General features: G+C 33.3%; 41 protein-coding genes and 1 pseudogene (2 of these 42 running past the window's edge). 27 read left to right on the top strand and 15 right to left on the bottom strand.

Features of this window, described 5'->3' with window-relative positions; all coding sequences use genetic code 11:
• The 3 genes in view from HHX25_RS04675 to HHX25_RS04665 are tightly spaced (at most 13 nt apart) and all read right to left on the bottom strand, a layout consistent with a single transcriptional unit that may run on beyond the window.
• A protein-coding gene (locus HHX25_RS04675; protein WP_169670658.1) for a SusE domain-containing protein crosses the window boundary here: on the bottom strand, window positions 1-936 show its 5' portion. Its footprint begins 195 nt before the window's first position; 936 of the gene's 1,131 nt are visible here — the first part of the coding sequence; the start codon lies at window positions 934-936; its stop codon lies beyond the left edge, outside the window.
• Between the two features lie 13 nt (window positions 937-949).
• On the bottom strand, window positions 950-2,554 hold the full coding sequence (locus tag HHX25_RS04670; RefSeq protein WP_169670656.1) for a RagB/SusD family nutrient uptake outer membrane protein: 1,605 nt from the start codon (window positions 2,552-2,554) through the stop codon (window positions 950-952).
• A gap of 10 nt (window positions 2,555-2,564) precedes the next feature.
• A complete protein-coding gene (locus tag HHX25_RS04665) occupies window positions 2,565-5,471 on the bottom strand; it encodes a SusC/RagA family TonB-linked outer membrane protein (RefSeq protein WP_169670654.1) in 2,907 nt (968 codons plus the stop codon).
• Window positions 5,472-5,687: 216 nt separating this feature from the next.
• On the opposite strand from HHX25_RS04665, the gene HHX25_RS04660 reads away from it, so the two are divergent.
• The 8 genes from HHX25_RS04660 to HHX25_RS04625 all read left to right on the top strand — a co-directional run bounded on the left by HHX25_RS04660 (window position 5,688) and on the right by HHX25_RS04625 (window position 18,748).
• Entirely contained in the window at window positions 5,688-6,761 is a 1,074-nt protein-coding gene (locus tag HHX25_RS04660; RefSeq protein WP_169670652.1) for a LacI family DNA-binding transcriptional regulator, read from the top strand.
• A gap of 280 nt (window positions 6,762-7,041) precedes the next feature.
• Window positions 7,042-8,415 carry an MFS transporter gene (locus HHX25_RS04655; RefSeq protein ID WP_169670650.1) on the top strand — a complete coding sequence of 458 codons (1,374 nt, stop codon included), beginning with the start codon at window positions 7,042-7,044 and terminating at the stop codon, window positions 8,413-8,415.
• Window positions 8,416-8,424: 9 nt separating this feature from the next.
• Window positions 8,425-9,093: a beta-phosphoglucomutase gene (gene pgmB, locus HHX25_RS04650; protein ID WP_169670648.1), complete on the top strand. Its 669-nt coding sequence runs from the start codon at window positions 8,425-8,427 to the stop codon at window positions 9,091-9,093.
• Window positions 9,093-11,402, top strand: a complete 2,310-nt coding sequence (locus tag HHX25_RS04645) for a glycoside hydrolase family 65 protein (protein ID WP_169670646.1) — start codon at window positions 9,093-9,095, stop codon at window positions 11,400-11,402. The genes pgmB and HHX25_RS04645 overlap by 1 nt, the downstream gene beginning before the upstream one ends.
• Window positions 11,403-11,431: 29 nt before the next feature.
• The gene (locus tag HHX25_RS04640; protein ID WP_169670644.1) at window positions 11,432-13,546 is read left to right on the top strand and encodes a glycoside hydrolase family 97 protein; all 2,115 of its coding nucleotides are present in this window, start codon (window positions 11,432-11,434) and stop codon (window positions 13,544-13,546) included.
• Between the two features lie 11 nt (window positions 13,547-13,557).
• Window positions 13,558-15,534, top strand: a complete 1,977-nt coding sequence (locus tag HHX25_RS04635; protein WP_169670642.1) for a glycoside hydrolase family 13 protein — start codon at window positions 13,558-13,560, stop codon at window positions 15,532-15,534.
• 94 nt (window positions 15,535-15,628) lie between these two features.
• The gene (locus HHX25_RS04630) at window positions 15,629-17,089 is read left to right on the top strand and encodes an alpha-amylase family glycosyl hydrolase (protein WP_169670640.1); all 1,461 of its coding nucleotides are present in this window, start codon (window positions 15,629-15,631) and stop codon (window positions 17,087-17,089) included.
• Window positions 17,090-18,748 (top strand): alpha-amylase family glycosyl hydrolase, encoded by a 1,659-nt coding sequence (locus tag HHX25_RS04625; RefSeq protein WP_169670638.1) that lies wholly within the window; start codon window positions 17,090-17,092, stop codon window positions 18,746-18,748.
• Between the two features lie 31 nt (window positions 18,749-18,779).
• On the opposite strand, the gene HHX25_RS04620 is transcribed toward HHX25_RS04625, so the two are convergent.
• From HHX25_RS04620 to HHX25_RS04595, 6 genes are all read right to left on the bottom strand, one after another.
• Complete coding sequence (locus HHX25_RS04620; protein WP_169670636.1) at window positions 18,780-19,754, bottom strand: ThuA domain-containing protein; 975 nt, start codon at window positions 19,752-19,754, stop codon at window positions 18,780-18,782.
• Window positions 19,755-20,046: 292 nt separating this feature from the next.
• Window positions 20,047-21,249, bottom strand: a complete 1,203-nt coding sequence (locus tag HHX25_RS04615) for a DUF6786 family protein (protein ID WP_169670634.1) — start codon at window positions 21,247-21,249, stop codon at window positions 20,047-20,049.
• Window positions 21,250-21,372: 123 nt separating this feature from the next.
• Window positions 21,373-22,101 (bottom strand): head GIN domain-containing protein, encoded by a 729-nt coding sequence (locus HHX25_RS04610; protein ID WP_169670632.1) that lies wholly within the window; start codon window positions 22,099-22,101, stop codon window positions 21,373-21,375.
• Window positions 22,102-22,207: 106 nt separating this feature from the next.
• Window positions 22,208-24,034, bottom strand: a complete 1,827-nt coding sequence (locus tag HHX25_RS04605) for a PspC domain-containing protein (protein WP_169670630.1) — start codon at window positions 24,032-24,034, stop codon at window positions 22,208-22,210.
• On the bottom strand, window positions 24,031-24,372 hold the full coding sequence (locus HHX25_RS04600) for a PadR family transcriptional regulator (protein WP_135878774.1): 342 nt from the start codon (window positions 24,370-24,372) through the stop codon (window positions 24,031-24,033). The genes HHX25_RS04605 and HHX25_RS04600 overlap by 4 nt, the downstream gene beginning before the upstream one ends.
• Window positions 24,373-24,453: 81 nt before the next feature.
• Window positions 24,454-24,900 (bottom strand): DUF4870 domain-containing protein, encoded by a 447-nt coding sequence (locus HHX25_RS04595; RefSeq protein ID WP_169670628.1) that lies wholly within the window; start codon window positions 24,898-24,900, stop codon window positions 24,454-24,456.
• Between the two features lie 147 nt (window positions 24,901-25,047).
• On the opposite strand from HHX25_RS04595, the gene HHX25_RS04590 reads away from it, so the two are divergent.
• The 9 genes and pseudogenes from HHX25_RS04590 (at window position 25,048) to HHX25_RS04550 (ending at window position 34,186) form a co-directional block, all read left to right on the top strand.
• Window positions 25,048-25,503: a DUF4442 domain-containing protein gene (locus HHX25_RS04590; RefSeq protein ID WP_169670625.1), complete on the top strand. Its 456-nt coding sequence runs from the start codon at window positions 25,048-25,050 to the stop codon at window positions 25,501-25,503.
• A 214-nt stretch (window positions 25,504-25,717) separates the two neighbouring features.
• A pseudogene (locus HHX25_RS04585) lies at window positions 25,718-26,517 on the top strand (TIGR00266 family protein).
• 128 nt (window positions 26,518-26,645) lie between these two features.
• Complete coding sequence (locus HHX25_RS04580; protein WP_169670623.1) at window positions 26,646-26,843, top strand: hypothetical protein; 198 nt, start codon at window positions 26,646-26,648, stop codon at window positions 26,841-26,843.
• Between the two features lie 325 nt (window positions 26,844-27,168).
• Window positions 27,169-27,732, top strand: coding sequence for a hypothetical protein (locus HHX25_RS04575; RefSeq protein ID WP_169670621.1), 564 nt, complete (start codon window positions 27,169-27,171; stop codon window positions 27,730-27,732).
• Window positions 27,733-28,195: 463 nt separating this feature from the next.
• Window positions 28,196-28,543: a DUF2493 domain-containing protein gene (locus tag HHX25_RS04570; RefSeq protein ID WP_169670619.1), complete on the top strand. Its 348-nt coding sequence runs from the start codon at window positions 28,196-28,198 to the stop codon at window positions 28,541-28,543.
• Between the two features lie 141 nt (window positions 28,544-28,684).
• Entirely contained in the window at window positions 28,685-29,392 is a 708-nt protein-coding gene (locus HHX25_RS04565; RefSeq protein WP_169670617.1) for a hypothetical protein, read from the top strand.
• A 743-nt stretch (window positions 29,393-30,135) separates the two neighbouring features.
• A complete protein-coding gene (locus HHX25_RS04560) occupies window positions 30,136-30,519 on the top strand; it encodes a hypothetical protein (RefSeq protein ID WP_169670614.1) in 384 nt (127 codons plus the stop codon).
• A gap of 15 nt (window positions 30,520-30,534) precedes the next feature.
• The gene (locus tag HHX25_RS04555) at window positions 30,535-32,988 is read left to right on the top strand and encodes a DUF4132 domain-containing protein (RefSeq protein ID WP_169670612.1); all 2,454 of its coding nucleotides are present in this window, start codon (window positions 30,535-30,537) and stop codon (window positions 32,986-32,988) included.
• Window positions 32,989-33,181: 193 nt separating this feature from the next.
• On the top strand, window positions 33,182-34,186 hold the full coding sequence (locus HHX25_RS04550) for a tetratricopeptide repeat protein (protein ID WP_169670610.1): 1,005 nt from the start codon (window positions 33,182-33,184) through the stop codon (window positions 34,184-34,186).
• Between the two features lie 426 nt (window positions 34,187-34,612).
• Here the strand turns inward: HHX25_RS04550 and HHX25_RS04545 are convergent, their stop codons facing one another.
• Entirely contained in the window at window positions 34,613-35,212 is a 600-nt protein-coding gene (locus tag HHX25_RS04545) for a YdeI/OmpD-associated family protein (RefSeq protein ID WP_169670608.1), read from the bottom strand.
• Window positions 35,213-35,350: 138 nt separating this feature from the next.
• Window positions 35,351-35,974: a YceI family protein gene (locus tag HHX25_RS04540; RefSeq protein WP_169670606.1), complete on the bottom strand. Its 624-nt coding sequence runs from the start codon at window positions 35,972-35,974 to the stop codon at window positions 35,351-35,353.
• A 122-nt stretch (window positions 35,975-36,096) separates the two neighbouring features.
• On the opposite strand from HHX25_RS04540, the gene hemN reads away from it, so the two are divergent.
• Both hemN and HHX25_RS04530 read left to right on the top strand, forming a co-directional pair.
• Window positions 36,097-37,461: an oxygen-independent coproporphyrinogen III oxidase gene (gene hemN, locus HHX25_RS04535; protein ID WP_169670603.1), complete on the top strand. Its 1,365-nt coding sequence runs from the start codon at window positions 36,097-36,099 to the stop codon at window positions 37,459-37,461.
• A gap of 83 nt (window positions 37,462-37,544) precedes the next feature.
• Window positions 37,545-38,375 (top strand): universal stress protein, encoded by an 831-nt coding sequence (locus HHX25_RS04530; protein WP_169670601.1) that lies wholly within the window; start codon window positions 37,545-37,547, stop codon window positions 38,373-38,375.
• A 242-nt stretch (window positions 38,376-38,617) separates the two neighbouring features.
• Here the strand turns inward: HHX25_RS04530 and HHX25_RS04525 are convergent, their stop codons facing one another.
• Window positions 38,618-39,211: an RNA polymerase sigma factor gene (locus tag HHX25_RS04525; RefSeq protein ID WP_169670599.1), complete on the bottom strand. Its 594-nt coding sequence runs from the start codon at window positions 39,209-39,211 to the stop codon at window positions 38,618-38,620.
• 123 nt (window positions 39,212-39,334) lie between these two features.
• Here HHX25_RS04525 and HHX25_RS04520 point away from each other — a divergent pair, with 123 nt between their 5' ends.
• The 8 genes from HHX25_RS04520 (at window position 39,335) to HHX25_RS04485 (ending at window position 55,838) form a co-directional block, all read left to right on the top strand.
• Entirely contained in the window at window positions 39,335-40,501 is a 1,167-nt protein-coding gene (locus HHX25_RS04520) for a FecR family protein (protein ID WP_169670597.1), read from the top strand.
• 152 nt (window positions 40,502-40,653) lie between these two features.
• A complete protein-coding gene (locus tag HHX25_RS04515) occupies window positions 40,654-44,133 on the top strand; it encodes a TonB-dependent receptor (protein ID WP_169670595.1) in 3,480 nt (1,159 codons plus the stop codon).
• A gap of 23 nt (window positions 44,134-44,156) precedes the next feature.
• The gene (locus HHX25_RS04510) at window positions 44,157-46,010 is read left to right on the top strand and encodes a RagB/SusD family nutrient uptake outer membrane protein (protein ID WP_169670592.1); all 1,854 of its coding nucleotides are present in this window, start codon (window positions 44,157-44,159) and stop codon (window positions 46,008-46,010) included.
• A gap of 110 nt (window positions 46,011-46,120) precedes the next feature.
• Entirely contained in the window at window positions 46,121-49,498 is a 3,378-nt protein-coding gene (locus HHX25_RS04505; protein ID WP_169670590.1) for an FG-GAP-like repeat-containing protein, read from the top strand.
• A gap of 68 nt (window positions 49,499-49,566) precedes the next feature.
• Window positions 49,567-51,303, top strand: a complete 1,737-nt coding sequence (locus tag HHX25_RS04500; protein WP_169670589.1) for a GH35 family beta-galactosidase — start codon at window positions 49,567-49,569, stop codon at window positions 51,301-51,303.
• 118 nt (window positions 51,304-51,421) lie between these two features.
• On the top strand, window positions 51,422-52,063 hold the full coding sequence (locus tag HHX25_RS04495) for a DUF1349 domain-containing protein (protein ID WP_169670587.1): 642 nt from the start codon (window positions 51,422-51,424) through the stop codon (window positions 52,061-52,063).
• Window positions 52,064-52,117: 54 nt separating this feature from the next.
• The gene (locus HHX25_RS04490; protein WP_169670585.1) at window positions 52,118-52,528 is read left to right on the top strand and encodes a hypothetical protein; all 411 of its coding nucleotides are present in this window, start codon (window positions 52,118-52,120) and stop codon (window positions 52,526-52,528) included.
• Window positions 52,518-55,838, top strand: a complete 3,321-nt coding sequence (locus HHX25_RS04485; RefSeq protein WP_169670583.1) for a VCBS repeat-containing protein — start codon at window positions 52,518-52,520, stop codon at window positions 55,836-55,838. The genes HHX25_RS04490 and HHX25_RS04485 overlap by 11 nt, the downstream gene beginning before the upstream one ends.
• Before the next feature lie 52 nt (window positions 55,839-55,890).
• Here HHX25_RS04485 and HHX25_RS04480 read toward each other — a convergent pair whose 3' ends face one another.
• The 3 genes from HHX25_RS04480 to HHX25_RS04470 all read right to left on the bottom strand — a co-directional run.
• The gene (locus HHX25_RS04480; protein ID WP_317169061.1) at window positions 55,891-56,190 is read right to left on the bottom strand and encodes a DUF1905 domain-containing protein; all 300 of its coding nucleotides are present in this window, start codon (window positions 56,188-56,190) and stop codon (window positions 55,891-55,893) included.
• 92 nt (window positions 56,191-56,282) lie between these two features.
• Window positions 56,283-56,891 carry an aspartyl/asparaginyl beta-hydroxylase domain-containing protein gene (locus tag HHX25_RS04475; protein WP_169670581.1) on the bottom strand — a complete coding sequence of 203 codons (609 nt, stop codon included), beginning with the start codon at window positions 56,889-56,891 and terminating at the stop codon, window positions 56,283-56,285.
• A gap of 107 nt (window positions 56,892-56,998) precedes the next feature.
• Window positions 56,999-57,671: the 3' portion of an SAM-dependent methyltransferase gene (locus HHX25_RS04470; protein WP_169670579.1), read on the bottom strand. It continues 335 nt past the right edge of the window; 673 of the gene's 1,008 nt are visible here — the last part of the coding sequence; its start codon lies off the right edge, out of view — the gene reads right to left on this strand; the stop codon is at window positions 56,999-57,001.

Below are 57,671 nucleotides of genomic sequence, written 5' to 3'. Positions count from 1 at the left end.
ATTCCACAAATGGCTATCAAAACTAGATTGTGTCATTGCGGTCGTAGCAGTTGCAGAGCCTTGAATTTCCATACTTGTAAAATCTGTAGCACCACTAGCATCAAAAGGTTCATTGGTATAAGTGTTTTTTGAGAAATCAATAGTAAATGAATAAAATCCATCACTAGGAACACCAAATCTACCAGGATCACCAGATTGTGTTCCAGGATTACCAGCTATTTCCCCAGAGGTTTTAATGTCATCATCACCTTCATTATCTGTTACACCCCATTGTGGTTGCCATAACCCTCTGGTCTCTAAAACTTTAAATCTGCCTTCACCATCACCACCTGAGCCTTTGGTAAAATAACCTGTATAGTGATATAAATTGGAATTAACGGGATCTCTAAATAAGGGTGGGTTATTATCATTATTGTTCCATCCTGGTGCCGTACCATTACCAACTAGATAAAAGTCGTTAAATTTATAATTGAAGTAAGGAAACACGCTAAAGCTAATACTATTAGATTTTACAGATAATCCATTTTGTGATCCAATGGATGAGCTTACCCTTGCATATAACATATTCCATGCGAATGGAGGTAATCCAACCGATCCAGCAGCAGCATTTAATTCGCTCACTGAAAGTGTTACCGTATTGTTGCCAGTAATACTTGTTGCTACAGTTGACTCTGTGAAAGCTTCATCTGATGCAATTTCGATACTGTAGTTAACCGAAGCTTGTTGACCGTAATCGGCTTCATTCCATGAAAGTGTCATAGCTGGGTTGTTTATGTTAACTGGATCCAACTCAATGGTAGCTATGGTTAAATCAGACAATACCACAGGTGCAGTTTCTGATGCAATGAATTTTTCAGTATCATCATCACATGAACTAGACAGTATAAAAGCGCATACTGTAAATATAAATATTGATATTTTTTTTATGTTTTTCATTTCTAATTCGTTTTTAGTACCCAGGGTTTTGAGTAAGGTTATTAGGGTTGGCTGCTATACTAGCCTGCGGAATAGGGTAAATATCGAAGTGCGCAGGAAGCGATATGCCATTGCTACCATTTCCTTTCCATACCCAATTGTAGCTACCTCCAGTAAATCTTTTAAATCTAATGAGGTCCTGTCTTCTGTGTGCTTCCCAATGTAATTCGCGAGCTCTTTCGTCTAGGATAAAATCTAAAGACAAATCTCCTGAGGTTATCGTATTAGAGTTGTTGGCTCTATCTCTTAGAGCATTAATATAGTCAACAGCAGTAGATAAACTACCACCGCCACCTCTTAGATGCGCTTCGGCATACATTAAGTAAACATCTGCCAATCTGTATAATGGGAAATCTGTATCTACAAATGTCTGATCGGAACCAAAACTACCAGTAGAAGTCGCATTAGAATATTTTTGAAGAATAAACCCGGTGTCTCTATCAGAAATATCTACAATATCGATAGGTCTGCCACTAGATATAATGGTATTTCTATCATCATTGGCAAAAGCTGGTCCAAAAAGGTTTGCTAATTGCTTTCTTACTCTTAGGGCACCGCCCCAACCACCAGAACCTACACCTACTTCGATTCCATTTTCTTCAATGCTTCCTACCGAACCATTGATCATAACCGTTGTTGGGCCAAAGTTTTGTGTAACAACACCGTCTGAGATAATAGGGAAAATAATCTCATTAGTTGCCGAATTGGTATTATTATCTGCCATAAAATTGTGCAAATAATTATCAGCCAAATTATAGCCACCTGCAATGATTCTTTCACAATAATTAATGCAATCACTGTATTTGTTCTCTTTAATATAAACTTCGGCATTCAAATATATTTTAGCTAAAATCATATAAGCAACAGCCTTATCTGCTCTTCCGTATTCATTTTGTCGTGGAGCAATTAAATCCGTTTCGATTTCTTTTAACTCAGTTTCTATAAAATCAAATAACTGAGCTCTGTCGTAAACTATAGGTTGAGAACTAACTGGGTCGTCCTCTGTAGCAAAATTTGCTTTACCAAAAAGATCCATCATATAATAATAAGCCATAGCTCTTAATAGCCTGGCTTCAGCTCTGTAAGCTGGTATCTCGCTTCGAACAGCTGAAGATACATTTCTACCATCTAATTTATCATCGGTTGTTTCTCGTAAAAAGTTATTAGCTAATGCAATAGATAAATGCGTTCTACTAAACATACCAAGAAGTAATGGGTTTTGAGCAGTCCAAAGATTTCTTTGTATTTCTCTAGTTCCTGGGTCGTTTTCATAAGACCAAATCATTTGATCTGCAGAAAGTGTTTGTGTATATAGAAGTACACGTCCAAACTGACTGGTACCAGCATCTATGTTTTTGAGGTTGGAACTTCCTCCTCCGTCTGTACCTGTTAACGCTAAATTTGCATATATACCAGCCAATACTTGTTTGTAAGCAGTATCATTATCAAAAAGGTCTTCACTTAGTGTTGTTTGGTCATCTTTAGGTATAATATCTAAATCGCTAGTGCATGATGCTAATACAACAATAAAAAGACATATAAGTCCAATTGTTTTATATATATTAAATCTTGTTTTCATAGTTGTTTTTTTAAAATTTAAAATTAGCTCCAGCTAAAATGTTTCTTGATCTAGGGAAAATCAAGTTATCTATTCCATTAAATACTTCAGGATCTAAACCGCTGTAGTTGGTTATAGTAAATACGTTTTGTACGCCGCCCCAAAGCCTTACGCTCTTTAATTGTTTAGAAATATTGTTAAAGGTGTAGCCCAAAGTAATGTTGTCCATTCTTAAAAACGAGGCATCTTCAACATAAGCATCTGAGATTATAACATCTGAAGTTCTTTGGAAACCTGTATTTAAAACTGTAGTTGGAATATTCCCTAATACAGCATTGTCTTGCAACAACTCGTATTGAGCTCTCGAAGAATTTGCATTGTTGTATACATAATTTCCAATATTTGCTCTTAAATTAAAAGACAGATCAAATTTCTTATAATTAATATTTGATTGAAACCCTAGAATAACATCTGCTCCTGGGTTTTCTTTTAAATATCTATCATCATCATTAATGATATTATCACCGTTTAAATCAACATAAGCACCTTCAATAGGAGCTCCAGATGTATCGTATAATTGCTTAAATACGTGAAAAGAATTTGGTGCTTCTCCAACGCGTAATAGTTGAATAGTATTTCCAGTACCTCCCGAAATACCTCCTGTTCTTACATCTTGTCCTAATGCCAATTCGGTAATTTCTCTATCTAAAAAAGTAGCATTAAAGTTAAAATCTACATTGAAATTTTCATTTTTAATAACATCGGCATTTAAAGAGAATTCGAGACCTTGTATTTGTAACTCACCAATATTTTGAATGATACTGTTTGAAAAGTTGGTTCCATCTGCTACCGCTGCGGTAAATAATAAGTCGGTAGAGTTTTTCTGAAAGAGGTTTAAAGATCCAGATATTCTTTGATCAAATAAACCGTAATCAATACCAAATTCGATAGTTGTTGTTTCTTCCCATTTCAAATCAGGATTAACTTCAGAAGCTATTAAAGATTGTATTACTGCATTGCCAAATTGATATTGAGAGTTTTGATCCCCACCTCTATAACGGTTTAGGAATATATCATTTTGGCCAGGTAGATCTTGTTGTCCAGTAATCCCGTAACTAGCTCTTAGTTTTAGATTCGATATGGTATTCGAATTTTTTAAGAAGTCTTCATCACTCATGTTCCAAGCAATGGCAGCAGCTGGGAAATCACCCCACTTATTACCTTCTCCAAAACGAGAAGTACCATCACGTCTGTATGTTAATGTTAACAGATACTTATCAAGAAAGGATAGATTCGCTCTACCAAAAAAACCGATAAGAACAACATCAGGATCTGCAAATGTGGAAGCAAAGCTGGCATCATCTCTCCTGTTTCCTGTGTTACCGCCATTGTTAGTGAATTTCTGATACGAATAACCAGCTGTAAATCCAGCGCTTATTTTATCAAAATCCTTATTATATGATAAATACCCATCTAGCAATTTATTTGTTCTTCTTTGAAACCCTCGTGAGTCATTTCCTTTTACAGGATCATTTGTTGGAACCTGAGTTGATGTAATATTTATTGTTTTTGCTTCAGTTTCATCAAACCCTATATTCAATACAGCTTTTAAAGCTGGTAAGAAATGGAATTTATATTCAAAATTTAAATTACCATAGGATCTATTAGAATCTCCCGTATTGTTAGATTGTAAAAGTGATGCTACAGGGTTTGTTGTACCGTTTGATACCACGGATCCATTTCTATGTTGGTAAAAGCCTCCAAAAGGGGATGAAGCATCATAAACGGGTTGTGTTGGATCGAAACGTATGGCTTGTCCTATAGTATTGCCAAATCGGTTATCTTCAAATGCTAAATTAGCATTTAAATTAATCTTTAAATGATCGTCAAAAAGACTAGGATTAACAGATAGACCAAGACTTCTTCTTTCAAATTTGGAAGTAAGTATAGCACCTTCTTGATTTGTTGTACCAAATGAAAATCTGGTTGGGACTGCCTTTAAAACCAATCCCTGCATAGTTATATTATGTTGAGCTGACACCGTATTTCTAAAAATTTCATCTTGCCAATCTGTATTTGCTGCGCCTAATAAACTTTCATCCAATGTCGTACCATTAATAGGTTGAGATGCTACTAATGCTCTAAATTCATCACCAGAAAAAACATTGATTCTATCTGTGATTTCACCAAAAGTATATTGCGCATCATAGGTAACACTAAGTTTAGATTTACCCTTTTTTGTGACAATAATGATAACACCATTAGATGCTCTAGAACCATAAATGGCCGTAGCCGATGCATCTTTTAAGACAGAAAAGGAGTCAATATCGTTTGGATTAATACTCGCTAAAATACCTCTAGACCCATTTAGGCCATCGTTACTAATAGGTAGTCCGTCAATTATTATAAGAGGTGAATTAGAGGCATTAATAGAAGAGCCGCCTCGAATGGTAATTTGAGATCCAGCACCAGGAGCTCCTCCAGTAGTGATACTTACACCCGATACTCTACCATTTAAAAGATTTTCAGGAGTAACAATATTTCCCTTTGTAAAATCTTCTGAAGTAATAGCTTCCACTGAGCCTGTAGCGTCTTTTTTAGTTGTAGAACCATAACCGATAACAACAATTTCGTCTAATTGAGCTGCATCATCGGTTAATTGTACATTCAAAGTTGCTTGACCAGTATATGTTATTTCTTGTGTGCGATAGCCCACATAGGAGAATACAATAATATCTCCAGTATTGACTTCGATTTGATAATTTCCATCAAAATCTGTGCTAGTTCCTGTTGTCGTGCTTTTTATAACAACATTAACCCCAGGCAAGGGAATGGAAGTCGACTGTTCTGTTACTGTTCCCGATAGCTTATTCTGCCCAAATATATACACAGGTAAAATAAGCATAAAGAACAGCAATTTTTTAGTAAATGTTTTCATGTAACTTTGTTGAATTAATGTTAGTTTGTTTAGTTTTATATTTTCACTCCTCAAATCAAAGCTATGTAAAGAAATCGTAAAGAAATAATTATAAATTACGAAATTCGCAACGAAAACGTTTTCGTGTTAACAACTTTCTAGTTTTCGTTGGTTTTATTGATAAAAATTCATAGATTTAGATGTTTAAACTACCTTAGTGCTTTTATAGACATAGTAATGAAAAGGAAAATTACTTTAAAACAAATAGCTAGAGAATTAGATGTCTCAATTTCAACGGTTTCCAAGGCGCTTAGTAATAGTAAAGAGATTAGTGAAGACACCACCAAAAAAATTCAGGCATTTGCTAAGTTGTATAATTATAAGCCCAATAATATTGCACTAAGTTTAAAGAACAGAAAGACTAAGACCATAGGTATTTTAATACCAGAAATTGTGCATCATTTTTTTTCAACCGTTATTCGGGGTATAGAGTTAATAGCAAATAGGCGGGGATATAACGTTATTGTTGGGTTGTCAAACGAATCGTTTACTAAAGAAATTATAAACATGGAAATGCTTGCTAATGGTAGTATAGATGGGTTTATTCTTTCCATTTCTAAAGAGACGTTGCTTAAGCAGGATTATCACCATTTTAATGCGACTATAAACCAAGGAATGCCTATTGTTATGTTTGATAGGGTTGTAAATGAAGTAGACTGTGATAAGGTGATAGTAGATGATTTTAATGGAGCTGTTAAAGCCGTTAAAAAGTTGATTGCTAATGATTGTAAGCATATAGCGCTTATAACCACAATGGACTATGTAAGTGTTGGTAGATTGAGGACTCAAGGATATATAGAAGCATTGGAAACTAGCGGGGTAGATGCAGATTCGAATTTGATATTGAAGATCGATGATAGTTTGGATGTAGAAAATCATTTAGAGATTTTAGAAAATGAAATTGCTCAGTTTTTTAAAATAAATGAAGATATAGATGGGGTTTTTGCTGTCAATGAATTGTATGCTGTTACTGCTATGAAGGTTGCAAGAAAGTTAGGTTTGAGCATACCCGATGATATACAAGTTATAGGTTTTACAGATGGTGTACTTTCAAAACACGCCACACCCAGTTTAACAACGGTGAGCCAACATGGTCAAAAAATAGGGGAGCAAGCAGCAAATTTATTGATAGATAGATTGGAGGCCGCAGATGCTGAAAGTGACCAGTATTTCACGAATGACGAGAGAAAATCTGATTTTATAAAAATGGTGATTGAGACCGAAATTATCGAAAGAGAATCAACTAAATAAAAAATTTATTTGGAAGAATAAAAATCTTTTGTATATCTTTGATGCGAAATCAAAACTTATATTTTCACTTCTCACAATAAGTTTTGGTAAGCATACCAACATAGTTATCAAAAAATAAAGTTCTTTTTTGTTAAATCACGTCGTGATTGATTTACGTAGTTTTACTACAAAAATTTTAAATAAGGAAACAGAACTAAAAAACGTACTTGAATGCGTTGTTTTATAATTAAATTGGTATAAAATCGCTTATCAAATAGTATTAATTTAAACGTACTATTTAATGGAAAAGCGTAGATTAAGCTTCTGGCAAATCTGGAATATGAGTTTTGGGTTTCTGGGAATTCAGTTTGGAATGGCCTTAACAGGTGGATTCATGTCAAGAATTTTTCAAACCCTAGGAGCTGAGATAGATGATATTCCTATCTTATGGATAGCTGCACCTTTAACAGGGTTACTTGTACAACCGATTATCGGTTATATGAGCGATAGGACCTGGAGTCCAAAATTAGGAAGGCGCCGTCCTTATTTTTTAATTGGAGCCATCTTAAGCTCTATTGCATTATGCTTAGTCCCGCATTCCCCTGTACTTTGGATTGCTGCCGGATTTTTATGGATTCTTGATGCTTCTATTAATATTTCTATGGAGCCCTTCAGGGCTTTGGTAGCTGATAAACTTCCAGATTCTCAAAGATCTTATGGTTTTGTTGTTCAAACACTAATTATAGGCATAGGTACTTGGGTTGCCAGTAGTTTACCTTGGATAGTTTCTCAATTAGGGGTAAGCGATTCTGCGGATGCTGGTGTTATTCCTATGTCTGTTAAAGTTGCATTTGTAATTGGAGCCGCGGTGTTTCTAATCAGTATTCTATATACTGTTTTTACAACATCGGAGTACCCTCCTGAAGATATGGAGGCCTTTGAAAAGGAAAAACAAAAAAAGAACCAATTCTTTTCAGATATAATCAAGAATATTGGGAATATGCCAATAACAATGAAAAAACTTGGACTCATACAGTTTTTTAGTTGGTTTGCATTTTTTACTATGTGGAGTTTAGCTAACCCAGCACTTACAGAGCACGTTTTCAATACGCCAGCACCAATAGAAAGTGCTTTTGATATGACGAACGCGGCTGAAGCTCAAGCATATGATTTAGCAAATACCTCATTTCAGAAATCTTCAAATCAAGTAGGGAAATATATGGGTATTTATGGGTTATCCTCAATGGTATTTGCATTGTTATTGGTGCTATATACATCCAGAAGGCGTATAAACAGAAAGTATGTTCATATGATATCTTTGATATTAGGAGGTATAGGGTTCATTTCAATGTATTTTATTCCTTCTCCAGAATATCTTGTTTTATCATTTACACTTATAGGTTTCTCTTGGGGAAGCATTTTATCCATGCCTTATGCCATGTTATCAAGTTCCGTAGACCCCAAAAAGATGGGTGTTATTATGGGGATTTTTAATATGTTTATTGTCATTCCTCAAATTATAGCAGCTATTGGCGGTATTAATTTTATCGCTGGACTTTTTGGAGATGAAACCATTAACGCAATGGTAGTCGCTGGATCAAGTCTAATCATTGCAGGGTTATGTAATTTTTTGATTACCAATAAAAAAGCAATCACTTACCAAACAGAACACTAAAAAAATAGAATGAGTACAATAGGAGTTATATTCGACCTTGACGGGGTTATTGTTGATACCGCTAAGTATCATTTTCTAGCATGGAAAAACCTTGCTAATGATTTGCATATTGAATTTACTGAAGCACATAACGAATTACTAAAAGGTGTTAGTCGTGTGCGTTCTTTAGAAATACTATTAAATATAGGCAATGTAACATTGACAGATGAAAGCAAGCAAAATGCTTTAATAAGTAAAAATGAAGATTATCTAGAATATATAAGAAAAATGAATGCTGACGAAATCCTACCTGGAGTCAATGGTCTTCTTAATGAACTAGATAGTCAGGGTATTAGGTACGTACTGGGGTCTGCCAGTAAAAATGCACCGCTAATTTTAAAACAAGTTGGGTTGTTAGAAAGATTTGAAGGTATTGTTGATGGCAATAGCGTATCAAAAGCAAAACCAGATCCGGAGGTCTTTTTAATTGGAGCAAAAAGACTTAATCTGAAGCCAGAAAACTGTATTGTTTTTGAAGATGCAATAGCAGGTATAGAAGCAGCGAATAAAGCAAACATGATATCGGTGGGTATTGGAGATAAAGATACACTGAGTGAAGCCGATTTCAATTTTAACAATTTAACTGAGATGCCTTATGATTTCTTTGCAAGGCTAACTCAGCAAAAGATTAAAAAATAATGAATCAAGATTATATAAAACCAGATAACTGGTCCATCATAGAAGAAGGATTTGACGCAAAGCGAGTGGAATCTTCAGAAAGTTTATTTAGTATTGGAAATGGTGCTATGGGGCAGCGTGCCAATTTTGAAGAGCATTATTCTGGCTCTACATTTCAAGGGAGTTATATTGCTGGTGTTTATTATCCGGACAAAACTAGAGTTGGCTGGTGGAAAAATGGCTACCCTGAATATTTTGCTAAAGTACTGAATGCTCCAAACTGGATAGGGATTCACGTGTCTATTAATGGGGAGCAACTTGATTTATTTACGTGTAAAAAAGTGACCGATTTTAGAAGGGAACTCAATATGCAAGAAGGGTGGTTATCTAGAAGCTTTAAGGCAACACTAAAAAATAATATTGAAATTCAAGTCGAAACAAAACGTTTTTTAAGTTTAGACTCTGATGAGCTAGGTGCTATTGATTATAGTGTTACACCAATAAACAATGATGCAGAAATTGTTTTTCAGCCATATTTGGATAGTGGTATCACTAATAAAGATACTAACTGGGACGATAAGTTTTGGGATACTATAAAAGTTAGTCACGAAAATCACCAGGCATTTATTCAAGCTAAAACCATGAAAACAGATTTTTATACCTGTACGTTCATGGAATCTAAGGTTTTTATAAATAATAAACCAATATTAATAGAGCCTAATATAAAGGCAGATTCTAATTACGCTTCTTTTGGTTATCAGCATCAAGTCAAGCAAGGAGAAACTTATACCATATATAAGTATGGCGGTTATATAGTTGATAGAAATTATGATAAAACCCAATTGGTTTTAAGGGGAAAAGAAGTATTGAAAAAGGCTGTAGAAACAGGGTTCCATGCGCTTTTAGAAAAACAGAAACAAGCTTGGGCGGCAATTTGGGAACGAGCAGATATTACTATACAAGGGGATGTTAAAGCGCAGCAAGGTATACGTTTCAATATTTTTCAATTGAATCAGACTTATTTAGGTAAAGATTCCAGATTAAATATTGGACCAAAAGGGTTTACTGGTGAAAAATATGGGGGCAGTACTTATTGGGATACAGAAGCCTATTGTATTCCTTTTTATATGGCAACAAAAGATGAAAAAGTAGCCAGAAGTCTTTTGGAATACAGATATAATCATTTAGAAAAGGCCATTGAGAATGCTGGAAAATTAGGATTTAATAATGGCGCAGCATTATTTCCAATGGTAACTATGAATGGAGAAGAATGCCATAATGAATGGGAAATTACGTTTGAAGAAATTCATCGTAATGGAGCTATTTCATTTGCTATTTATAATTACTATCGCTACACGGGGGATTACAGTTATATAAAAGAAAAAGGATTAGAAGTTTTAATTGCCATAGCTCGTTTTTGGCAGCAACGTGCTACGTTTTCTGAAGATAAAAACAAGTATGTTATTCTAGGAGTTACTGGTCCAAATGAATATGAAAACAATATAAATAACAACTGGTATACTAACTATTTAGCACAATGGTGTATTAACTATACGCTAGAAAATATTGATAAGATAGAAACAGAATTCTCTGATGATTTTACAAGAATTATGAATAAGGTTAAATTATCTAAAACAGAACTGAAAGCGTGGAAATCTGTTGCAGATAATATGTATTTTCCTTATTCGGAAACACATCAAGTTTACCTACAGCAAGATGGATTTTTAGATAAAGAATTGATTACTGTTGAAGATTTAGATAAGTTGGAAAGACCTATCAATCAAAAATGGTCCTGGGATAAAATCCTGCGTTCTCCATATATAAAACAAGCAGATGTTCTGCAAGGTTTTTATTTTTTCGAAGATGAATTTTCAAAAGAAGACCTGGAGCGTCATTTCGATTTTTATGAACCATTCACAGTTCACGAAAGTTCCCTGTCGCCTTGTGTACATAGTATTCAAGCAGCTAAATTGGATAGAATGGAACAAGCCTATACGTTTTATTTGCGTACCTCGCGTTTAGATTTAGATGATTACAACCATGAGGTACATGAAGGCTTGCACATTACTTCAATGGCGGGCACTTGGATGAGTATTGTTGAAGGTTTTGGAGGCATGAGAATTAAAGGTGATAAACTGTCATTTACACCTAAAATTCCTAAGCAGTGGGAGAGTTACTCGTTTAAATTAAATTTCAGAAACCATATTTTAAAAATTGACATAAGTCAAAATCAAACAAATTTTGAAGTACTATATGGTGATGACTTGGAGATTATCGTAAATGACAAACTTGTATTATTAAAAAAGAAAATCTTAAAAGCCACTAGTTAATTAAGCTTTTGGTGTAAAAATATTAAAATATGAAGTCACTATTTATATTAAGTTTAACCACATTATTTTTAACTTTTAATATAGCTGGTTCACAAGAGTTAAAATCGCCTAATGGTAAAATTGCAATGCATTTTTCCCTTAAAAATGATGGTACGCCAACCTATCAGTTATTTTATAAAAATAAAGAGGTTATAAAACCGAGTACTTTGGGTTTAGAACTAAAAGGTGATAAGTCATTGTTAAATGATTTTTCAATACTAAAAATTGAAAATACTACTTTTAATGACACATGGAAACCTGTTTGGGGCGAAGTAAAAGAGATTCGAAATCATTATAATGAATTAGAAGTAAGCTTAAAACAAAACGAAACGGATAGAGTATTAATCGTTCGCTTTAGGTTGTTTGATGAAGGTTTAGGATTTCGCTACGAATTTCCAGCTCAAAAAAACCTGGTTTATTTTGTTATTAAAGAGGAGAAGTCACAATTCGCAATGACTGGTGATCACAAGGCATTTTGGATCCCTGGTGATTATGACACTCAAGAATTTGATTATACCGAATCAAAACTATCTGAAATAAGAGGAAAATTTGATAAGGCTTACACGAGTAATGCCTCACAGGAGCAATTTTCTAAAACAGGTGTACAAACAGCTTTGATGATGAAAACAAACGAAGGTCTTTATATCAATATACATGAAGCCGCATTGATAAATTACGCATGTATGCATTTAAATCTCGATGATGAAAATATGATTTTTGAATCTTGGTTAACACCAGACGTAAATGGTGATAAAGGCTATATGCAAGCACCTTGTAATTCGCCTTGGCGTACCATTATGGTTAGTGATGACGCTCGTGATATACTAGCGTCAAAAATGACATTAAACCTTAACGAACCATGTAAAATAGAGGATACGTCATGGATTAAACCCGTAAAGTACATGGGCGTATGGTGGGAAATGATTACAGGAAAAGGGTCATGGGCTTACACAGATGAATTACCTGCAGTACAATTGGGAGTAACCGATTTTTCTAAAGCGAAACCTAATGGTAAACATTCAGCAAATAATGAAAAAGTGAAACGGTATATTGATTTCGCTTCAGAACACGGATTTGATGGTGTTTTAGTAGAAGGTTGGAACGAAGGCTGGGAAGACTGGTTTGGAAAATCGAAAGACTATGTATTCGACTTTGTTACACCTTATCCTGATTTTGATATAGAAGAAATTCATAAGTATGCCAAATCAAAAGGTGTTAAAATGATTATGCACCATGAAACCTCTGGTTCTACAAGGAATTATGAACGTCATATGGATAAAGCATATCAATTTATGAAAGATAATGGCTATGATGCTGTAAAAAGTGGCTATGTTGGAAATATTTTACCGCGGGGCGAACATCATTACAGTCAGTGGATAATAAATCATTATCAATATGCTCTCGAAAAAGCGGCAGACTATCAAATAATGATAAATGCTCACGAAGCCGTAAGACCTACTGGGATTTGCAGAACCTATCCAAATTTAATTGGAAATGAATCTGCCAGAGGTACAGAATTTCAGGCTTTTGGAGGTTCGAAACCCAATCATGTTACCGTGTTACCTTTTACGCGCTTAATTGGCGGGCCGATGGATTATACGCCTGGAATTTTTGAAATGGATATCAGTAAACTAAATCCTGATAATAGTTCTCATGTAAATAGTACCATAGCAAATCAATTGGCATTGTATGTCACCATGTATAGCCCATTGCAAATGGCAGCAGATTTACCAGAACATTACGAGCAGTTTATGGATGCCTTTCAGTTTATAAAAGATGTGGCTATCGATTGGGATGAAAGTATCTATTTAGAAGCAGAACCTGGAAATTACATCACTATTGCCCGAAAAGAGAAAAACAGTAATAATTGGTTTGTGGGTAATGTAAATGGTAATAGTGCAAGAAAATCTAATATTAAATTTGATTTCCTTGAAAAAGGTAAAAAATACATTGCGACTGTTTATGCCGATGCCAAGGATGCCCATTATAAAACCAATCCTCAGGCTTATACTATTAAAACAAAAAAGGTAACGAGTAAGTCAAAACTATCCCAATTATCTGTCCCTGGAGGCGGTTATGCTATTAGTATTAAGGAAATTAACTAAAATCAAAACCCATGAAGCGTTTTTATATAGAACAAAAAAAGGTTAAACAATCGGTTTTAATTGCTTTACTGTTTGTATTTGCTTTAAATTTATCTTGCAAAAAGAAAAATGATATGCCCTCAGAAAATCTGGATGAGAAAGCTTCAATAGTTGAAAAACAGGATATTTTACGTATCGAACCTCTAAATTGGTGGGTAGGGTTTAAAGATTCAACCTTGCAACTTTTGGTACATCATCCTAATATTTCTGAATGGATTCCTGAAATTTCTTATCAAGGTATTTCAATTGAAAAAACGCATCATGCAGATAGCCCTAATTACCTTTTTATAGATTTAAATATTTCAAAAGAGACAAAAGCTGGAAAATTCAATATCATTTTTAAAAAAGAAAATGAAGCTGATTTAGTTTATACGTATGAACTAAAACCAAGAGAAAAATCAGCAGAAAATTATATCGGTTTTGATAGCAGTGATGCTATTTACCTTATTACTCCAGATAGATTCGCAAATGGTAACCCTGATAATGATATCGTTGAAAGTTTAAAAGAAAAAACGATTGATAGAACTAATAACTATGCACGACATGGGGGAGATATAGAAGGTATAATAAAGCATTTAGATTACGTTGAAGATTTAGGTTTTACAGCCATTTGGTCGTGTCCACTACAAACTAATGATATGCCGCAAAGTTCTTATCATGGTTATGCTATTACAGATTACTACGAAATTGACCCTCGATACGGTACTTTAGATGATTACAAGTTATTAGCTTCCAAAATGTCTAAAAAAGGCATGAAATTAATTATGGACCAAGTCGCTAATCATTGTGGACTAGAACATTGGTGGATAAAAGACTTACCATTTAAAGATTGGATAAATTATCAAGATAACTACGAAAAGAATAAAAATGATTGGGATGGTAACAAAAGCATTACGACTAATCATAAGCGTACTACCAATCAAGATATGTATGCTTCTAAAATTGATAAGGAAAATATGAGTGTAGGTTGGTTTGTCTCTGCCATGCCAGATTTAAATCAACGAAATCCATTCATGGCCAAATATACCATTCAAAATAGTATTTGGTGGATAGAAACTGTTGGTTTGGGAGGAATTCGACAAGACACCTATCCTTATCCTGATAAAGATTTTATGAGTGATTGGGCGGGAGCTATAATGAACGAATATCCAAATTTTAGCATTGTTGGAGAAGAGTGGAGTTATAATCCATTGCTAATTGGTTATTGGCAAAGAGGCGCAAAAAATAAAGATGGTTATGATTCTAATTTAAAATCACCTATGGATTTTGCGATGCAACGGGCCATAGTTGAAGCTCTAAATGAAACCGAATCCTGGGATAAAGGTCTGATAAAAATATACGAGGGACTCGCAAACGATTTTCATTATGTAACCCCAAAAGATATTATGATTTTTCTGGACAATCATGATATGAGCCGCATTTTTACGCAATTAAATGGTGATATTATTAATACAAAAATGGCATTAAGTTACTTGCTTATGTTGCCTAGAATTCCACAAATATATTATGGGACGGAGATCTTGATGAATGATTTCGAAAAACCTGGAGATCACGGTTTGGTACGAACAGATTTTCCCGGAGGGTGGGAGACCGATACAACGAATGCATTTACAGGTACAGGATTAACAGAAGTCCAAAAGGAGATGCAGTTGTATCTAAAAAAACTGTTGAATTATAGAAAATCCAGTCGGGCAATTCATGAAGGGAAAACGGTTCATTTTTCACCTGAGAATGGTATTTACGTATTATGTAGAATTATTGAAAATGAAACGGTTGTCCATATTTTAAATAAGAATGAACAGCCTATAGATTTAGATTTATCTCGTTTCAAAGAGATTGATTTGCAAGGTAAATTGCTTAAGAATATCATTTCGGGAGATACATTAATATGGCATGATAATATAAAGTTAGATACCAGAGGAAGTATGGTTTTAACGACAAAAATTTAATAACAAAACGACTTCATATAGTCTTTTGTTATTTGGTTTTCAATTTCAAAACATATCAACAAATAAAAAGGGATTAAATTAAAGTAATAACATCATGAGAAAATCAATCATGTTTTTAATGGTTGTTTTTGCAGTTTTTGCCTGTAAAAATAAAAAAACAGAAGAATCTAAATCACAGACAGAAGGAGCTGAAATAGAATCAACTAGCGAAGCACAAGATGAAGCTGCTTTAGCTGAAATAAAACCAATTAATAATGCTGTTTTAGAACAAGGAATTATTTATGAAGCTAATATTCGACAGTATTCGCCAGAAGGGACTTTTAAGGCATTTACCAAAGATATTCCTGAGCTAAAACAATTAGGAGTAAAAATTATTTGGCTCATGCCTGTATTTCCAATATCCCAAACCAAGCGAAAAGCTACAGGTGGTGAATTTGCAAGCTTAATTAAAGATGAGGTAAGAAGAAATAAAATGCTAGGAAGTTACTATGCCGTTTCAGATTTTACAAAAATAAATCCCGAGTTTGGTACTATCATAGATTTTAGGAATTTGATTAACGAAGCTCATAAAAATGGTATCTATGTGATTTTAGATTGGGTGGCTAATCATACAGGTTGGGATCATAAATGGTTGAAAATCCAACCAGATTATTATACGCACGATGATAAAGGTCATGTTGTACATCCAGAAGGAACAGATTGGACAGATGTTGCCGATTTAAATTATGATAATAAAGAGATGCGTAAGGCTATGATAGCCGATATGAGCTATTGGATTACAGAAGAAGGTATTGATGGTTTTAGGTGTGATGTTGCTGGTTCCGTACCAACAGATTTTTGGCAAGAGGCGATCCCTCAATTACGTTCAAAAAAAGAGGTTTTTATGTTAGCAGAAGCTTGGGAACCAGAACTTTTAAAGGATAATTTATTCGATATGGCCTATGCGTGGGATGGCCATCATTTATTGAATGATATGGCTCAAGAAGAAAAGTCTTTAAAAGATTGGGATGCCTATGCAACAAAATTAGTATCAGATTATGAAAAGGATGATATGCTTATGAATTTTGTTACGAATCACGACGAAAATTCATGGAACGGTACCATACAAGAACGTATGGGAGATGCTTCAGAGCTTATGACGGTATTTAGTTATATGATTCCTGGAATGCCATTAATTTATTCTGGACAAGAGTATAACTTAAGCCACCGCTTAAAATTTTTCGAAAAAGATACCATTCCAAAAACGAAAGGAAGCATGTGGAAAGTCTTAAAAAAAATGGGAATACTTAAAAACACCAATGTAGCCTTAAATGGAGGAAAATCAAGTGCTTCTTACCTCATTTTTGAAACAAATAATGAAAATGTTTTAAAATATACCAGAAGTAAAAACGGAGAAAAGCTAACCTTTGTAGCTAATTTTTCGAGTAAACCTCAAACTTTTAAAATGACCGATAAAGGCAAATTTTTAGATTACATGGCCAATAAAGAGATCTTTTTCAATAATGAAGATATAACACTTGCTCCATGGGGCTATAAAATTTTAGTTGATTTGTAAATGAGGTACTTTTTATTAATACTATACAGTTTAGTATGTCTTAATTCGTGTGGGACACAAAAAAATAAAACGACTAAAGCAAGTGAAGAAACACCATTTGTATGGGAGGCTGCTAACCTATATTTTTTACTTACAGATCGTTTTAATAATGGAGACCCCTCTAACGATATTAACTTTAATAGAACCCAAAAAACAGGGAAACTTCGTGGTTTCGAAGGAGGTGATATAAAAGGGATAACCCAAAAAATTGCAACAGGATATTTTACCGATTTAGGAATTAATGCTATTTGGTTAACACCAATTGTTGAACAAATACATGGAGGAACAGATGAAGGGACTGGATTAAGTTATGGCTTTCATGGATATTGGACCAGAGATTGGACTGCTTTAGATCCAAATTTCGGTACCAAAGAAGATTTACAAGAATTAGTAGCCGTAGCACATAAAAAAGGTATTAGAATTGTATTGGATGCCGTAATTAATCATACAGGCCCAGTTACAGATAAAGACTCTGTGTGGCCTAATGATTGGGTTCGAACGAGTCCTAAATGTAGCTATAAAACTTACGATTCGACCATTACTTGTACATTGGTCGATAATCTTCCAGATATAAAAACTGAAGTTGATGAATTTGTTGACTTACCAGACCAGCTTATAGAAAAATGGAAGAAAGAAGGACGGTATGAGCAAGAAGTAACCGAATTAGATGATTTTTTTAATCGAACAGGGTATCCCAGAGCACCGAGATTTTATATAATAAAATGGTTAACAGATTATATTGCCGAATTTGGAATTGATGGGTATCGTTGTGACACCGTAAAACATACCGAAGCATATGTGTGGCAAGAATTTAAGACCGAATGTGACTATGCTTTTGCCATATGGAAAAAAAATAACCCTGATAAAGTATTGGATGACAACAATTTTTATTTGGTTGGAGAAATTTATAATTATGGGATTAGTACAGGGCAATATTTCGATTTTGGCGATAAAAAAATCAATTATTTTGATAAAGCATTCCAGAGTCTCATCAATTTTCAGTTTAAATGGCATGCTGCTCAGCAAGATTATAACAAGTTGTTTAACAGTTATTCAAATTATTTAAAAACCGATTTAAAAGGTTATGGCACATTAAATTATTTAACATCCCATGATGATGGAAAACCATATGATGCCTCAAGGGAAAAACCATATGATACCGCAACAAGATTAATACTCACTCCAGGAACTTCACAGGTTTACTATGGGGATGAGTCTGCACGTTCTTTAATTATTGAAGGAACCGTAGGCGATGCTACTCTAAGATCCCCGATGAACTGGAATACTATAAAAAATGATGCAAAAACCAAAAGTATATTGTTGCACTGGCAAAAATTGGGACAGTTTAGAGCCAAGCACTCAGCAGTAGGAGCAGGTGTTCATCAAATGATAACTAACGAACCATATGTATTTTATAGAAGTTTTTTAAAAGATGATTATAAAGATCTGGTGGTCGTTGGGTTAGGTTTACCTAAAGGAGAGAAAATACTGGATGTATCAGGAGTATTTAAGAATAAAGAAGTGCTTCGTGATGCCTATTCAAATAAGAAGGTAAAGGTTAAAAACGGAAAAGTATTGGTTGATTCTGAGTTTAATATCGTTTTGTTAGAAAAGAAATAACGTACTCTTTTTTTTTATCAATTATTTAAAATTAGTATTCAATAGGTAATCTTAATACTGGGTTTTTATCGGTAGGAAAATCCGATTCAACATAATTGTCTACCTCATGTCCACTTAACCACTGCAAAGATCGTATCATACTTTGTTGAAATGCAGCACAGCGCATACTAGGGGGCCAGTCTTGATTATGCCATAAATGCCCATATGTTGAACAATAAACTTTTCCTTTGCCATATTTAACAACCCATTCCATTGGGAAGTTTAAACCGGTTTTTTCATCTTTGGCATAGGAGAGGACTTCTAAGTTTTTCTTCGTCCCTCTTCCATAACGATAAACTTCTATATCTGCTCCTACCCATTTTTTAGGCATTCCCAAATGGATAGGGTGATTTCCCATTCGCGTAATCAATACATCTCTACGTTTTCCATGCCCTGTGTTTTCTCCTTTTCCTTTAGGTACAATTTTGATGTTTTCAGATCCATCAATGGTTATCGCAATACCAAAATCTTTATTGCGCCACCCAAGGCCTATCATATCATTGTAGGCCCTCCAGCTTTTAAAAGCATTGGTTGCCCCATGATACATATATACGCCACCACCTTCTTTAACATACTTTTGGAACGACACTTTTACAGCATCAGGCCATTGAAGCTTGGCTTCTTTATTGATGTTGTTACAAGTCTGTATAACGACAGGATAATCTGAAAAATTTGGATTCCAATTTCTCCATTCAGATTTATTTTCCGTTTGGTTGGGGCATGTGCTAATAGACACATCAAATTTCTCACTAGCCTCCAATATTTGCTTAAGGTACTTCGTATTCAATCTCCAATGGTGGTTACTAAAACCATCCACTATGAGAACAGGTATTTTTTTTATTGACTTTTTAGGCTCAATTATATTATTTTCAAAAGGAATATTAATTGTTTGGGCTTGTATAAATACCATGTTGCAAAGTAAAATGAGCGTACACATGATAAACTTTTTATAATAAATAGTGTTCATGGTTTAAATTTAATGTTTTTACAGATAGTGGAACAAATTTTTTTAGTGCCAAATAATTTGTAAATAAAACAGTAGAAATAACAAATATCTATCTCTCCATGTATCTGTAGGAACTATTTCTTGTTATATATGCCTAATAGAGTGAAAATAAAGAATTGTTATATCTAATGGATTCCTATGGATAGAAGAATATGAGAATAAGACCTATTATAATTTGAAATGAAGTATAAAATAATTTTATTACCGTTTTAAAAAAAGAAATCTTTATGCAAATAATTTGGCAGCGGTTTTTTTAAAACTTTGGGATATCACTTAAATCAACACCAAGTACTTTTAAGCTAATCGCGTTAAGGTCTTCAAATGAGCCCTCAAAATGATAGGTTGTATGTTTATGGTGCATCGTTTCATTGGTGTTAAGTTCTTTAGTACTGGAAGAACTTTCAAACTCATAAAATGGCCAGTTTTTATCTAGGGCTTCATCGACTTCACCATTAAAGATATTGGTAACATCACCATTGTAAGGTGTGTCGTTTCCAGGTAATGAGTTTACGTATAAAGAGTCGTTTTCAAAAGTGAATTTTACAATGTTTAAAAGATTGTTTTTTGCAGAATAACTACCCATGATGTTTTTGGATAAATCGGGTCTTACCCCAATTTTGTTTAAACCGTCGGCATCAGCTTTATAAAAAACAACACTATCTTTAGTAACTAACCTGTCTGAAGTTACAGGCGTAAAATACCCTGTAACCGAATCTGTTTCTTTTTTTAGAGGGATAATCACTCGATTATCAGGGTTGGTGAGCATGCATCCTAGTTCCCAAATAGACAAAAGCCCATTTTCCTTGCGCCATTGTTCTCCTAAATTTTTTATAGTTGTTTCAGCACTAAACCCAACAAAGGATATGTTCTCATTAAGAATAATATTTAAGTCATTTTCAATTTGAGGTTGGGTTAAAAGTGAAATTTTTCGCTTTGCATTAATATTGAAAATATAACCAAAAGTATTTCTTATTTCCAAATCGGCGCCATATGTTGCAGATAATTTGTCCTTTTCAATTAAAGAAAACTTCTTGATATCTAAATCGGGCGATATCTTTATGTTTTTAATGTCTTGTTTAGCGTCTTTATCAAAAAAAATGGAATATTTGCCAAATTCGGGGCCAAACCACATTCTACTCTCTCCACCTAATCGGGCCATGGTATGTTCATAAGTCCCTTCATCTAATAATTTCCAATTAACATGACCATAAGGCTTTCCATTCAAACCATTTGCGGTACTCGTAAATACTCTACCTTGATAAGCGCCCGAAAAAGCTATAGCAGCATTATCATGTTTTAAAACTTGTAGGCCATTTATAACTTCAAGTTTTTTAACGTGATCGGCAAAACTTGGGTTATTAGAAATTTTAGCTTCTGGTTTTTTACAATTTAAAAGAGATGTTACTATAAGTGTAGACAATATAATTTTAGTAATTAAATGATGCTTAAAAGTCATAGCTTTGTTATTAAAGAAGACTTAAAGATACATTTAAAATTCAAAAGTAAATAATAAATAAAAACCATCTCAAACTTTTTAAGGTTTGAAATGGTTTTAAGGTATCATTTTGGTTGACTTAATCTATTGTTTTCTAACACTACCTGAAGAATTATTGCTTTTATCTACTTTTTCAGGATTTCCGTAATATTTTATATCACCACCACTTGTAGCTTTAGCAATAAGTTCTTTGGAAGTATTAATCGTAATATCGGCTCCACTTGTAGCTTTTACATGGCTGGATTCAGCTATTAAATCGGCAGCTTTAATATCGCTACCACTGGTGGCCTCTGCGATAAGTTTTACCGTTTTTCCAGATAATCGTAAGTCACTGCCACTTGTAGATTTGCAGTTTAATACAGAAGTGTCGACTTCAAGTTTCATATCGCTTCCGCTGGTAGATTTGAGATCTAAGCTTTCGGTAGTTATAACATTTGTGGAATATACATCGCTACCACTGGTAGAAATAATACTTGAAATATCTTTAAAGCTAACCAATACTTTTTTAGATTTAGCTCTACCAATACTTTCTCTGGTATGTATTTTTAAAACATCATTTTCAACTTCTACCATAATTAGATCATGTAGATTTTCATCAGCTTCAACTGCTATACTTTCGTTATCGCTTTGTGTTAAATATACATCTAAACCTTCGGTAGCTTTGATGACTGAAAAAGGCTCGTGAATGGTTCTTTCTTCGGTTATAACATTTCCATTCCCACGAACTCCAGTACTGAAATGCATATCGAAGTTACATGAAAAGAGCGTTAAACTTAAGATGGTCGCTAAAATAAACTTTACTAGTGTTGTCATAATTGTTCGTTTTTTGATTGATGATTTTTTGTTATTCAAATGTCTGATTAAATATTATTGATTAGTAATTTAACTATCTGAATTGTATGTTTTTATAGATGAATTGTTAATTGTCTTTAGATTTTATATTGATACCGTCTGAATCTATTTCAACTTTAACGGATTTGTCTTCTCCTGTAACACCTTTCCCGTTTACTTTTATATTAACATCCTCATCTTTTATTTCTAAACCAGTACTATCAATTTTAACATCAGATTTATTATCATGAACATCAATGTCTACTTTGTAAGGTTCTTTAACAGGGCAGTCCAAACATGTAATACCCCCGTCGATGATTTTTAAATAGTGGTTGGCATCGCTTGATGACACAATATTTCCGTCATAGGTCCTATAATTTAAAAATGATTTGGTACTATTGCTAAAATTAACAATGCTTCCTTCTGGCAAATAAAGAATAACAACAATTTCCTGATCGCTAAATTTATTTTCTGAAAGTGTTGATAAATAAGAATCTAACAATAATTCATTCCCATTAAAAGCGTAGTCGTAACTTATGTTTTTTGCACGTTCAATGGCTTTTTCATAATTACTGCCGTCTGCACTTTTTTCAATCCCTATTTTTGCTAAAGAATCGTTAGTAGATTTAACAATGATCCTGATATCAGATCTATAAATGGTTTTTTCTCCATTTTCATTATTTAACACTTTGAAAGCATTGCTTCTATAGCGATGGTTCATATAAAGGTCGTTTTCCGCCATTTTCACTTTTAAAGTATCGCTTGCTGTTATATTTAATTCATGTTTTGTAATAACACGCTCATTAAAAGTATGTTCACTTGCTTGTCTTATACCAATAACAACCAGGCCAATAGTACTAATTACCCACAAACCTAATAAAGTGAATTTAGCAATATTACCAATTGATTTTAAATTGTTTATTAGTATTTTCAATCCTAAATAGAATAGAAAAAATAAGGGAATTCCAACTGAGAAAAAGATAAATAAAGATACTAACCAAATAGGTGTATTTCCAGCGTTTAAAACATCTACAAGGTCAAGGCCAGGGATATGAATCACATTAAAAACACCTAAAGAAAACAAAGCAATTATTAGAAATATAATGGCTATTGATCCAGCAAACATTAAGATTACCCCTATAAATTTTGCAAACACTTTAAAGAAAAACATGATAACTTCCCCTAGTGTATCAAAAAACGTTTTTGAACTTGATTTGATTCGACTGCTTTGTTTCTGGAAATCTACATTTTTGGCTGCATTCGAAACAGAATCTGAAACATTCTTAGCAGCAGCACCCACCGAATCTGTGACGTTTTTTGCGACATCTGTTACGTTTTCAAAACCGTCTTTAATTTTTTTTTCGATGTTGCTAATCGTAACAGGTTCTCCAGTCATGATTATTTTCTCTGCGGTTGTTTTAGCTTCAGGGACTAAAACCCAAAGTAAAATATAAAGCAAAACACCTGTACCAGCTGCACTAAATAGTATGATCCAAGCTAAACGCACCCAAATAGCGTCAATGCCAAAATAATGACCCAATCCAGAAGAGACACCACCTATATATGAGTTATCTATATCTCTAAATAATTTTTTTGCAGATGAGGTTTTGCGTTTGTAAGATGTTTGTGGTTCATCTTCAAAAATTTCGTCGTCAACCAAATAATCTTCAGGTTGTCCCATGATTGAAATAACTTCGTCTACTTCTTTAATACGAATAACTTCTTTATTATTTTGTACACGCTCATTAAAAAGCTCAGCAATACGCGCCTCAATATCTGATATAATCTCCGAGCGTCCTTGAGAATCTGTAAATGAACGTTTTATAGCCTCAAGATAGCGTTGTAATTTTAAGTATGCATCTTCATCTATATGAAAAAATATACCAGCTAAATTTATATTGACAGTTTTATTCATTTTTTTGTTGTTTTTTGGCTTGTTACTATATTCACTGCATTTTGCAATTCGCTCCAGGTTGTATTCAATTCTTTAAGAAACAATTTCCCTGTTTCTGTTAATCCATAATATTTCCTTGGAGGCCCAGAGGTCGACTCTTCCCATCTGTAATTTAAGAGCCCTGCATTTTTAAGTCGGGTAAGTAGTGGGTAAATAGTACCTTCTACTACAAGCAACTTGGCGTCTTTAAGGGTACCTAAAATTTCGGCTACATAAGCATCATCGTCCTTTAAGACAGAAAGTATGCAAAATTCTAATACACCTTTACGCATTTGTGCTTTTGTGTTTTCTATCTTCATATTCTAAAGCGTTTTAATATTATGAAACTGTTCATTTTTTGATTGATTTTGATGAAATACTGAAAACTAATTCAGTGTGTGTTATTTTAAAAAGTTGATGGTTAATGGATATTTATAAAGTTCACCATCCCTAGCTTTTAAACTGGCATTGATAATAAAAATAAGCTCTAAAATAAATCCTAAAATAGCTAAAACACCTAAACCACCTCCAATATAAAGTAACGGTGAGGGCTTACCAATATTGATATGAAAATCATTAAATCCATGAAAATCTATAAAATCAATACCGTTAAAGATTTTAAAAATAAAAAATGGAATAGTTAAAGTTCCTAAAACGAGCGCGTACAGTAAAATACTAATTTGAAAATTAATAGCTTGTTTACCATGTGTGTCTATAAATTCTGATTTATCTTTATTTGCAACCCAAAGAACAATAGGACCAATAAAGTTTCCAAATGGAATTATAAACCTGCTAAAGGTTGATAAATGAATAAATGTGGCGATGTTTTTTTGATGATTGTCTTGCATGATTTTAAAACATATAATAGTTTCTTATACAAATATATGTCTAAAAGAAGGTATTATGTTACGCATAGTACTAAAATTTAACAAAATATTAACATTTCAAACTAACTATTAATTTTATAACTTAGTGAAAAAATAAACCCTGTCATAATGAACATAACACCCAGAAAACTAAACACTTTCAAAATGTTTAAATTACCTGCTGCATATTTTTGTGGGGTTAGAACAAAACATATAGATGCTTCCAAGTGTATTGTAACGGTAAAGCATAAATGGATAAATCAAAACCCGTTTAAATCTATGTTTTGGGCGGTACAAGGTATGGCAGCCGAATTTTCTACAGGCGCTTTGATGATTTCTAAAATTAAAGCATCTAGAAAACGGATCTCGATGTTAGTGACTTCTAATAAAGCCATATTTACAAAAAAGGCTACTGGAAGAATAACATTTACTTGTCATGATGGAAATCTTATAGAAGATATCGTTAAAAAAGCCATAGAAACAGGTGAAGGGCAGACTATTTGGGTGAAATCTATAGGTGTTAATGAAGATGGGGTAGAGGTTTCAACTTTCGACTTTGAATGGAGCATTAAAGTGAAGCAGTAGTTTTATTGATAAGTAACAGGTATTCGGTAAGTAGCGGCGGGTAGAAATTAGTAAGTATTCTTTATCTTTTTTAATTTCAGTGAATGTTTGAAAAACGCGATAAAATAATTGATTGTATTTACCCATAATTTAGAATATAGAAAATATGAGTTTTATAAATTTGTAACAAAGTACTAAACAAACCTACCTATAAACGAATTAAAAAAATACAAAAATGACAGCACACGAAATTGATTATAGAATTTACGGAGAAGAAATGCAATATGTAGAAATTGAACTTGACCCACAGGAAGGGGTTATAGCTGAGGCAGGTAGTTTTATGATGATGGACGATGGTATAAAAATGGAAACCATTTTTGGTGATGGTTCTCAAAAAGACACAGGATTTTAGGTAAAATTTTAGGAGCGGGGAAACGTATTCTTACAGGAGAGAGTTTATTTATGACCGCTTTTTATAATGATTTAGTTGGTAAACGGAATGTTTCTTTTGCTTCCCCATATCCAGGGAAAATTTTACCAATTGATTTATCAGCCTTGGGAGGGAAGTTTATTTGTCAAAAGGATGCTTTTCTATGCGCAGCCAAAGGCGTGAGTGTAGGTATTGAGTTTTCGAAAAAATTAGGAAGAGGCTTATTTGGGGGGGAAGGTTTCATTATGCAAAAACTGGAAGGTGATGGTATGGCATTTGTTCATGCGGGTGGAACCATGGCTAAAAAAGAGTTATTGGCTGGTGAAACTTTAAAAGTAGATACAGGATGTATTGTTGGGTTTACACAAGGTGTAGACTATGATATAGAATTTGTTGGAGGTATTAAAAATACCATTTTTGGAGGGGAAGGTCTATTTTTTGCAAAACTACAAGGTCCTGGTACAGTTTATATTCAATCATTACCATTTAGTAGGTTAGCGGGACGTGTTTTGGCTTCTGCGCCTCAAGCAGGTGGAAAAAATAGGGGGGAAGGAAGTATTTTAGGAGGCATAGGAGATATACTAGATGGTGATAATCGTTTCTAAAATGTTAAATTTACATTAAACGAAAAAACTTATGTAATTTTTCATTAATTTTAGAGTTCACTAATGAAAAGACATAAGCCTATTACAAAAATCTACTATTACAAACCTATAAACCTTATAAACAAATTATGGCAAGAGCAATGCTAGAGTATACCAAAACTATTCTTGGTAAAGTTAGTTTTGATTCAACGTTGTTTTGCAAAGAAGTACAGAAGGCAGTGCAACGTTTACTACCTTATGAGTTAGAAGAGCTTAAAATATATATTCTTTCTCTCGTACAGCAAAACCCAGAATTAAATCAATGTTTAATTTATTTAAAAGCATAAAAAAGATTAAATAGAAACAAAACCCCAAATAAGAATACAAAACAAAACGAGCCCGATATTATCGGGCTCGTTTCATTTAAATTTAGTGCCCTCCTCATTTGTTATATGATAAATTCACTGGATTCAGGGTGGTTTGACTCATATAGTATGCTATAAATTTGCTGTCATAAATCCATATAATCATCAATGGGAAGAAATGCATAAAGCCTCTTGATATTATATCGGACTCATTTAAATCTAATCAAACGCCTTTTGGTTAAAATACACAGAGTATGAAGGCTGGCTATATGTCCCTTCATGTTTCTGTTTTTAAGCAGTATTAACAATGAAACAAATATCAGAACACATATTCAATGCTTGTATAAAAGCTATTAAATCAATAGATGATAAAACTTTAGAAGATATCTATGGATTCTCATTTTATGTGTATGATGAGAATGATGACCCAAGGTACCCAACATTAACTATTGGATTCAATACCAATACCAATTTTAAAAACGAAATTGACGCTGCTTGGGATGAAAGTGAAGCTAAATGGAATTATGCGTTTTGGCTTCAAAACGAAATAACTGTTTTGGGTAACGAAGAAGATAAAGAAGGGAGAAAAATAATAGAAGACTGGATTTCAAGTATTGGCTTGAATTATACCGACCAAGATGAAGAAAAAGACTTTGATGCTTGTATGGAAAAGGGTGGTGAAATAACAGAAAACTTCGTCAGTATATTAGTCGAGACAGTTCGAGAAATTCATAAGGCTCAAATAACGACAAAACCAATCCTAATTCATGAACTTGAATACTATGACCAGATTAGGGACCAAAATATAGAGGCGAATGGAAAAGAACGTGTGATAGAATTTACAAACTGGATAAATGAAATGTATAATTAGGATGAATCAATTAAAATATTTGCTTTTTCTTTTTTTAAGACAAAATAAATATTGATGACCAAAAATAAGCAGTATTAAAACAGGATTTTGTTTGAACTGCTCTAAGAAAATGCTATATAAAATAGGTCAGGTTTGGTTTTAAATTTAAAAATTTGGCTTGGTTACCCAAAATAAATTGCTCGCCACCTGACCTACTTATATTGACCGTTGAACTAATAATTATAAAAGGTCTGGAAGTGAACTGTATTGAAACGTGTTTTTTGGTAACTAATACTTGTACTCGGAAAGTAATGTGAAAAATACCATCCAACAAAAGATAAAACTGCCTATGAGACCATTAGATTTTACAATAAATTTACTGAATCCAGGATGGTTTGACATATTGACTATCCCGTAAATTTAGAGAAACGAATCTATAAAAGAAACTAGTACACATTGATGTTTTTTTAAGAATTAAGGGATTGTGAAAGTAATAATAGCAGGGGGGAGAAACTTTGATGATTACAAAAAGCTTTTCCGGTTTTGTAATAAAGTATTGTCCAAACAAACAGAAATTGAAATAGTTAGCGGAACTGCTAAAGGAGCAGATAAACTAGGTGAGAAGTATGCAAATGATAGCGGGTATCTGATAAAACGATTTCCTGCTAATTGGAGTAAATACGGTAAAAGTGCGGGATATAGGCGCAATGCACAAATGGCGGAATATGCAGATGCTTTAATTGCTTTTTGGGATGGTAAGAGTAGAGGTACTAAACATATGATAGACCTGGCAAAGCGTGCCAATTTAAAAGTGAGGGTTAGTTATTTTTAAGTGTGGTTAACTTGAATATATAAGCAGGTACTTGTAGGGACTCATTAACAAAATAGTAGAAGGGTATAAAGTAGCCAATACTATATAAAAGCCTTTTATAGAGTATTTAATCTTCAGCTATAAGTATAAAATAGGAAAACTATGGGGATAATTTTATGTCAAGTTCATGGAAAACAAAATTTTTCGAAGGTATGTACGCATATTTGGAAAGAATTTGCAAATAATAACTTTCCCCCCATGCGGAAACTCCCAGGATACGGTGTTAGAGTTTGCGATAAATGTTACGAGGAAAATTATGTTGAAGAACTCCCAAAAATAACTTTTGAACAATTATTAAATTTACCAGAAGAAGCGTATCTCAAACTTAGTGAAACACTTTATCCAAAATATCCAAACTTGAGTGGGAGTATAAAGTGTGTAGAATGTATAAGATACATTGAACTTATTAGTGCTAGAAAAAATAAAAAAGAACCCTCATTTGAACCATTTGAGAATACTTTAATGTATAGAGACACCGAAAAAATTGAGGAACTAAAAAAAGTACTTACAAGTAATTTTAAATTCCCAAAATTTAGAAAGAGTCCGCTCTGTTTTAAACCTACTGATGCATTTTTTATACAAAGTGGAGGGTTTAGCTATCCTTTTTCCATTAAATTCTATTATATAACAGAAAAGAGACACCAAGAAGAAATACTTAAATTAATAGACAATTTCTTTGAGGAAATTCCTCAAAAACAAAGACATATTAGTTTTTATGAATCTGAAAATTGGATAACAGAAAAGGTGAAAATTGGAATAAGAACATACAAGGGAGAAGAAAAGTTACTTTTAGAAAATATAGTGAAATAAAAAAGTAAGCTGTTAACGTAGCATATGATTTGAGTATTGAATGTGTGTATGAAAGACTCGTGTAAAAGATTATAAATAAGCTATGTGATTAGGAAATGTGAATGACTAAATTATAGATAGGTTATTTTATAGTATATGTACCTTGTATAAGCTTAAATTATAAAAAAAATCACAATAAATTCACTGAATTCAGGGTGTTTTAGTACATACATTATCCCATAAATTTGCAGTAATGAATCTATAAAAAGAAAATAATAGACAGCATTATGAAGTCTCTAATATTATAAAGATTTTGAGCTTTGATATTTCAAACTTACAAGTTATTTGAAATTAAGTTAACTCTGAGAATACTTCATGTTGATATAAAATACACAGTATATAAATAGGTCAGATTCGGTTTTGGATTTAAAGGTTTGGCTTGGTTGGTTGACCAAAAATAAGTTGCTTACCGTCTGACCTATTTATATATTCACTTTCATATATTGACAGCTGTAACTATTAATTACAGAAGAGTCGATTCGAATTCTCACATAAGTAATTGTCCATATTAATATAAGTGCTTTACAAAAGGGACAAGGATGATATTAAAAATCAATTGCTAACTCATAAAACTACATAGCATTAAATAAGTCATAATTGAAATTCACTGAATTCAGGGTAGTTTAGTAAATATGCTATTCTGTAGATTTGGAATGATAAATTAATAAAAAGAGAAATAATTCACAAAATATAAAAACACCAAAATGAGCACTCTAATAATAGCAGACGAAACAGTTACGGGAGAGGTTTTAAATAAAATTTCTCTTAAGTTTAATAAAGAATATATCACGGTAGAAGAACTCATTCGAGTTCGAGTAATCACAGAAGTAGAAAAATGGCTTGACTTAGATTGTAGGTTAGTAGTTCCTACAAAGACAGAGAAACTACTTAATCAAAATAGTTTGAAAGCTAAAAAGGATAATATTGATATTGAAAGTCAGATATATATCGCTTTAGGGGCTTTTCAGAAGAATGGTTTTTTCATCATAATTGATGATAAACAAGCTGAAAGTCTTGATCAAGAATTTCTTATCACTAATGATACTAAAGTGTCTTTTTTTAAATTAACTCCATTGGTTGGAGGATAACCGAATATTACATATATGAAAATAGAAGAATTACGAAAAAGGGTAGAATTGTTTAAAACAAAATTTGCTAATAACAAACTGGATCAATTCTCTGACCAGGAAATTAAACATGCGATTCTTGACATCAACGAATGTCTAATTGATTTGATAAAATTTAGAAAAAAAAATGACTATCATTATGAGGAAAGCGAATTATGTGATTATACAGCAGAGTTTAGAAACTCATTAGTAACAAATCTTTCTTCTTACACAGAAGAAGAATGGATTGTTTTACAAAATAGTTTTCTAAAACTTACTACTGTATTAGGAAATACATTTAGAGATCGGTTTTTAACTAATGCTATTATTAAATCTTTAGAAAAATTAGAAAATGGGCTGGGTTCAAAACCTCCTTCAGAAAAAATTATTTCCTTTATATTAAAACTACTTTCCCTCCCTTACTATGCTTCATATAGCATACATCAGAAAGATGCTCAGGCTGTTCGACAGTTTTTAATAAAGTATGGTTATGATGAGCCTTTTCAATTTTATGATACGACTATTGATGATCGTTTAAATAAAATAATTGATTCTATAAAAAATAATAGAAATTTATTTAACAAGACATTCATCTTATTTGCTAGTGCTTTTGACTCTAAGCCATCCGATAAATTTAAGAGAGAGGTTTCAGGATTAATTCAACAAATAGGAGAAGAAACTTATCTTAATGTCGCGAGGCAACTTTTAATGGTATGTGCTGAAAGTGATCCAGTTAGGAAAGATGAAGATGGATTCATTATACGCGGATTTCTAGGTGATACAGAAATATTTCTTCAAGGTTTAATATGGTCATTGGTTTCATATCCTGATGAAAATACGATCAAGTCAATCACTAATATAGCAGAAAAAGCATATGTAAGAATTCGAGTAGATGAATATGAAAGTTGCATTCATGCCCAACGATTAGGGAATATTTGCATTAATGTGTTAGGTGAGATGTGCACAAAAGATTCGCTATTAGGGCTAACGAAGTTACGGCTTAACATTAAGCACAAGGCAGCTCTCAAAAACATAAATAAAAACCTTGAAGCAGGAGCAAAAAAGCATAATATTTCAATAGAGGAAATTGAAGAAAGTGTTTTTCCTGATTTTGATCTGGTGGAGGGTAAGAAGCAAATAAAATTTGAGGATTACACATTAAGAATTGATTTAACAAGTGGAAAAATCATTCAGCAATGGTTCAAGCCAGATGGCTCTACGATGAAAAGTGTACCAAGCATTGTTAAAAATGATGAATCTCTAAGTTCTAGATTAAAAATTATAAAGAAGGAAGCTAAAGAAATTCAAAAGTATTATGGAATTAAAAAGCAGATGATCGATAATCAAATTATCTTAAAAAGATCGATAGATTATCTAGTTTTTAAGAAAGAATATGAAGATCATGGCTTAGTAAGTACCATTACAAAAAAGTTAATCTGGGTTTTTACAAAAGGGGGTCATTCTCAAGAGGCGATTTATATTGATGGGTATTGGGAGAGCAAGGCAGGAGAGCGATTAAATCCAGATAATGAAGTTAAAGTAATGTTTTGGCATCCTATTTATGTAGATGCGAACAATGTATTAGAGTGGCGAGAAAAGATGATTGAGTTGGAGTGGAAACAACCTATTAAACAAGCATTCAGAGAGGTGTATCTATTAACAGATGCAGAACAAACCACTAGAACCTATTCAAATAGAATGGCTGCTCATATTTTGAAGCAACATCAATTCAGTACATTGGCAAAATTAAGGGGTTGGAGTTATTCGTTAATAGGAAGTTACGATGATGGAATTTCTAATGTAATATGTAGTAAGGAACTCAAGAAACATAAAATTAGAGCAGAGTTTTGGATTGATGAATTAAACATGGAAGATGCCTATAATGATAGTGGAATATGGCTGTATGTTACAACAGATCAAGTTAAATTCACTGATGAAAAAGGAGCTTCCATTCCATTGGAAACAATACCAAAGATTGTTTTTTCAGAAGTAATGAGAGATATAGATTTGTTTGTAGGGGTTACTAGTGTAGGAAATGACCCAGAATGGCTGGATAAGAATGGAGAAAGACAAAATACCACAGCCTATTGGAGAGAGTATTCTTTTGGAGACTTAACACAAATAGCAAAAACACGAAAGGAAATTTTACAAAAACTTCTGCCTAGATTGACCAAGTTAAAAGGGAAATCTTCGATAGATGGTCGCTTTTTAATAGTAGAAGGGAAACTTAGAACATACAAAATACATATAGGAAGTGGTAATATTCTTATGAATCCAAATGATGAATACTTATGTATTGTACCAGCAAGATCAGATAAGAAAATAGAAAAAGTATTTGTGCCTTTTGAAGGAGATCGAGGTCTTTCTATTGTGTTGAGTAAAGCTTTTTTATTGGTAGAAGACAATAAAATTAAGGATTCCACCATAATAAGTCAAATTAGTATTACTTAGAATAAAAATATCTTTTAAAATAAAATATGATTTCTAGGGTAAGAGGTGTTGATATAAAGCCCCTTGGAAAAGAAGTGTAAAATAGAAGAGTCCTTATTAAGATGTGATATAAATAAATTCACTGAATTCAGGGTAGTTTAGCATATATGCTATCGTGTAAATTAGCAGTAACAAACCCTAATAAATAAAAGAAATGAAAGAAATAGGAGAAATAAAGGAAGTAAAAGGAATAGAAGAAATACGTAAGCATATTGGGATACACCAAATTAATCTAGCTGGGACAAATAAAGAGCTAGAATTACAGGATGCTATGCCTATTTTTATTTTTGATTACTTATCAATGAGCAAGCCCTTACGTACCCGATTGGCAATCCACACCTGTGAACTGAGTGGTAATAAATTTGGTTCACTCGATATGATTTGGGTTGATGGATATGATAAGATACTAAAGGAAGATTTAAGCTCTTTGGAAAATGATAGTAATTTTTGGTTTTGGGATAGTAACGGCCTTATTCCTTTTGCTTATATAGGTAAGGGAGCAGAAAAAGGACCTTTTAGTGAACATGAGGGTGTTTTGTTTTTAGATGCAACAAATAATTTCAGATTTGAAGAAAATCATACGGGATTTGAAGACATGCCAATTGTATTGTTTCATGTTGAAAAAGATAATGAGAAACTAGTGCCCATTGCCGATAATTTTAAAGCTTTAAAAATTGTTAAAAATAAAACGGACCGTCAGCTTTCTGAACAAATAAAACAAGAAGGAAATGCATTATTTGGAGAAGGCGATTTTGAAGCTGCAGCCGAAAAGTTTTATGAGGCTATACAAGCAGATTACACAAATCCGAATCCCTATAATAATTTGGGAATGATTTCTCAAGCTACTAGAGATTATTGGGACAGAGGGGAAACTTTTTTTCAATTGTCTTTTTTGGTAGATCCCAAATATACTGATGGCATGAGAGGATATAGTGGTTTTCCAGCTAGTAGGGGGGATTTTGAAGGAGCAATAAAAATTATGACAAAATGTGTTGAGATCGAAAAATCAGCATTAAATTATGCTATTTTAAGTCGTTTTTACTTGGATAGTGGTGATATAGAAAACGCAAAGAAATTTTATAAAGAAGGTGCTCAAATTGATCCAAACCATCCTAAATTACTTGAAGTAGAAGAAAGCCTAGAAGAGCATTCCTTTTAATGTTATCAAAAAATAATAAAGAGGAGGGCTAAAAAGTAATTTATTTTGTCATCCAGAGTGGAGCGGAGAATATTATTAATATGTAAACCATAACATTAAAATTATGAGAGATTCTTCATTTCCTGCTCGTCCAGTAGGCAGGCATTCTGAATGCCACTTTTTAGCCCCCTCTTTTTATTATGAGCGGTATTAGAAAAAAGGAATTAAATTTCTTCGAATTAATAGCCCGTTTAGTATAGCCTTTATCTTGTTAATTATGACTATTGGGTAAAAGGTTATATAAATTTTGGGTATATCCTTAAAAGTCCAATCTAATTTTAGGAAAGGCCTCTTTTCCGCGAGTCAATTTATCAAGTCATACCTTGCCTGTATCAAAAAGAACTAAAACTGTGATGAGGTTCCTGAGATTTCTTGTAATGAAGACCCTTAACAGTTTTTGTACTTATCATTTAAACCGATCTTTTGAGAAATCATAGGAATGATTTTTTCTAGACGCTTTTGTTTTGTTGCTTCTCGCTTTGCACTACCTATATAGTCGCAATATTCTCGTTGTTTGTAAGGAGACAAAGCCACAAAACTATTTTTTATTTTTTTATTTTTCGCTAATAACTCCTTTAATTCTTTAGGAATAACGGTCTCTTTTTTACTACGATCTGGTTTTATTTCTTTGCCCAACTTCTGATTTTCAATAGACTCCTTAACGTAAGCCAAGACTGTATGTTTATCTATTTCAGAAATAGATTCAAAGCGCATTTGTCTTAATGCTTTCGTTTTATTTTCTTGAGCGTTTACAAGTAAGTTGTGCTCATCTTTTAAAAACACGCCATTGAAAAACCAAATACCGAAATGATTTTTAAATGCTCCTAAACCCAAAACATTTTTATTATTTATAGTATAAACTGGAGCGTTCCATTTTACAGTTTCAATACATTCGGTTGTATTAATAATATCCCGTAACATGATTAATGCGTCACTAAAATGTGCATGTTCCTCAATGTATTCTTCAACGGAATAGATTTTTTTCATTTGTTATCTTAAAACCCTGTTTAACAGCCAATAATTTAAATTAATGTGATGACTAAGTTAATAAAAAAGAAAAAGCTGTCAAGAATATAATAACAAATATCCCTGACAGCTTTAAAACTGATTATAATTTTTTTAGTATTAATTTTTACGAAGAAAAGTACTGACTTCAATAGCAACATCCTCCCATGTTTTACTCACACCATCAGGTCCCTTGTGCAAATCAAAACATGCTTTGTTTATCGATTCTAAAGCACCTAAAGCATCCCAATCTTTAAGGTTCATAGTGCCAGTCATACTTACACGTCTTTCATCGGTTATGTTAACTTCTAAAGGTAAATCATTAGTAACGCCATTCATGGTAATTGAAGCAACACAGGCATTATTGGCATACTTAATAGTACCTTTTAAAAACTCAGTATCTAACATGGCACCAAAGAAAAACTCTTTTAATTTCGCATCACGGCTTTCATCTTTAGTAAACAGGCTACTAACAGGAATCGAAAAACTTAAATTATTTAGAGCTTCTTGAGCCGTAGCTCCTTCTTTATTATCAAAATTTAGAGTGGCAAACTCGCCACCTACAGCCTTCTTTTCAGTAGTCTTGTAAGCAGTCCATTTTACTGATGTAGCTTCTGGTTTTATTACAAATTTTTCTGCAGTTTCTACCTGGGCAGGGGCTTCTGTTTTAGTTTCTTTTTTTTCTTGTTTACAAGCGGTAGTTCCTAAAGAAATAAGTACTAATAAGGCAATTAATTTTTTCATTTTTTTGAATTTTTTAGAGATGTGAAATTAAGCAATAATAATCGAATTGCAAATATTCGCTATGACATATATCATATTTTTAAAGCACTCTACACTGTACTTTTGAAATGTAAATGTTAGGTATGTTAAATTCATTAGTAAATAAGTATAATATTGCAGGGCCTCGCTATACGAGTTATCCAACGGTTCCTTACTGGAATAATGAGACCTTTTCCTTAAAGAAATGGAAATCATCTTTAATAGAATCCTTTGAAGAAAGTAATTCTAAAGAAGGCATAAGCCTTTATATTCACTTACCATATTGCGAAAGTTTGTGTACGTTTTGTGGATGCAATAAGCGTATTACAAAACAGCACGGTGTGGAGTCTCCATATATAAATGCTGTTTTGAAAGAATGGGATTTGTATTTGGAATTATTTGATGAAAAACCAATAATCAAAGAATTGCATTTAGGTGGTGGTACACCAACTTTTTTTAGTCCTGAAAATTTAAAGTTATTGATTAATGGCATTTTAAAACAAGCAATTCTGGCTAGTGAGTACGAATTTAGTTTTGAGGGACATCCTAATAATACGACTCGGGAGCATTTACAGGCACTTTATGATGTTGGCTTCAGACGGGTAAGTTATGGTGTTCAGGATTACAACGAAACAGTGCAAAAAGCGATTCATAGAATCCAGCCTTTTGAGCATGTGAAGCAAGCTACCGATATGGCCAGAGCTATTGGTTATACATCGGTTGGGCATGATATAATTTTCGGTCTGCCTTTTCAAACTTTAGGCCATGTAAAAGAAACCATTTTAAAAACAAAAGCATTATTGCCTGATAGATTGGCATTTTACAGCTATGCCCATGTACCATGGATTAAAGGTAATGGACAACGTGGTTTTAATGATTCCGATTTGCCTTCTGCCGAATTGAAAAGACAGCAATACGAATTAGGTAAGCAACTACTTTTTGAAGTTGGCTATAAAGAAATAGGAATGGATCATTTTGCATTAACTACAGATTCATTATATGAGTCGATGGTAAATGGTAATTTACATAGAAACTTTATGGGGTATACAGCCTCAAAAACTCAGGCAATGATTGGTTTGGGCGTATCATCAATTAGTGATAGTTGGTACGGGTTTGCTCAGAATGTTAAAAGTATTGAGGCTTATTATGATTTATTAAAGAATAATATTTTACCAGTTTACAGAGGACATATTCTTAATGAAGAAGACTTAATTATAAGAAAACATATCCTTAATTTAATGTGCCGTTTTAAAACAACATGGGATCAAAATAGCCTTTATTTTGATGAGATATCAGAGGTTGTTTCCCGATTACAGGAGATGAAAATTGACGGATTACTCAATATTGGTTCAAATACCATTGAGGTGACTAAAAAAGGTCAGCCATTTGTTAGAAACATTTGCATGGCTTTCGATTTATTACTGCAGAGAAAACAACCAGATACCCAATTGTTTTCAATGACGGTTTGACTAAAAAGACCTTGATGCTTAGTGAAACAAGTGTCTTTTAAAATTAACTTTTTCCTTATGAGGAAATATAAACCTACAAAATTATGAAGAAGATTATTGTACCAATTGATTTCTCAGAACATTCGGAGTATGCTTTAAAAACAGCTGCTAGATTAGCTAAAAAGAACAATGCCGAATTATTAGCATTGCATATGTTGGAAATGTCTGAAGTCATGCTTACAGCTAGTGGAGAGGAACCTCAAAAAATAATTTATTTTTTAAAATTAGCAGAACAAAGGTTTGAGGATTTTCTTAAAAAAGATTATTTAAAAGATGTAAAAGTGATACCGATTGTTAAACATTTTAAGGTGTTTAGTGAAGTTAATGAAATAGCGCAAAAGTACGATGCAGATCTTATTGTCATGGGGTCTCATGGCGCCAGTGGTGTTAAAGAATTTTTTATAGGCTCTAATACCGAGCGTGTTGTAAGACATGCAGATATTCCAGTATTGGTGGTTAAGAATGATCTCCCTCAAATTAATTTTGAAGTGATCGCTTATGCCTGCGATTTTTTAGAAGAATCTATTGAAGCTTACCAAAGAGCAGTTAAAATGTTTGAGAAAATGGGGGCCAGGTTGTATTTGGTTTATGTGAATTTACCAAACGATAAGTTTAGAAATTCTTTAGAAATAGAACGATTAGCGGTTAATTTTTTCACGAAGGCAGACGGAAATTTAGATAGAATGGACGCTGTTTATCATACATCAGATTATACTGTTGAGGATGGTATTTTAAACGCTTCAATAAAAATAGGAGCAGATTTAATTGCTGTTCCAACACATGGAAGAAAAGGTTTGGCTCATTTTTTCCAGGGAAGTGTGGGGGAAGATGTAGCTAATCACTCAACCCTACCAGTAATAACGTTTAAAATTTAAGTTAATAGTTAGCCATTTATTTTTGAGAACAGGCGATCTAATGGGGTTAATTTTAGGTCGTCTGTTTTTTTTAACCCGTATTATGCATTAGAACTTCGTCATGAAGGTTGAAAATGCAATAAAATCTAGTGTATTATTAATTTCAGCATAGCACGGCTATGGTTACATTAAAAAATACAGTAAAACGTTAGATTTTGCAGTGATTTCAATTTGTAATAGATTTTCTAATGTATAATGCGGGTTTAATTAGGTTTTTCTGAAACAGGAAAACCAAATAATAGAAAAAGAGAAATCTTTATTTTGTCATCTAATTTGTTTTTAAGTATAGTAAAAGCTTTAGTAATATGTGCTTCTACTGTCTTAATGGAGACATTTAAATATTCAGAAATTTCAATATTCGTAAGACCTTCTTTTTTACTAAGTGAAAAAATTTGTTTGCATTTAGGAGGTAACTTTTCTACCTCTTTGGTTACTAATTGTATTATTTCTTCAAGTGTTTTTTCGTCTGTTTTTTCCACTTCTTGATGCAGGGATTCATAGTATTTCATTTGTAAAAGCATCATGGCTTTATCTTTTTTATAAGTGTTTACAAACTCATTGTATACAGACTTATAAAGAAAACTTTGAATAGTAAATTTGTGATTTAACTTTTCGCGATGCTGCCAAGTTCTTAGAAAAACGTTTTGGACAATATCTTGTGCTAAACTGTGATCATCTACTAAGGTTAAGGCATATGCATGTAGTCTTCTGTGGTACGTATCTAGTAAAAACATGTATGCTTTTTCCTCTCCTTTTCTTAAGGCATTAATGAGTGTCTTATTTTCTTTTAAATCCATGACTAAAAACTATGTGAAAAATGATAATATAACTCGCGAAATAATGCGAATTTAAAAATTTTTTTAATAAAATGTTAGGGTATTGATATTTTGTCTTGTATTATATTAAGAAAATAAGATTTAATGACTACTCCTGAAGTTAAGACTTTATTGATTAAATTTATTAATAAGTATGCCAATGGTAAAGAGTTGGATACACTTAATACTTGGGTTTCAGATTCTGTTAATGACCATATTTTCGATAAATTTATAAAGACACATTACGCCATTACTGTTAGTATGAACAACCCAGATCCCAGTGAAATTAGAGCGCGCTTGCTTAAAGAAATAAGGAAAGATAAAAAAAATATTTATAGGAAAAGAGTCAAATCAATATTTAAGTATGCTGCTATATCAGTTCTTTTTATTGGTCTAGGATGTTTTTTTCAACATGTTTTTTCAAAACAAGAAACGAATAATATCGTTGTCCCAAAAGAAGAGTTAATAACACTTGAACTTGAAAATGGAAATATTCAAGTAATTTCAGAGGACGGTACTTCAACTGTTGTAGATGCCAATGGAAATGTGGTTGGGGCTCAGCATGGAAATAAATTAGTTTATGAAAATGACGATGATATTCAAGCGTTGGTTTATAATAAATTAACAGTGCCCTATGGTAAAAGGTTTGATTTAATTTTATCTGATGGTACAACGGTCTTTTTAAATTCTGGTAGTTCTATAAAATACCCTGTGAAATTCATTAAAGGATTTAATCGACAAGTTTTTCTAAACGGAGAAGCTTTTTTTGATGTGGCAAAAGACAAATCTCATCCTTTTATTGTAGATACAAAAGAGTTAAACGTACAAGTTTTAGGCACGAAATTTAATGTGCAAACTTATCAAGAAGACTCTAATATAGATGTTGTTTTGGTAGAGGGGCGTGTAGGTATGGATTCTCAAAAAACACTTGATTATAAAGAAAACGAAGTTGTTCTAGAACCAGGTTTCAAAGGGTCTTTTAACAAAATGCAGAGAAGCATTACAACTAAAAAAGTTAATACATCTATTTATACGTCTTGGATGAAAGGAACGGTTGTTTTTAGGAATACACCGTTAAAAGAAATTGTAAAAAGATTAGAGCGTCTATACAATGTTTCGATTACTATAAATAATGAAGATTTTATAGATAATGAGAATTTTAATGCGAGTATTGAAGTCGATAATGAATCTATAGAACAGGTTTTAAATTACTTTAATAAAGTATATGAAATAGAATATGAAATTATTAACAATGAAATTTTAATTAACTAATTAAATAACTAAACTATATGGATTAAACTCACCCTTTTTTTATTACTTAATTGTTTTATTATAAAAAAGATTGAGGAATGCAGCAACATCCCTCAATCTAAATAAGGCAATTCATTTACAAAAACAAATTACCAAACAAATATTTTTGAAGTATGAAAAAACAACTCAATCCCAATGTTATTGTACCTTGGGGAACCAAACTTAATTTAAAAATGAAGTTATCACTTCTTTTTCTTTTAACAACTGCACTGTCACTACAAGCTACCACGACTGTGCATTCACAAAAAAATAAGATCACTCTAAATTTAAATAATGCTACGATTTCCTCTGTTATTGATGAAATTGAGGCTAATTCAAAATTTAAATTTCTTTTTAGGACAAATGTAGTAAACTTAGAGAGAAAAATATCAATTAATGCTCAAAAAGAAGACATTAGCAGTGTCCTTAATCGAATATTTGAGAATACAAAGACTTCTTTTGAGATTGATAATCGAAAAATATTACTGTATAAATCTAAGAAAGAGGCTATACCAGAAGATGAAGTTTCTATAGTCGAACAGCAAATAGAAGTTAAGGGTACCATTGTTGATGAACAAGGGCTACCACTACCAGGAGCCAGTATCGTAGAAAAAGGAACTGCCAATGGCGTTACAACAGATTTTGATGGAAATTTTACAATAAGACTAAAGGGAGATAATCCTGCGTTAGTGATTTCTTACGTTGGCTATTCGACACAAGAAATTGTAATAGGAGACAAAACCCAATTAAGTATCAAAATGCAATCAGATTCTGCTGCTTTAGATGAAGTCGTTATTGTTGGATATGGAACGCAAAAAAGGGAAACAGTTACGGGTTCGGTAGCAACTGTAAAGGGGAGAGAATTGGTTAAATCGCCATCTGTTAACCTTACAAACACACTTGCTGGTAGGGTTTCAGGATTGTTTGTTACACAGGCTGGAGCAGAACCAGGATTTGATGATGCTGAAATCACAATTAGGGGAACCAATACGTATAACAACTCTGGTGCCTTAGTAGTTATAGATGGAATTCCTGATAGAGATGGCGGGTTGGGTAGAATAAACCCTGCAGATATAGAAAATGTATCTGTATTAAAAGATGCCTCTGCCGCAATTTATGGAGCAAGAGCAGCAAATGGGGTTATACTCGTAACAACCAAAAAAGGCAAAGTAGGAAAAACTAAAGTAACCTATTCATTTAATCAGGGATGGGCGAGTCCAACACAAATCCCCGATATGGCCAATGCTGCGCAATATGCAGAATTAGTTAATGAATTGAGAATTTATGAGCTACCATCATCCGAATGGCAACCAGCGTATAATGGCTTTACTTCTACGGGATCTTATACACAACCAGGAGGAAATGTGGTGAATGCACCTTGGACTCCTGAAGACATAGAATTATTTGGAAATGGACAAGATCCTTGGGGGCATCCTAACACCGACTGGTTTGATGAAACTTTTAAAAATGCAGCACCACAACAAAAGCATACTATACAAATGTCTGGAGGTAGTGAAAATATTCAGTATTACACTTCTTTAGGGTATTTAAATCAAGATGCTATCTATAAAAATTCTGCAACTGGTTACGAGCAATATGATTTACGATTAAATTTAAATGCAAAAATTAGTGAGCACGTTAAATTTAGTTTAGGCGTTATGGGGAGAGAAGAAATAAGGAATTTACCAACCGAAAATGTCAATGATATTTTTAGAATGTTAACAAGAGGTAGACCTACCGAAGTGGCTTATTGGCCAAACGGGCTTCCTGGTCCAGATATTGAAAATGGGCAACAACCAGTAGTAATTACCACTAGTGCTACAGGATACGACAGGGAAAAAAGAGATTATCTGCAAACTAACGGTGTTTTAGATATAGATATTCCATGGGTTGAAGGTTTGTCTGTACAAGGTTCTGTGGCCGTTGATAAGAGTTTTAGTAACCAAAAAGTATGGAGAACACCATGGACCTTATACGGATGGGACGGCACTTCTTTAGGGGCGGATGGTTTACCAGTATTAGTACCTGGTCAAAAAGGGCCACCAGAGCCTAACCTGACACAAAGTACAGCAAATACGTTAAATATATTCCTAGGAGCCAATATAAAGTATGCACGTGGTTTTGGGGATCATAATTTTGCTTTTCTGGCAGGAACTAACAAAGAAACCACTGAATTTGAGGGATTCAATGCCTTTAGGAGATATTTTATATCACCAGTAATTGATGATTTGTTTGCAGGTGGTGATGCGGAAAAAGATAATGGCGGATTCTCCGATAGAGCTGCACGATTAAATTATTTTGGACGTGTTAACTATGATTATAAAGAAAAATACTTATTAGAATTTTTATGGAGGTATGATGGTTCATATTTGTTTCCTGAAAATAGTAGATATGGATTTTTTCCAGGAGTTTCTGCTGGGTGGGTGCTTACTAAGGAGAGCTTCTTGGAGAATAGTTCATTCATAAACTTTTTAAAATTAAGAGGATCGTGGGGGCAATTAGGAAATGATAAATTTGATGATTCAGATTTTCCGTTAAATCAATATTTAGCGACATATGGTTTTAATTCTTACTTCATTAATAATAGTGAAGTAACAACTCTAGCAGAAACCAAGGTGCCAAATAGTGCTATAACTTGGGAGATAGCGCGAAATGTCAACATAGGTATCGAAGCAAAGTTTTTAGATCATAAATTAAGTTTAGAATTTGATGTGTTTTCTAATAAGAGGTCTAAAATCCTAACACAGCCTTCTGCATCTTTACCTAGTTTAAGTGGTATTACGCCACCTAGGCAGAACATTGGGGAAGTAGAAAACAAAGGGTTTGATTTTTATTTAGGGTATAGCGATAATATAGGAGATTTTACCTATAGTGTTAGTGTAAATGGCGGTTATGCTAAGAATAAAATATTATTTAATGATGAAGCAGAAGGCGCTCCTCTATGGCAAAGACAGACAGGAAATAGTATTAATTCTTTCTTGGTTTATGGCTATGATGGCGTATTTGCTACGCAAGCTGATATTGATGCAGAAACATTGGATTATTCTGCACTTACAAATAACCTGAGGCCTGGAGATATGAAGTTTGTAGATTATAATAACGATGGAGCCATTACACCAGATGATAGGTTTAGAACCAACAAAAATATTACTCCAACGTTTACTGGTGGTTTAAATATAAATGCAGGATATAGGAATTTTGATCTTAGCTTGTTCTTTCAAGGAGCTACAGGAGGTAGTATTCCTCTAGCATTTACAGAAGCAGGTACTATAGGTAACTTTACAACAAGTACTTATAATAATAGATGGACAGTGAATAATCCTAGTTCCGTACACCCAAGAATTACAAATAGAGCCGATCAATATTTTAGCCAAGGCAATACATATTGGCTAGAAAATACCAATTATTTAAGATTAAAAAACTTGGAGTTCGGTTATACCTTTCCTGAAGCAGTTATTGGCAAAATGGGAATTACCAATTTAAGGTTTTATATAAGTGGCTCTAACTTATTTACTATATCAAATACAACATTTGACCCTGAAGGTATTAATAATTCAGGTAGAGATTACCCTAATTCAAAAATAATTAATACAGGGTTTACGATCACATTTTAAATAAATAATTAAAAAATATACATATGAAAAGTTATAATTTTATATGCGTTCTGGTTTTAATATTTCTTACAACCAGTTGCAACGATGATTTTGTTGATATTACTCCTTTGAGTGAGGTTTCAGAATCTAGTATATGGACGGACGCAGGTTTAGCAGAAGCTGCAGTTACCAATGTATATGTTGGTTTAGGCCAAGGAGGATATGGTACAGAGATGTTAGCTTCTGCAACAGACGAATCTTTGTACACACATTCAGGATCGGGGCTAAACGTAGTAAATGAGTCTCGTGCAAACTCTGCTAATGTTGGATGGATAAAGGGCGAAAATAGTTGGTCAAACATGTATGCTGCCATCAGAGATGCTAATTTAGCCATAGAAGGGTTAGAAGGAGGAGACATAAATAACGATAACTTAAGGGATCGGTTGATGGGAGAAGTGAAATTTTTAAGAGCTTACTACCATCATCAATTAGTACGATTTTATGGAGGAGTCCCCATTGCAGACAGGACATTTACTTTGGATGACGATTTTAATATTTCAAGAAATACTTTTGAAGAATGTGTAGAATTTATTGTAGCAGAGTGTGACGAAGCTTTTGATTTGTTGGATGGTAAAGATTTAGAGTCGGGAAGAGCAACTGCCGGAGCGGCATTGTCTCTTAAAGCGCGCATCTTATTATATGCAGCAAGTGATCTTCACGATATTACAACGGCATCTGGAAACTCTTCTTTAATTTCTGGTTATGCCAATCAAGATTTATTGGGCTATACATCGGGAGATCAACAGACAAGATGGGATAGAGCAAAAAACGCATCAAAAGCAGTTTTAGATTATACCAGTGGGTACAAGTTTGGTTTAGGAAGCCCTGTTTCTTTTGATGAAGCAAAAGATAATTACATGAATGTGTCTACTGCTCGAAATGGAGGAGAAGCCGATATATTATGGGAAAGACAATTTATTGAAGCTGCAGGAAGCAATTGGGGAGGTAGAAGATTTGGTTTATTCCATGGTCCTAATGGCTATCATAATTGGGCAGGAAATACGCCAACTCAAAATCTTATAGATGCTTACGCCATGGATGATGGTTCGGATTTCGATTGGGACAATCCTGATCATAGTAGTCAACCATACGAGGATAGAGAAGCGCGGTTTTACGCAACGATGCTATATGATGGCGCGGATTGGAAACCAAGAACACCAGATGTGGCCGACAGGGATCCAGCAAATCAAGTACAGACAGGAACTTACGAGATATTAGATGGTAATGGAGCTGTTGCCACCCATTTCGGATTAGATACTAGACAAGGGCCTATAGAGGATTGGAACGGAACCAGGACAGGTTATTATGTTAGAAAATTTATAGAACCTGATCCTACACACGTAGACCAAACAGATTTTCAATCGATACCGTGGCCATTTTTTAGATATACTGAAGCTGTATTTAATTATGCAGAAGCCTGTATGGAAACAGGAAATGAAGATGAGGCAAAAGCTTGGTTGAACCAAATAAGATATAGAGCTGGTTTACCCGCTATAACAGCTACAGGAACAGAATTAGTTGAAGCATATAGACGTGAGCGTCAAGTAGAATTATCTTATGAAGAACACAGATACCATGATGCTAGAAGGTGGATGATTGCTGAAGGAACCATAGGAGCTCCAGCAGGTATTATTAACATTTCAGGTACTTTAAAACCAGGTGCAAATGTTACGCTATATGCATATGATACAGATAATTATGATTATACATACACGCCTGGAGTTATTGACCCAGGTTTTGAAAATAGATTGTGGCTGGATAAAAGTTATTTTTTACCAATTACAAATGATGAGTTACAAGCCAATACTAGTTTGGTTCAAAACCCTGGATATGAATAAGTCGTTAGTTTAGTTTTTTATTAAACGACTCAATATCATTTTTTTAGTGACTTTGGGTCGTTTTCTTTCTTTATTATAAATTGAGAATCTAAGTTGAAAATGAGTTTTAGATGAAAAAGAATAAGTACATCTGCATATTTATGTTTGTAGTCCTATTGGGTTGTACAAAAAAATATCGGCTTACTGGATTGGATTCAGAAAATGAAGCAATTTTCACCAAACTCTCTAAAGAAGAAACAGGCATTGATTTTTCTAATGAATTAAATGAAGATATTAAATATAATGGTCTGCAATATGAGTACTATTATAATGGTAGTGGTTTAGCCGTTGCCGATTTTAATAATGATGGGTTAAAGGACTTATTTTTTGTATCTACTTTAAAGCAGCATAAATTATTTCTAAATCAAGGAAATTTAAAGTTTGTAGATGTAACAAGACTTTCAGGAATATTATATAGACAAAGGTTTTCGGGGGGTGTTACCATTGTAGATATAAATAACGATGGCTGGATGGATATTTATATTTCTAATTCTGGAAAATATAAAGACAAGGAAAAAAGAAAGAATAAGCTCTATATAAATAAAGGTGCAACTTCAGAATATAAAATACCAACCTTTTCAGAACAAGCCAATAAATATGGATTGGATATATCTGATTGCTCTACGCAAGCCACTTTTTTTGATTATGACAAAGATGGTGATCTAGATATGTTTTTATTAAATCATTACCCAACAAACTACCCTGCAACCAAGGCCATCTCAGAACTGTTAACTATGGATGGGTCGGTCTCTAATGATAGATTGTTCCGAAATGATAATAACTATTTTACAGATGTAAGTAAGCAGGCAGGAATCATACATAATCGTTTGGAGTATGGTTTAGGTATTGCTATTGGCGATGTAAATAATGATACTTGGCCAGATATATATGTTTCTAATGATTACTTGGGTAAGGATCATTTATACATGAACAATACGGACGGCACTTTTACAGATAGAATTTTAGAAGCAACTAATAATATTTCCTTTTTTGCCATGGGTAACGATATGTCTGATATAAACAATGACGGTTGGTTGGATATTATGACAGTAGATATGATGGGAGAAAGCAATTATGATATAAAAACGAGTATGAGTGGTATGAATCCTGCGAGTTTTCATGAAGCTGTAGATCTTGGTTTACACCATCAATATATGTATAACACATTGCAAATAAACTTGGGGTATTTAAACAAAAACAACACACCAATTTTTTCTAATATAGCGCAATTGGCAGGTGTATCAAGAACAGATTGGAGTTGGGCACCATTGTTTTTTGATATGGATAATGACGGTCTTAAAGACCTATTTGTTTCTAATGGTATAAAAAGAGATTTCCGAAATAACGACTTTGTAAACTATGTCAATAAGAAGCAAGATACCATTCACCATAAGAAAAAATTTGAAGCTAAAAAGTACATATCAGATGTATTGGAAAAGATGCCAACAAGAAAAAAAGAGAATTTTTTCTTTAAAAATAGAGATGGACTTCAATTTTCTAAAATGAACGAAGTTTGGGGAGACCAGATGTTAACAAGTTCTAATGGTGCGGTTTATGCAGATTTAGATAACGATGGCGATTTAGAGATTGTTGTGAATAATACAGATGACGAAGCTTTTATATTAAAAAATAATTCAAAAGAGCTAGGACTTGGGTATTCTTTGTCAGTTAGATTAAAAGGAACTCCAAAAAATAGAGATGGTATAGGCGCTCGAGTTATTGTAACAACACCAAAAGAAACACAGACTCAAGAATTATATTTTTCAAGAGGCTTTATGTCCGCGATGTCTAGAGATTTACATTTTGGTTTGGGAATGTCATCAAAAGCAGCTGTTGAGATCTTGTGGCCAGATAACAAACATCAGGTTTTAAAAAATGTAGATGCCAACCAATTGTTAACCTTGGATTACAAAGACGCCACAGCCAAGTCTAAACAAGAAAAAGTGAAATCAGCGAAGCCTATCTTTTCAAAAGTGATTATTGAAGGATTGGATTACGAGCATGAAGAGAATAATTTTGATGATTTTTCCAGAGAAAGTCTATTGCCTCATAAAATGTCTAACGAAGGTCCTTCTCTAGCTGTTGGAGATATAAATGGTGATGGTCTGGATGATATTCATGTAGGTGGAGCGGCTACAATGGCTGGTGTGATATATGTACAAAACAACAATGGTACTTTTAAGCAAACTAATACAGGTTTGATGGATAACGAATCGGGTCACGAGGATGTAGCATCAGAATTTATAGATATAGATAATGATAACGATTTAGATCTATATGTGGTAAGTGGTGGCAATGAATATGATGATGGGACCCTCTTACTAGAAGATAGACTTTATGTTAACGACGGTAAAGGGAACTTTAAAAAAGCTTTAAACATACTTCCAAAGATAGCAATAAGTGGCTCTTGCATAAAAGCGGTAGACTATGATAATGATGGCGATAAAGATTTATTTATAGGGGGGAGGCAAGTTCCTGGAAAATACCCAGCACCAACAAAGAGTTACTTGTTACAGAATAATAGTGTAGATGGAAAACTTTTGTTTAATGAAATTGAAGGAGAAATAAATAGTACATGGCAAAAGTTGGGTATGGTCACAGATGCCGAATGGGTAGACCTTAATAATGATAGTTTTTTAGATTTAGTCGTTACGGGAGAGTGGATGCCCATACGCGTATTCGAAAATATAAAAGGAAAAGATTTTGTTGAAAAAACAGCGGCATACGGATTTAAAAATACACATGGTTGGTGGTACAGTCTTGCTGTTTTTGATAAGGATAATGATGGGGACAAGGATATATTAGCAGGTAATTTAGGACTCAATTATAAATATAAGGCAAGCAATGAAGCGCCTTTTGAAGTGTATGCGAGTGATTTTGATGAATCGGGAAGTAATGATATCGTTTTAAGCTATTATGACGATAAAAAGCTGGTACCAGTTAGGGGGCGAGAGTGTTCATCCAGACAAATGCCCTTTTTAAAAGAAAAATACCCTACATATGATGCCTTTGGAAAAGCAACAGTAAATGATATTTTTAATGAAGATCAACTAAAAAAATCAATACATTTAAAATCTAATACGTTTGCAACGACGATGTTTGAAAATAAAGGAGGGCGTTTTTTATCAAAACCAATGGAAAATGATATCCAATTTTCTTCAGTTAACGATATTTTAATAGATGATATAGATAATGATGGAAAAATAGATGTTGTAATGGCGGGAAACCTTTACGGTTCAGAAGTAGAAACACCTAGAAATGATGCTGCTTACGGCATATTTTTAAAAGGAAAACCTACTGGCGAATTTAAGACGATTAAAGCTAATGAAAGTGGATTAATGATTAACGGAGAAGTGAAGTACCTTAAAACGATTACTATTAATAAACGTAAAAATATCATCGTTGCGAAAAATAACAAAGCTCTTGAGATTATAGCTATTAATCCATAATTTATTAATATATAATGAAGTGTCTAAGTGTAAAACAGTTTAATAAAAGAAAAGATAAATACTAAAATATGATGATACCTAATTTTATCAATAAAATAAAAAAGAGCTTGTTCAAGATAGCTTATGTCACTTTTTTACTAGCATTTTGTACTACCACAAAAGCGCAGCATATCCCTTACCTTAAAAAGGGAAACAATAAGACACAGCTTATTGTCGATAACAAACCGTTTCTTATGCTAGCTGGAGAACTGTCCAATTCTGTTAGCGGCAGTGTGGAACTAATGTCTGCAGGAGACAATTACATACCCAGAAAGGTCTATGCCATGGTAAATGGTAGCCTAGGTAACGATACAGCGTACGACATGACATATAAAGGTTCCGTTTGGCAGCAAATGACAGATCTAAATGTCAATACCGTTCTGGCAGCAGTTTCTTGGCAGATGATAGAGCCTGTAGAGGGCCAGTTCGATTTTTCAGTCGTAGATGCCATGATTGAAGGTGCCAGAGAAAAAAATCTAAAACTAATCCCCTTGTGGTTCGGGTCATGGAAAAATGGTATGTCGGGCTATGCGCCTCTATGGCTCAAGAAAGACTACATAAGATTTCCAAGAACAAAGATAAAGGATAAAGGCAGTGTAGAAGTGGTCTCTACCTTTAGTGAAGAAGCCCTGAAGGCAGATGCCAAGGCTTTTGCGGCACTTATGAAGCATATCAAAGAAGTAGATAGCAAGCATAGGACCGTCATCATGGTTCAGGTAGAAAACGAGGTGGGTATTCTTGGAGATTCCAGAGACCGTTCAAAAGTGGCAGAAAGAGCATTTAATGACCCCGTGCCACAAAAATTGATGGATTACCTAATTAAGAACAAAAAAACTCTAGTAGGTGAATTAGATACTTTGTGGGCCTCAACAGGGTACAAGAAATCAGGAAATTGGACAGAAGTTTTCGGTGAAAGTGTCTGGACAGATCTGGTATTCACATCATGGCAATACGCAACTTATATAAACCATGTTGCCAAAAAAGGAAAGGAGGCATATAATCTACCCATGTTTGTTAATGCGTGGCTGGAGTACCCAGACCGTCCAAACCCAGGAGGGTTCCCAACAGGAGGTCCGCTACCAAGAGTTATGGATGTATGGAAAGCCGCTGCACCAGATATCGATTTTATGAGCCCCGATATATACGGGAGCAATTTTGTTGAATGGTGCGACCGCTATACGCAACAGGGAGACCCACTGTTTGTGCCCGAAACCTGGTGGAACAAACCAGAATATGTAGCATACATGCTTTATGCCATTGGTAATTACAATACGTTAGGTGTTGCACCCTTTGGGATTGATCGTTTAGATCCAGAAGCGCACCAAATGCTAACAGAAATGTATCGAGCAGTAGAATATTTATCTCCTCAAATATTAGAAAGTCAAGGTGATAAAAATAAAATAAGGGCATTCCTAATAGATAGGGACAACCCATTTGTTGAATTTGAGATGGATGATTATTACGTAAAGGCCAGACTGTATTCCAGACGAGGAAAAATAAAAGTAGACGAGGCTCATGGTCTAATTTTAAAAACAGGAAAAAATACTTTTACAATTTTAGGAAGTAGAGCGGTTGTAGCTTTTCGCCCCAAAAATTCAAATAATGAAAAAGCAGGACTGGGCATAGTCAGTGAATATGTTTACAGGGATGGCAAATGGAAAAAAGGCAGAATGTTGGGGGGCGATGAAACCAATAGCGGACGAGGCGTTTTTCTGCCCGTAGAAGGCTATGGAATCCAAGAAACCGAAATTTATACCTATAAGTAAATTTTATATAGTATTAAATTACTATTAATAAAAGTAGTAACAAATAATAAAGTAATTAGAGTAAATGTTCAGGAAACAATTATTCTAGAATTTAAAAAAACAAATAATCCTAAAACGTATGAAACACTTTTTTTTATCATTAATACTTATAGTTTCTAGTAAAGTTATTTCTCAAGAAGTTAAAAATGGCATTAAAATAGAAGGAATCCCAGAGGCACTTGAGTGGGTAATAGAACCTGATAATTTTAGTGTTGATGGAGGAACAATCTCAATAACAGCGGGTCCAGATACGGATATGTTTTATGCGCCTCATGGTAATTCTAAGACGAGTAATGTACCTAAGCTTTTATTTACTCCAGATGACGATTTTGTTTTTAGCGCTAAAGCCTTTACAGAGCACAAATCCAGATGGGAAGCTGCAACTTTAGTAATCTATATTAATGAAGACTATTGGGCCAAGTTCTGTTTTGAAAATGAATCACCTACCAAAAACAGAATGGTTAGTGTGGTCACTAATAAAATTTCTGATGATGCCTACTCCGACTATGTGAATGGAAAATCGGTGTATATGAAAATTACTAAAAAAGGTAAACAAATAGTTTTTTCATATTCTGAAGATAATACTAAGTGGGTCGATGTTCGCTATTTCAGACTAGACTCAGAAGCCCCTATCAAAATTGGGTTTTCTTCGCAGTCACCACATGGCAAAGGATTAACCTCTGTTTTTTCAGAAATTAATTATACCAAAAACAAAGAATAAAGGTTTTAAGTCAAAATGAGTTCATATTTAAAAGCAATTGTTATAAAAAAATAAATGAAAAGAAGAGTAATTATAGGAGTTAGTGCTCTGGCAATAATTATATATCTATTTAATTCACTTGTACTGCAACCTAAATCTGTGGCAAAGCAATTAAAATCTGTAGCTCAAAATTTAAATGGAAAATGTCCAATTATTTTGGATCAAATTTCTAAATTAGATAGTGTTGGTTCAATTTCCAATAAAAATTTTATATACTATCAATCTCTGTACAGACTCCATAAAAATGAAATTAATTTTGATTCTGTAAACCAAAATATCCGTCCTAAATTAATAAAAGAGATAAAGAATAACCCCAATTTTAAGGCTTTTAAGAAAAACAATATAACGATAGATTATGTTTTTCATGACATGTATGGGGTGTTTATAAATAAGCTGTCTTTTAAACCAGAGGTGTATGGCGAATAGTAACTCTTTTTTTTCTAAATTAATAGTATGGGGTTTTTTGATTTTTTGGTCATGTTCAAAAACATCAAAAAGCATACCTAATACCCACCTTTTTTCTGCCATGCCTACAGAAATAACAAGCGTTGAATTTAAAAATAAGATCGTAGAATCAGAAGATTTATATTATTATAAATATCTATATATGTATATTGGTGCAGGTGTTGCCGCCGCCGATTTTAATAATGATGGTTTAGAAGATTTGTTTTTTGTGTCCAACCTGCATCAAAATAAAATATTTTTAAATAAAGGTGATTTTAAATTTGAAGATATTACGGTAGCATCAGGACTCCCAAAAACAGACGGTTTTAATACAGGAGTAACTATCGTAGATATCAATAATGATGGATATCTGGACATTTATTTAAATAGAGCAGGGTGGTATGAAGATAATGCCAAATTAGCCAACCAACTTTATATAAACAATGGAGACTTAACGTTTACAGAAGAAGCAAAATTATATGGAATAGATGACGCCAATAGATCTATAGCATCAACCTTTTTTGATTATGACAAGGACGGTGATTTAGATTTATACATTACTAATGCACCAGCCAGGTTTGATCTTTCAGGCATAATACTAGATCAAAAGAATGTCCAAAAACACCCACTAACAAAAACATTTAAAAGCAGTGATAAGCTATATAATAATGATGGTAAGGGACATTTTAAAGATGTTTCCAAGATAGCTGGAATTTTGCCAGAATTAGGCTTTGGACTTAATGCACAAATAGGTGATCTTAATAATGATTCCTGGCCAGATATTTATGTTTCCAATGATTTTGTAGGGGCAGATTTTGTGTATATAAATAATCAAGATGGTACTTTTACAGATAACAGAGATCATTTATTTAAGCACATATCCTATTATAGTATGGGCAGCGATATAGCCGATATAAATAATGATGGATTGCAAGATATCATGGTACTGGATATGGCACCAGAAGATTATTTTAGATCCAAAACGACCATGGCCATGACCTCTATTGAAGCGTTTAACGAAATGGTTAAAAAAGATTATTATTATCAGTATATGCATAATACCATGCAATTAAATAATGGTAATGGAACCTATAGTGATATTGCTCACATGAGTGGAATTGCTAAAACCGATTGGAGCTGGTCGACGCTATTTGCAGATTTTGATCTAGATGGTTTTAACGACATTTATGTTACTAATGGAGTATATAGAGATGTAGCGAATAAAGATATAATCAAAGATATAGATGCTTATATAAAAGAAAATAAAAATGAATTGATAGGAAAAGAAATTCTGGCATTAACTCAAAAATTACCGCAACAGAAGTTAACCAATTATATCTATAAAAATAACGGGGACCTTACTTTTGAAAATAAAATAGGAGATTGGATTAACGAGAAAGAGAGTTTTTCTAATGGAGCTATATATGCAGATTTGGACAATGATGGCGATTTAGACATTGTTGTAAATAACCTAGAGGATAACGCAACAATTTTAAAAAATAATTCCAGAGAATTAACGAAGCATAATTATTTACAATTTACATTAATTGGGCCCTCAAAAAATAGGCAGGCCATTGGAGCTATAGTTAAAATAGAGGACGATAATGGAGATATACAAACACGTCAGGTAAATGGATCCAGAGGGTTTTTATCTTCGGTTTCTCATAAATTACATTTTGGTTTAAAGAACAATAAAAAAATAGAGAAGGTTATAGTTCTTTGGCCAAATGGAGAAACGCAATATTTAAAAGATATTGATGTGAATCAGGAAGTCAAGGTTGTTTATAATCTGGATAATATTACGATTGCCAAAAAGAAATCGCAAAGTACTTTTTTTGAAGAAATTCCTGTACCATATGCACATGTAGATAGCGTGTTTAATGATTTTAGTAAACAGTTATTGTTGCCTCATAAGCTATCACAAACAGGACCTGCAGTATCAAAAATAGATATCAATAACGATGCTCTGGAAGATATTTACATTGGAGGTGCTGGTAACATACCAGGGAAATTATTAATTACCCAAAACGACAATACCTTTAAAGAAGCCTATATCCCCGATTTTATTAAAGATGCCAAATATGAAGATGTTAGTGCTACTTTTTTTGATGCTGACAATGACAATGACATGGATTTGTATGTTGTAAGTGGAAGTTATGAATTCGATGAGAATTCAGAATTATTACAGGATAGACTGTATTTGAATAATGGTAAAGGTATTTTCAAGCGTTCATATTCAAAACTTCCTTCATTAAAGTCTTCGGGGGCGGTTGTGGTTGCTTCAGATTACGATAATGACGGTGATCAGGATCTTTTTGTAGGTAGCAGAGTCATTCCTGGAAAATATCCTTATGCGCCAACTAGTTATTTGCTAATAAATGATAAAGGTCGCTTTACAATTAAAACAAAAGAATTGGCGCCTGGTTTAGAGAAAATAGGCATGGTAACATCTGCTGTTTGGAGTGATATTGATCATGACGCTGATATTGATTTAATAGTAGCTGGTGAGTGGATGGGAATCGAAATTTTTACCAATACCAACGGAAAACTAATTAAAGATGATTCATATAAAGCACTTTCCTCGGCAAAAGGCTGGTGGAATACGTTATTAATTGCAGATGTAGATAATGATGGTGACAAGGATATTATAGGAGGTAACCTAGGGTTGAATTATAAATTCAAAGCTACTGAGAGTAAACCATTTCATGTGTATACTAATGATTACGATAATAATGGTATAGAAGATATTATTCTGGCTGAATATTATAAAGACGTTCAGGTGCCTATTAGGGGAAAATCATGTACTACGGAGCAAATACCTATGTTAGAAGAGAAATTTTCAACCTATAATGCGTTTGCTAATGCAGGAATAAAAGACCTTTTTGGGAAAAATTTAAATACTGCTTTACATTTTACGGCAACCGAATTTAGATCTGGTATTTTTATTAATGAAAACGGTCATTTTTTGTTTAAGCCTTTTTCTAATGAAGCTCAAATTTCTCCTATAAACTCTATATTGTTTGACGATTTGAACGGTGATTTAAAAAAAGATATCCTTTTGGCAGGAAATAATTTTATGCCAGAAATAGAAACAACAAGGTCTGATGCTGGTAAAGGCGTATTCTATAAGGGAGACTCAAAAGGTATTTTTACTTATATAAATAATACAGAAACTGGTTTTTTTGCCGATAAAGATGTACGGAAAATACTTTTGCTAAAAACCGAAAATACAAAACGTGTTTTTGTAGCAAATAACAATGCGAAACACCAATTATTTGATTTAAAAAAGTAATTGAAAATACTTGTTTTTTTAGCAAACTCTTTGTTTTAATACGTTTTTTATTTTAAATCCAAATGTTTATTTCAATTTTTTCGTTGATTTCAAGCTTTGATTTTTTTCTAATTTCTGCTTTAATTGGAAGTAAGTAGACTCCTGTTTTAGAGTCAAACCAAATAGCAGTATCCCATTTAAATTCCCTAATTTGAGCAAGGGTTTTCATTCTTCCCCAACCTTCTTCTTGCCACCCAAAATTTTTCCTTATTTCTTTCGACATAACCTGGGGTAATGAAACAAAAAACCAACCACCAGAGGAGGCATCTTTCCACATTTTAGCTGAAAATTCATATTTAATTTTACCGTCCACTTTTTCTGTAAATTCTTGTATTATTAAATAACTATCAATGCTTATATTGAATTCCAGTTATTTATTGTTTTTTTAATGAGTCATTAATAGTTTCATTCAATCGATACTTGGCTGTCCGCAATCATTTTTCGAACCCAAGCATTAGGTACAATGTCTAAGGTTAAATTGATACGTTCTGTTTCCCCTAGGTTAGTTACCTTGTGTGGGTCAGAAAGCCTTAAGTACCAGCATTCTCCAGGTTGCATTGGTACTGGGGTATCATTTAAGTAAAATGTCACCTTATCATTATTAAGGATAGGAATTGTTAAACGAATAACAGATTTCTCTATTTCAAGAGCCAAAGTAGGGTCTGTATGCTCCTTTATCATAGAATCAGGAGCTAGTCGTAGTAATCGAACCAAAGTGACCTCCGTATTTTTACGAAAATAATCAATTACGCTCATTAAATATGGTGATTTTTGTAGTTGAGGTGTATCAAGCCAGTCTGTCCAGGAACCATCGGCATAGTCGTCTGCTGGTGGTGGAAAAGGTAATGAAGGGTCTACAATATGAGCAGGCGACCGTAGTGGAATTACACTATAATATTCAAATTGTTCCAGTTTAAGAATGTCACATTCTGCAATCATTTTAGCAGTATCGAAAACGAAAGGCAATTTAATACGATCATTGTTTTTGGTCTTTGGTGTCTCTTGCTGTGTCATAGTGTTTTTGTTTGATATAGATGATATTACATGTGTATGCCAATTAAGCTAAGCAATACTACTATTTTAATCATTTTAGTGTATACGTTCAGGTACTGGTTAATTTTCTAATTAAGTCTATATTTCAATTCTATATGATGTTCCATATGATAGGTGAAAATGATGGCGTTGTCCTTAAAAGGCGGCTCTAATGTCATTTCAAAAGGTAGTGTTAAAGACGATTCACCTCTAAACAGCTTGATATTATTATGAATATGAACTTCGGTGTCAATTAAAATACTGTGGTAGTCGCCCATCGATTTTAAATCAAATTCTTTGTCGGGCAAATGAGAAGGAATACTGGTACCGCTATTATGGTTAGATACTGCTTCACGTACATCTAAAATTTTACCTGCTTTATGTTCTTGGTAACCAGCTGTAGCATGAGTTGTTTCTTCCGAAGAGTTTTTTTTGAACGTTAAATTCAAACAGACATTTTCGGGAATCAAAGCAATGTTTTTATCAAATTGGGGAAGCAAATTAAACACGATAGGGACATAACATTCTCGATATAATAAAGCATCTAAAGTTTCACTTATTAAGATATGAAAAATATCAGGATTCGGAACTTTAAAAGTTACAGCATCTGCTAAATAGGTTGCTTTAATATAGTTTGACAGTTCTAGTGACTCGATTAGTTTTTTAGCAGATTCAAGTGAGTTTTTGTTGATTTCTAATAGAGAGAATTGTACATTATTCGAACTAAAAAGGGGAGCCACTAAAGTTACAAATGGCGCATAA

This window comes from Flavivirga algicola, from assembly GCF_012910715.1.
GTDB lineage: Bacteria > Bacteroidota > Bacteroidia > Flavobacteriales > Flavobacteriaceae > Flavivirga > Flavivirga algicola.
The sequence above is the reverse complement of the archived record's forward strand: the minus strand, read 5'-3'. Positions and strand labels throughout refer to the sequence as shown.

Coding starts and splice junctions, on each gene's coding strand:
- HHX25_RS04670 (WP_169670656.1), bottom strand. CDS start 2,554: ATGAAAACAAGATTTAATATATATAAAACAATTGGACTTATATGTCTT.
- HHX25_RS04665 (WP_169670654.1), bottom strand. CDS start 5,471: ATGAAAACATTTACTAAAAAATTGCTGTTCTTTATGCTTATTTTACCT.
- HHX25_RS04660 (WP_169670652.1), top strand. CDS start 5,688: ATGAAAAGGAAAATTACTTTAAAACAAATAGCTAGAGAATTAGATGTC.
- HHX25_RS04655 (WP_169670650.1), top strand. CDS start 7,042: ATGGAAAAGCGTAGATTAAGCTTCTGGCAAATCTGGAATATGAGTTTT.
- pgmB (WP_169670648.1), top strand. CDS start 8,425: ATGAGTACAATAGGAGTTATATTCGACCTTGACGGGGTTATTGTTGAT.
- HHX25_RS04645 (WP_169670646.1), top strand. CDS start 9,093: ATGAATCAAGATTATATAAAACCAGATAACTGGTCCATCATAGAAGAA.
- HHX25_RS04640 (WP_169670644.1), top strand. CDS start 11,432: ATGAAGTCACTATTTATATTAAGTTTAACCACATTATTTTTAACTTTT.
- HHX25_RS04635 (WP_169670642.1), top strand. CDS start 13,558: ATGAAGCGTTTTTATATAGAACAAAAAAAGGTTAAACAATCGGTTTTA.
- HHX25_RS04630 (WP_169670640.1), top strand. CDS start 15,629: ATGAGAAAATCAATCATGTTTTTAATGGTTGTTTTTGCAGTTTTTGCC.
- HHX25_RS04625 (WP_169670638.1), top strand. CDS start 17,090: ATGAGGTACTTTTTATTAATACTATACAGTTTAGTATGTCTTAATTCG.
- HHX25_RS04620 (WP_169670636.1), bottom strand. CDS start 19,754: ATGAACACTATTTATTATAAAAAGTTTATCATGTGTACGCTCATTTTA.
- HHX25_RS04615 (WP_169670634.1), bottom strand. CDS start 21,249: ATGACTTTTAAGCATCATTTAATTACTAAAATTATATTGTCTACACTT.
- HHX25_RS04610 (WP_169670632.1), bottom strand. CDS start 22,101: ATGACAACACTAGTAAAGTTTATTTTAGCGACCATCTTAAGTTTAACG.
- HHX25_RS04605 (WP_169670630.1), bottom strand. CDS start 24,034: ATGAATAAAACTGTCAATATAAATTTAGCTGGTATATTTTTTCATATA.
- HHX25_RS04600 (WP_135878774.1), bottom strand. CDS start 24,372: ATGAAGATAGAAAACACAAAAGCACAAATGCGTAAAGGTGTATTAGAA.
- HHX25_RS04595 (WP_169670628.1), bottom strand. CDS start 24,900: ATGCAAGACAATCATCAAAAAAACATCGCCACATTTATTCATTTATCA.
- HHX25_RS04590 (WP_169670625.1), top strand. CDS start 25,048: ATGAACATAACACCCAGAAAACTAAACACTTTCAAAATGTTTAAATTA.
- HHX25_RS04580 (WP_169670623.1), top strand. CDS start 26,646: ATGGCAAGAGCAATGCTAGAGTATACCAAAACTATTCTTGGTAAAGTT.
- HHX25_RS04575 (WP_169670621.1), top strand. CDS start 27,169: ATGAAACAAATATCAGAACACATATTCAATGCTTGTATAAAAGCTATT.
- HHX25_RS04565 (WP_169670617.1), top strand. CDS start 28,685: ATGGGGATAATTTTATGTCAAGTTCATGGAAAACAAAATTTTTCGAAG.
- HHX25_RS04560 (WP_169670614.1), top strand. CDS start 30,136: ATGAGCACTCTAATAATAGCAGACGAAACAGTTACGGGAGAGGTTTTA.
- HHX25_RS04555 (WP_169670612.1), top strand. CDS start 30,535: ATGAAAATAGAAGAATTACGAAAAAGGGTAGAATTGTTTAAAACAAAA.
- HHX25_RS04550 (WP_169670610.1), top strand. CDS start 33,182: ATGAAAGAAATAGGAGAAATAAAGGAAGTAAAAGGAATAGAAGAAATA.
- HHX25_RS04545 (WP_169670608.1), bottom strand. CDS start 35,212: ATGAAAAAAATCTATTCCGTTGAAGAATACATTGAGGAACATGCACAT.
- HHX25_RS04540 (WP_169670606.1), bottom strand. CDS start 35,974: ATGAAAAAATTAATTGCCTTATTAGTACTTATTTCTTTAGGAACTACC.
- hemN (WP_169670603.1), top strand. CDS start 36,097: ATGTTAAATTCATTAGTAAATAAGTATAATATTGCAGGGCCTCGCTAT.
- HHX25_RS04530 (WP_169670601.1), top strand. CDS start 37,545: ATGAAGAAGATTATTGTACCAATTGATTTCTCAGAACATTCGGAGTAT.
- HHX25_RS04525 (WP_169670599.1), bottom strand. CDS start 39,211: ATGGATTTAAAAGAAAATAAGACACTCATTAATGCCTTAAGAAAAGGA.
- HHX25_RS04520 (WP_169670597.1), top strand. CDS start 39,335: ATGACTACTCCTGAAGTTAAGACTTTATTGATTAAATTTATTAATAAG.
- HHX25_RS04515 (WP_169670595.1), top strand. CDS start 40,654: ATGAAAAAACAACTCAATCCCAATGTTATTGTACCTTGGGGAACCAAA.
- HHX25_RS04510 (WP_169670592.1), top strand. CDS start 44,157: ATGAAAAGTTATAATTTTATATGCGTTCTGGTTTTAATATTTCTTACA.
- HHX25_RS04505 (WP_169670590.1), top strand. CDS start 46,121: ATGAAAAAGAATAAGTACATCTGCATATTTATGTTTGTAGTCCTATTG.
- HHX25_RS04500 (WP_169670589.1), top strand. CDS start 49,567: ATGATGATACCTAATTTTATCAATAAAATAAAAAAGAGCTTGTTCAAG.
- HHX25_RS04495 (WP_169670587.1), top strand. CDS start 51,422: ATGAAACACTTTTTTTTATCATTAATACTTATAGTTTCTAGTAAAGTT.
- HHX25_RS04490 (WP_169670585.1), top strand. CDS start 52,118: ATGAAAAGAAGAGTAATTATAGGAGTTAGTGCTCTGGCAATAATTATA.
- HHX25_RS04485 (WP_169670583.1), top strand. CDS start 52,518: ATGGCGAATAGTAACTCTTTTTTTTCTAAATTAATAGTATGGGGTTTT.
- HHX25_RS04475 (WP_169670581.1), bottom strand. CDS start 56,891: ATGACACAGCAAGAGACACCAAAGACCAAAAACAATGATCGTATTAAA.